The following is a 57,671-nucleotide window of genomic DNA, read 5'->3' as shown; positions in this document are numbered from 1 at the left end:
GTGCAGCTTTACTGCACCTACTATCATATTGCATTTGTGGTTATTGGTCCCACTGTGGCGCAAAATCAGGCGTTGCTTGGCGGTCGCCACAATCAAGGCTGTCTATACGGGCAATGTCCTCAGCATCTAACTTAACATGGTCGTTAAAGTTATCTTCTAAGTTTTTACGCTTAGTTGATGATGGTATGGTGGTCATACCGTTGGCATTAATCCATGCAATAACCACTTGCGCAGGTGATGCATCATGCTTGTTTGCAATATCTATAATGGTTTGATCTTTGAGCACTTTACCAACTACAAATGGCATATACGCTGTAACATGAATGTCGTGCTGATCACAAAAAGCGCGTAGTTTTGTATTGGTTAAATAAGGATGCACTTCAACTTGGTTAGTAAATATTTCACGAGAGTCGAGTGTCTGCATTGCTTCTTTTAAGTTGGCAATAGTAAAGTTAGAAACACCAATGTGCTTTGTTAAACCAAGCTGTTTAGCTTTTAAAAGCTCCGTTAAATACTCACTCATAGGCTCATCATTTGAAGGCGCCGGCCAATGAATAAGTAATAAATCAACAGAGTCTACTTGTAACTTTTCTAGTGACTTTTCAACGCTGGCAATAAAGTCAGTTTTGTTAAGCTTGTTGTTCCACACTTTGGTGGTTAAAAATATTTCGCTGCGCGGAATATTGCTGTCTTTTATGGCTTGCCCTACTTGCTCTTCATTACCATAAATTTGCGCAGTATCAATATGACGAAATCCTACTTCTAACGCCATTTTTACTGAATTGTAGGCGGTGTCGCCCTCTAAACGGAATGTTCCCATGCCTAAATCTGGCATTTCAATTACACGTTGTGTCATGGCTCTATCCTTATAAAATAATCGGTTAAAAAAACAAGCTCTGTAGCTTTACGAAATACACCTTTTACTTCTATTGTGTTGTCATTTGAAAATCAATGACCTCAATATAGGTAATGAGGCCATTAATTTAAGTTTCAACCTTAACAAAAGATACTTTATGCTTGCTGAATTTCACGTCTATCAAGCATGCCACTGTAATGGGTTGCAATTAATGCTAAAGCGGAAATTGCTGCGCCAATCCAAGCGGTATCTTTAACTGACATGCCCTCTACTACGCTGCCACCAATAATTGAGCCCAGCGCAATACCAATATTAAACGCCGCTATGTTTAAGCCCGATGCGACATCTACTGCATTAGGAGCATGCTTTTGCGCCTGTTTTACGACATAAAGCTGTAAGCCCGGTACGTTACCAAACGCAAAGGCACCCCATACTAAAATAGTCAGTACGGCCGCCACTTTTGATTCCATCGTAAAGGTAAATGCCAATAAAATAATTGTTAACGCGCTAAATATAATACTCAGTGCGCTAATTGGGCCGCGTTTATCAGCCAGATTTCCGCCCCAAATATTACCAATGGCTACCGATACACCGTAATACCGATACACCGTAAACCAGCATGATTAAGCCAATCGCTGAAGAAGCAAAACCTGTTTGTTGCTCTAATATAGGTGCTAAGTAAGTAAACGCAGTGAACGTGCCGCCGTAACCTAAAATTGTCATTAAATATACGAGTAATAAGCGCGGCTTTACAATAACCTGAAGCTGTTCTTTAAACGTTGCAGGAATAGACTGTTTTGAGTTTTTTGGCACTAAAATAGCGCTACTAATTAACGCGATTAGACCCAGTACCGACACCACTAAAAACGTTGCACGCCAGCTAAAGTGCTGGCCAATCCAAGTACCCAATGGCACACCCGTCACCAGCGCCACAGTAAGTCCGGTAAACATGATGGCAATAGCGCTGGCTTCTTTATCTTTACTCACCAAGCTTGTGGCAATCATAGAGCCAATTGAGAAAAACACCCCGTGCGCTAAGCCTGTTAAAATACGCGCTAGTATTAATGTTTCGTAACTGGGCGCTTGCCATGCAAGTAAGTTACCTACCACAAATAAGCCCATTAAGCTTATGAGTACAATTTTACGGTTCCAACGCCCGGTTAGTGCAGTCAGTACCGGTGCACCAATGGCAACCCCAACTGCATATAAACTAACTAGCAAACCCGCTGAAGGTAGGCTTACACCTAAATCGTTTGCAATAGTTTGCAATAGTTGGCACTAATCCCACTATTACAAACTCGGTTGTTCCTATTGCAAATGCGCTCAAGGTGAGCGCCCACAAAGCCAATGGCATAATTAAATCCTCATTATTAGTTAAGATCTACAGTTTGACTAAAAATGTGTTTGCAAAAAATAGCATTAGTGACAAAATACTTTTGTAATTAATGCAAAAGTAAGGTGCTCACGTTTGGCTCAACATGCAAAGACCGAAGACTTAGAAATGTTTTTAACGGTAGTAGATAGCGGCAGTTTCTCGGCAGCTGCTAATTTGCTTGATCAGCAAGTAGCCAAAGTGTCGCGGGCTGTGTCTCGCCTTGAAAACACATTGCAATGTACGCTGTTAAATAGAACTACTCGCCGATTAGAGCTAACCGAAGAGGGCCACACCTTTATTAAGTATGCCCGTGATGGCTTGAACACCTTACAAACCGGTAAAGAAGCCATAAAGCTTTTAAAACAAGCCCCCAGTGGAAAATTACGTATTGATGCAGCAAGCCCTTTTGTACTTCACCAATTGGTGCCTTTAATTGCTGAATTTAATCAGCAATACCCTCACATCACGCTTGATATAACTTCCCACGACAGCATTATTGACTTGCTCGAACATAAAACAGACTTAGCAATTCGTATAGGTGAATTAAAAGGCTCTAACCTACATGCTAAAAAGCTCGGCGTAAGTAAATTACATTTAGTTGCAAGCCCTAGTTACCTTAAACATACACCGGCTATTTCGCGAACCAGCGACTTAAAGCAACATAGACTCATTGGCTTTACCGACTCGCCTAAATTAAATAACTGGCCGCTAAAATCGCCCACAACTTTAAATTTTGGTTTAACTGCCAGTAGTGGCGAAACGGTACGCCAGCTATGTTTGGCAAATCAAGGCGTGGCGCTGCTTTCGCACTTTATGATTGGTGATGATTTAAAGTCAGGCAAGCTAATAGAAATACTGCCAGGGTCTATCAGCACACCAAACAACCGCGAAATTGTGCAAGCGGTGTATTACAAAAACAGTGCTGTATCGTCGCGTATAATGGCTTTTCTAGACTTTATAAAAGCACTGCTCAGATTATAAGTGACGTTTTTAAGCCCAAGGGCAGTATAACTAACACCCTTAATAAACAGGAATAAAATGGACTCGTTAACACAGGTAGTTTTAGGTAGTGCAGTAGGTTACGCCGTATTAGGTAATAAAATTGGCCGTAAAGCCGCTTTATGGGGTGCTGCTTTAGGTACCTTACCCGACTTAGATGTTTTTATTCCTTATGGCGGGCCTGTGGAGGCGTTTACTTATCATCGCGGTTTTAGCCATTCGTTTATAGTGCATTTATTGATTAGCCCCCTTATTGTTTGGCTTATTTTAAAAATACACACCGGTATGCAAATGCATAAAACACGCTGGTTTTGGCTGGTGTTTTTATGTTTATCAACTCATGCATTACTTGATAGCTTTACAGTATATGGCACACAATTATTGTGGCCTCTAACTGAGTACCCTTTTGCTATTTCAAACATGTTTATAGTCGATCCGCTTTATACACTCCCCTTAATATTTGGTGCAGTGTGTACACTATTACCAAAAATAACGAGTACGCGTGCCTATAAAATCAACACGACAATGCTTGGCCTTAGCTGTATATATTTATGTAGCTCACTTATTTTAAAAGTAATTATTGACGATAAAGTCACTGCTGCTCTTTCTGACAGGCAAATACAAGTAAGCAACTATATAAGTACTCCTGCGCCACTCACCACCTTGTTATGGCGTATTGTGGTTATGTCTGATGGTCAATACTACGTAGGTTACGCGTCATTATTTGATGAACCAAACGACGTAACATTCAATGCCTATAACACTGACCCCTTATTAATAAATGAGATTAGCGATGAGTGGGGAATTAAACGCTTACAGTGGTTTACTAAAGGCTTTTACAACATACGCCAGCATAAAAGCAATATAATACTCTCTGATTTACGAATGGGCATGGAGTGTAATTATGTATTTAACTTTGTTGTGGGAAAAAAAACCGACCTAGGTGTGAATGTCGGTGACTTTGAAAAAATAAGCCAGCGCTCTAATTTAAGCCGTGTAAGTAAAGTATGGGATAGAATTTGGAACCCAGATGTTAATCTAGCGCCACCTTTAGCAAACAAAAGCTGTGCTAAAGCGCAATGAGTACATTAAAAAGGGCAGCTAAGTGACAATACTAACCTACCCTTTTAATATCAATTTTGATGCTCGTATTGGCCTCTATAAACCTCAAACACTTTTAGCACTGTGTGCTGCTCTTTATTAAGGTTATCAAACCAATCATCAAATAATTCGTCATTATCTTGCTCACTCAGTGCCATATATTGTGCTAAAAGCTCAATAATGTCGTTGTGTGTGCAGTCTATAGGGTTAATTTGCTCTGATAAGGCAGTGTGATCGCGCTCTCTTAGGGTTTCCATCACCCCTTGGTCTATTTGTTCTTGTTGTGCTGCGTCGCTCATAGCTTACCTCTAAACCGTAAAAATTTTCTTGTTAACACTTTTTATATAGTTATAACAGCCTAAAAACTAATAGCCAGTATTTTTGGTTTAAGTGGTTATTTTTTGAATTGTTTGCGCAATTAGCCAACAAAAACCCACGTAAATGAGAGTAAAAATCATTTGCATGAGTGCCGTAAACGCGATAACCTATAGTTATATTATCACATAACAACTTAAGGCGTATTATGAAACCTAATATTCATCCCGATTACAATATGGTTGCTTTTCACGATACCGCTGCCGATAGCTACTTTATTATTGGCTCTACCATCAAAACAGACCGCACTATTGAGCTTGAAGGGAAAACATATCCGTACGTGCCTATTGATGTGTCTAGTGATTCACACCCTTTTTATACAGGTAAACAAAAAACTGTGGCAAGCGATGGCCGAGTCGCGCAATTTAATCGCCGCTTTAAAAACTTATCGACTACCAATAAAGGTGAGTAATGAAAGTTTTAAGCTCGCTTAAAAGCGCTAAGCAACGACCTGGTTGTCAAAATAGTGAAGCGAAAAGGACGTGTTTTTGTAATATGTAAAGACAATCCACGTTTTAAAGCAGTTCAAGGAATGAAGAAAAAGTAACGCTAATTCCGTGAAGTATACGGGTAAACGATACAGGTTTACCCGTATTTTTTATTTAACAACTACAGAAAACTCGGGCTGAGCCTGAATCACTTTTTTAACCGTACACGTATTAACCGCAGCAATAAGTGCTTTTTTATATTTTTGAGGAAAGCCATCTGGTAAATTAATTTCGATAGAAAATAATTTTTTACCCTCTTCATCTATGTTCTCGTTATTTTGCGTAAGTGTCATCCCCTCAGTAGAGATTTCTCGTTGTTCACAAAATTTACGCGCATAAAAACCAGCACATAACACCATGCTTACTAAAAAGTAATCAAACGGTTCTGGGTGTTCGGCACCTCCACCCGCATTAATACTTTGATCGCTTATTACTTCAAGACTGCCAAACTTTGCACGCTGTTTTTGGCCGTCTAACAATGACACTGAAATTTCCATTACTACTCCTTAATTACCAAACAGTAAGTCAAAAAAGCCAGGAGGCTCATGTAACTCATGATACTTCTTACGTAAACCATCAATATTTTTAAGCGCTGGCTTTGCCGAATCCAGTCCCCGTTCGTTTGCTAACTTTTTAGCTAGTCTTGCTTGCTCAATGACCTTATCAAGCCCCTGTAGAGACATTTTTGGCTTTTTATGAAAGGTCGCCTTTTTGCTGCTTTCAATTAAGGTAATAAATTTATCGATAGCCGTATTAAAGCCTTCTATATCGACTGCTTGAACTGCATTTTTATAAGCAAGACCCGTATTTTTCATATTAACTTCGAGGTCAATTTCTTGCTCAGAATAGGCCCCGTTACTAAATAAAAAAGTAAAAATTAAAACTAAAAACTTCATAGTAAAACCCATTTATAAACACCGCGTAAGTGTATCAAGTTTACGTAATAAAGTAACTTAAGGCGCATAGAAGGCTTAATAACTGTAAAGGGGCTTTACAAAACATGTGATTAACAAATATGGCCAACAAGAGTTGTAATTAAATGGTGAACAAAAATTAAAACCACTAAAAAAAGAACTAAAAATAGGGACATTAAGCCGCATTTCTTCAAAATTATTTCACATAAAAACCCTGTTTTAACAGCCATGCACCCATAAAAATAACATTAAAAACAATTTCAAAAAACAAAATAAACCCTGTAAAAACAATGGCTAAATAAATTATTTTCATTAAATTAACATGGTATTTGAGCTTATTTTATTGTGATTTCAGCTGAAATTAGTTGTTCCTATATACATCCATGTTAATTGTTAATGTGCAATGTAAATAATAAATAAACAGCTCGTAGTAATTAATACGCATTGCACAAGAGCTGTAGTTTAATCACAAATAATCATCTAGGGAATATCAATGAAAACGTTCAATATAGTCTCTCACAGTATTAAAGCTGCACTTTGTCTCTCAACTGCAGGTTTAGCATTTTCATCACTCGCTGCAGAAGATGAGGAAAAGAAATTAGAAAGAATAGAAGTAACTGGTTCTAAAATCAGCCGTGTAGGTGCAATAGCCCCTGCCCCAGTTACCGTTATCTCTGGCGAAGATCTTATAAACACCGGCGCCGTTAATATTGGTGAAGCCTTAAATAAATTACCCGCATTGGGGAATACCTACTCACTAGCAAACTCTGGTAGATTCATTGGTACTGCTGGTTTAAATATTCTTGATTTACGTAACATGGGCACAGACCGTACCTTAGTACTTGTCAATGGTAAGCGCCATGTATCTAGTTCAGCAGGCTCGCAATCAGTAGATACGAATACTATTCCAAGTGTATGGGTTGAGCGCGTTGAAATAGTTACCGGTGGTGCATCGGCCGTTTATGGTGCAGATGCAGTAACCGGGGTTGTTAACTTTATTTTAAAAGATAATATTGAAGGTTTGAATGTAAGTGTGACTAAAGGGGTTTCTGATCTAAGTGATTATAACAACGAAAAAGCCACTTTTTCATATGGTAAAAACTTTGATAATGGCCGCGGTAACGCAGCATTTGCAGTTGAATACTCTGGTCAAGACTCATTAAACGCACTTGATCACCCGTGGACAGACGGTTCTTACTCGAGTTTACGCAACCAAGCACAAACTGATGCTAATAAAGATGACCCAAACTTTCCTGATAAAATTTACACACCGAATGCAGGCTACTACGCAATTAACAATGCAGGTGTATTTAGCTTAGGTAATGGCTATGTAAATACGTTTAACCCTGATGGCTCTCATCGTGATATTTATATTGGTGATAACGTTGATGGTTTACTATGTGCCGATTGTGACTCGTTTAACCTTGCACAATTTGATGAAATACAACCTGAATTTGAAAGGTACAATATCAATTTCAAAGTAAACTATGACGTAACAGAAGACTTAAATGCTTATTTTGAAGCAAAATATGTTAACAGTGAAGGTGAAAGTATTGGCCAACCAGCGTTCTTCTTTGGCGATCCGAGAAATACAATCAGTATAGATAACCCCTACTTAGATGACAGCGTCAGAACACTAATGGAAGAAGCAAATGATGGTGAAGGCGTTGACTCTATTAATGTGTTAAGAATGATGACAGATTTAGGGCGTCGCATCGAAAATAACACCCGTGAAACCACACGCTTTGTAGCGGGTTTAAAAGGAACCGTTTTAGAAGATTGGGATTTAGATGCATCAGTGGTTCGTGGTAAAACTGAGCTTGAGCGTGTAAATGGCGCTAATATGATCTTAGATAACTATTCTTACGCGCTTGATGCAATTGAAGATGACAATGGCAATATTGTATGTCGTAGTGAAGCGGCACGTGCCGACGGCTGTGTGCCAGTTAATATTATGGGTTTTGGTGCACCTAGCCAAGAAGCCATTGATTATATTAATACAGTATCAACCGGTACTTCTGAAATTACACAAACGGTTGTATCAGCTTCACTAGCAAATGGTGCGCTTTTTGAAGTACCTGCAGGCTACGTCGGCATGGCATTTGGTGTTGAATACCGTAAAGAAGAAAGTGAAACAATAGAACCTGATAACGCTGAGGGGACTTTCTTCAATGCGTTAGGTGAGGATAAGGGCGAATTTGATGTAAATGAAGTTTTTGCTGAAGCCACGATTCCTTTAGTCTCTGACCTTCCTTTTGTTCAAGATTTAGTACTGGATGCAGCTGTACGTTACGCTGATTACAGCACTATTGGTGATGCAACAAGCTGGAAGCTTGGCTTAGATTGGACTGTTAATGACCAATTACGCTTGCGATTAACACAGTCAGAAGCACTAAGAGCGCCTAATATTGGTGAAATTTTTGGCGCACCTAGCCAAACTTTCTATAACGTAGATGATCCTTGTTTAGCCGATAACTTAGATGATTTACAAAATAGCGACACACGCCGTGCTAACTGTGCTGCACTTGGTGTACCCGTTGGCTTTGAATCAGACTACGATTCGCAAACACTTGAAGGCTTACAAAGCGGTAACCGTGACGTTAAAGGTGAAGAGTCAACAAGTACAACAATAGGTATAGTGTACCAGCCTGATTTCATAGAAAATGCAGTATTAACGGTAGATTACTGGAAAATAGAGCTAGAAGATGCGATTTCTACAATTGCATCTCAAGAAATTCTAGATCGCTGTGTCGATAGTACTTCAGGCATTTCAAATCAATATTGTGACTTAATCACACGTGATGCTAACAGTGAAATTACGTTAATTCAAAACTCAGTTTTAAACGTATCAGGCCAAGAAGCTTCTGGTATTGATTTTGAACTAGCTTATGACTTTGATGCCCTTGAAGGTAGTTTTGCAACCCGCTTAATTGGTACTTACTTAATTGAGCGTAAAGAGTTCCCATTTCAAGATGAACCAGAGGAGTTCATTGAATATTCGGGTACAACTGGCGAAGCACAGTGGCAAGCTAACATTAATATAGAGTACAGCTATGAGCGTTTCTACACCTCTTTAAGCACTCGCTATATTGAAGAAGTTAGCTTATATACTGAGCAAGAGCTTGAAGATAACCCTAATCCTAATAGCTTAATGAACTATGGTACTTATATCATTTCAGATATAACAGTAGGTTATAACTTTGATAATGGTATGGGTGTTAAATTAGGCGTAGATAACGTATTTAACAGAGAGCTTCCATACGGTACACGCGGTACAGGAAGTGGTAGTGCAAGTTACGATAATATTGGCCGTTTTGGCTACGTAAATTTATCATACGACTTTTAATTTTTAACTCTCCCTAGAAAGGCCCTTAATTGGGCCTTTTTTTTTAGATGAAATTTACTCAATTTATAGTTTTAAGTGGCTAATAACTGCTTCATTATGTTCTTTTTTTAAGAACCTGCACTGTAAAGGAGTTACATAAAAAACACATATAAGCGCAAGCATTAACCAACCATTAGGTTAATAAGCTAAGCACTAAAGACCACTAAAATATCTACAAAGTTAAATCAAACTCAAAAAACAAACTTAAAAGAAGATTAGATGTAAACCAAGTAAAAAATAAATAAACACACCAAAAACTCGCTCTAACTCCTAACAAAACAACACAAGATAATAACAACCAACTATTTCATCAAACGCAACAAACTTCAACTTTAAACAATTTAATAAAGAGTTAACTTACTGAAAAAGAATAAATTACGACCCTTCTATTCATAGTTTCCACATGCAATAATCGCCAGCCCTATAACAAAAGTTATAGGGCTTTGGCTAAATGCACACTGTATTTAGTTAAAATTTAATGTATCAAATTATTATAAAATCTCCTTTGGGAAACACATGAAACGTCATAATTTACTTTCTACTAGCATTAAATGTGCATTAATTACTGCTGCTGCAACAGCGAGTAATTCTGTACTTGCACAAGATGAGCAAGCGACAAAAATTGAACGCGTTGAAGTAACGGGTTCGCGTATTTTACGTGAAGGCGCTATTGCACCAGCACCAGTAACAGTTATAAGCGGCGAGCAGCTAGTTAATACTGGCGCTGTAAACATTGGTGAAGCGCTAAATAACTTACCAGCACTTGGCAATACGTATTCAATGGCTAACTCAGGCCGCTTTATTGGTACTGCTGGTTTAAACATTCTTGATTTACGTAACATGGGTACCGACCGTACCTTAGTACTTGTAAATGGTAAGCGCCATGTATCTAGTTCAGCCGGCTCTCAAGCGGTAGATACAAACACAATCCCAAGCGTATGGGTTGAGCGCGTAGAAATCATCACTGGTGGTGCATCAGCTGTGTACGGTGCTGATGCGGTGACAGGTGTTGTAAACTTTATATTAAAAGACAACATTGAAGGCATGGACTTTAGTGTTACCCGTGGTTTTGCCGATTTAAACAGCTACAACAACGAAAAAGCCACTTTTTCGTACGGTTCTAACTTTGATAATGCCCGCGGTAATGCTGCATTTGCTATTGAGTACTCAGCTCAGGATTCATTAAACGCACTTGACCACCCTTGGACTAGCACATCTTTTTCGAATTTACGTAACCAAGCTCAAACGGAAGCTAACAAAGATAGTGCTGATTTTCCTGATAAAATATTAACACCTAATGCAGGTTACTACGCGATTAACAACGCGGGCGTTTACGCACTTGAAGAAGGATATACTAATAGCTTTAATCCGGATAGCAGCGCACGTGACCTATATATTGGCAATAATGTAGATGGCCTTTCATGTGCAAATTGTGACTTTTTCAATTTAGGTCAATTTGAAGAAATACAACCTGAGTTTGAGCGTTACAATGTAAACTTTAAAGTTAACTACGATGTGACCGACGACTTAAACGTCTACTTTGATGCAAAATACGTGAACAGCCAAGGCGAAAGCATCGGCCAACCAACGTTTTTCTTTTTTGACAGCGACAACAGCATTAAAATTGATAACCCTTACCTAGACCCAGCTATCAAAGCACGTATGGAAGAGGAAGGCGTTGACTCAATCATGGTTAACCGCATGATGAGTGATCTTGGTCGCCGTGTTGAAAACAATACCCGTGAAACAACCCGCTTTGTTACAGGCCTAAAAGGGACTGTGTTTGAAGATTGGGAATTAGATACTTCACTTGTTTACGGTCAAACAGATCTTGAGCGCGAAAACGGCGCTAACATGATTTTAGCCAACTACTTTAATGCCCTTGATGCCGTTGAAGATACCGATGGCAACATAGTATGTCGCAGCGCTGCAGCACAAGCTGATGGTTGTGTACCGGTAAACATTATGGGTTTTGGCGCGCCATCTCAACAAGCAATTGATTATATAAATACAGTATCTGTAGGCACATCAACTATTAAGCAAACCGTGGTTTCGGGCTCACTTGCTAATGGCGCTATTTTTGAATTACCAGCAGGTTATGTAGGTGTTGCATTTGGTGCTGAATACCGTAAAGAAGAAAGCGAAACAAAAGAGCCAGATAACGCAGAAGGTACGTTCTTTAACGCATTAGGCGAAGATAAAGGCTCGTTTAATGTGCGTGAAGTATTTTTTGAAGCGACTATGCCTATTTTAACTGATTTACCGCTTATTCAAGATTTAGTACTTGATACCGCAGTACGTCATGCTGATTACAGTACAATTGGCGAAGCAACTAGCTGGAAACTGGGCCTTGATTGGACTGTAAACGATGAACTACGTGTACGTGTAACGCAATCTGCAGCCCTTCGTGCGCCAAACATCAGTGAAGTCTTTGGTGCAGCAAGCCAAACTTTCTACAATGTAGATGACCCGTGTCGCGCTGAAAACTTAGGTGACTTATCGAATGCTGCAACTCGCTCTGCAAACTGTGCAGCGTTAGGTGTAGCGAGTGACTTTAACTCAGATTATGACTCTGCATCATTAGATGGTTTAAGCAGTGGTAACCGTGATGTAAAAGGTGAAGAGTCTACAAGTACAACGGTTGGTATTGTTTATCAACCGATGTTTTTAGAAAACGCTGTGCTGACAATTGATTACTGGGAAATTGATCTAGAAGACGCCATTGACTCAATTGAGGCGCAAGACATTCTTGATCGCTGTGTAGATAGCACGACAGGCATAGACAACCAATACTGTAATTTAATTACACGTAACGCCAGTGGTGAAATTTCATTAATTCAAAACTCAGTACTTAACGTAGCTGGTCAAAAGGCGTCTGGTGTTGATTTTGAATTAGGCTATGACTTTGATGCCCTTGAAGGGAGCTTTAAAACCCGTTTAGTCGGTACTTACCTTATTGAGCGTAAAGACTACCCGTTCCAAGATGATCCTAGTTCTTATATTGAGTACGCGGGTACAACTGGCGAAGCTAAATGGCAAACTAACCTATCAGTTAGCTATGCCATGGATAACTTTTATTCAACGGTTGAAACTCGCTTTATCAGCGAAGTTGATTTATACACAAATGTTGAGCTTGCCAGCAACCCTAACCCAAGTAACCAAATGTCTTACGGTAAATACTTTATTACCGATATGACAGTGGGTTACAGTTTCGATAATGGTTTAGGCGTAAAAGTAGGTGTTGATAACCTATTCAATCGTAAGCTTCCGTACGGCACTCGTGGTACAGGTGCAGGCTCTGCAAGTTACGATAACATTGGCCGCTTTGGCTACATTAACTTAAGCTACAGCTTATAATTAGTAACAACGTTTATTAATTAAGTTAAAGGCTCGCACTGCGAGCCTTTTTATACCAATGCGCTTAATTATGTGATCTATTTTGCAATTTGGTATTACTGCACTTTATTTAATATTACTTAACCATACACTTTGATACGGCTCAAGCTCTATGGTGATTTGATCTTCGCTTATTGTTTCATCAGCCACTAAATCAAACCATTGCTGGGTGTTAATTAAGTTTAAATCTGCAAGGGTAAGTACTTGTGGTTTATCACTTATGTTATAAACGCAAAATATACTTTGGCGCCTATCTATACTTTGCCGCCAAAAACCAAATAACCCCCCCGCTAGATGCAGCGTAAATTGCGTGGCATTTGGATGAAATGCACTTTGTTTTTTACGAATACCTAATAAGTGCTTAATACCATTAAACACTTTGTGATGATGGCTATATTTATCACCTAAAGCCGATAATAACTTTGACTCTTGCCAACGGTGTCGGTTAATTGCACGATTATGCTGGGAGTTTTCAAAGCGTCCGTAATCGTTTGTAGTGCCAAGCAAACTATGAATATAAAGCCCAGGTATCCCTTCAAGGGCAAACATAATGGCGTGTGCACACATAAACCGCTCAAGGCCAAACTTATCTTGCCCATTGTGCGTACCTTGTAATGCATCAAAAAGTGCAATGTTTAGTTCATACGGTGTGTGTGTACCATCGTTGCTGGTGCGCATTGATACACGCCCACCAAATTGCATAGACGTACTCACCAATGATGCCACTTCGCTAGGCTGTAACAAGCCTTCTATTGGTCTAAGCCCTATGCCATCGTGTGAGGCAATAAAATTAAAATAGGTGGTGCCATTTTGTGCAGGCGGCATACTCATCATCCAATGCTTAATGGCTGTACTATCGCCACTGAGTAAGGTATGCAGTAATAAAGGCGGTAAGGCAAAATTATAAATGCTATGGGCTTCGTTAGCATTACCAAAATATGAAAGGTTTTCTTGGTTTGGTATGTTTGTTTCGGTAATTATGACAACACTTGGCTCAGTATGCTCTATAAGCGTGCGTATGAGCCTAACGGCCTCGTGGGTCTGGGGTAAATTAATACAGTTTGTATTGAGCTGTTTCCATAAAAACGCAACCGCATCTAGCCTGAATAAACGGACGCCATTATCTAAATAGTGGCGAATAATGCGTATAAACTCTTTTAAAACTTCCGGGTTACCAAAATCAAAATCAACTTGGTCGTGACTAAACGTACACCATACATGTTTTTCGCCGCTTGGTGTGGTTACCGTATTTAATAGCGGTGACGTACGTGGGCGAACTACGTTACTTAAATCATCGGTTAAACTTGCTGTTTTAAAGTAATCTTTGCCTGGGTCTAAATCGTTTAAAAAGTTTTCAAACCATACACTTCGGCTAGAGCAGTGGTTAATTACTAAATCTGCCATTAGTTTTACATCTTTGGCAATATTTCTTATGTCTTGCCAATCCCCTAACGACTCATTGACTTGTACGTAGTTCATTACCGCAAACCCCTCATCAGAGCTATACGGGTAAAACGGCAATATATGTAAAGCGTTGAGCTGCATATCGCACTGCTCTTTTATAAATCGGTGCAAGGTTTTTAGGGGGGCTTCAAGTGGTTTTGCAACGGCTTGATCTGCCTCATCATGCTTAATAATAGAATCGCCATAGGCTATTAAAACAATATCTTGCTCATCCCACCGGTTAGTATGGGGCGTAGGGTCGCGCAGCGGGCTGTCGCCTAAAATTATAGTAATAAGCTGCTCAGCCAGCTCTGTAATACTCAATGGCAGCTCAACATCTTTATAAATGATGTGCAGATGTTGCTCTACCCGCTGTAAAAATAATTCACTTACTGTATTCACACGCGCCCCTTATTATTGTTTTATTTATTCACTAAATTCTTTATTATCCAGATCTACCGCTTCTTTTAAGCGCTCAAACACATCAGGCATGGCCGATACAACTCGGTTCCAACTTGGCACAAATGGCGCTTCCATCGGGTTATCTAAAAAGTGCTGCCCTGCTTCCATAACATTTTTGGCGAACATTTCTACGGCCTTTTCTTCTTGGTGCACATCTAGGTTTAACCCGTTCATTATTGCATCGTTGTGGTAGGTTTCTATAAAGTCTAAACCAATACGATAATACGTTGCTTTTAAAGACCGAATAGTTTCACTGGTAAATGTAACCCCTTGAGTAGCTAACTTTCTAAACAACGCCTTTGTTATGTCTATCGACATTTTTGATAAGCCAGCATTTTGATCATTAAGAGAAAGCTCCTGATGCTTATGGTCGTAGTTATCTGCAATATCCACTTGGCATAAGCGATTATGCGAATAATTGCGGTACATTTCACTTAGCACGCCAATTTCTAGTCCCCAATCACTCGGGATACGAATATCGTTTAGCACATCACGTCTAAACGAAAACTCCCCTGCTAACGGGTATCTAAAGGTATCCATGTACTCAAGATAGTCGGTATTGCCTAAAATAGTTTTGAATGAGCGTAATAACGGCGTTACCAATAAGCGCGACACACGGCCATTAATTTTGCCGTTTGCAGTACGCGGGTAAAAGCCTTTACAAAATTCGTAATTAAAACGAGGATGTGCAACAGGGTATATTAAACGTGCTAACAGCCCTCTATCGTAAGTTAAAATATCGCAATCGTGCAGTGCTATCGACTCCACCTCTGAGGTAGCTAATTTATAACCCATGCAATACCACACGTTTCTACCTTTTCCAAGTTCTCTGGGCGCCACACCTAGCGCCTGTAATTCTTTATCGAGCGCTTGTAAGCGTGGGCCATCATTCCATAAGACTTTGTGATTTTGATTCAGCTCTTTAAAAAAGCCCAAAGCATGGCGATACTGTGACTCATCTGCCCTGTCTAAACCTATGGTAATTTGTGATAAATAGGGTACATCTCTAAGTTCTTTTACAATATTCTGTAACGCTGGGCCTTCAAGCTCGCTAAATAACGAAGGGAGTATTAACCCCATAGGCCGTTGCTTGCTAAAACCAATTAGCTCTTCTTCTAGTGCTTCTACCGGCCTATCGGCAATGTTATGTAAAGTTGTAATAATGCCATTTTGATAAAAATCAGCCATGTGATTTCTGCTCCTCAATAGTATTTAAAATGCTGCTAATACAAGGCAATGTGGTTATTTCTTCAATCCAACCCTGTGGAGCGGGAGATTGTGAATAACGCGCCTTATTGTGAGATAACTTAACCGGCTTTTTACTGCTTGGGTTATGGATAATAATCGCGATATCAGCTTGCTCTAGCATCTGCTTATCGTTGTCACTATCACCGAGTGCAATTACCGTGAGAGGCTTTCTAAAATGTTGTGAAATTTGTTTAACTAACCACTGCTGTGCAGCGCTTTTATCGGTGTTTTTAGCAATATGTATAAAGCGCCCGCCTATTTTTATTTCGTAGCCTAGTGCTTTTACATCGTTTACAAACGAATTTAGTAATTCATCGCTTCCATGCCAATAAAGTGGGTCTGAAAACTCGCGTGTTTGAGCGCGCCTTGCCTGCGCTTCATTAAGCCCTGTGAGGGATGATATTTGCTCGCTCGATAAGTCACTAAATAATTTATAGTTTGCTTTGTATTCGTTACTTAACGAGTCTAAATCGCTCAATAAGTCAGACAGCGGTGTTGCAAATGCATAACACCAATACGCCCCTACTTGCTTGCAGCCAATGGGTTTAAGCTCAAAATAATCTACGGGTAAATAAGCCGCCGCGCCATTTTCAACAATAAAAGGCTGTTGAATATTAAGCTCGTTTTTAAGTTCAACCACTTCGCAAAATGTTTTGCTAGTATTAAACACCACAGGAATGTGGGCGGCTTGCAAATCTTGCAGCAAGCCACTGATATTTTTAGTGTTGTAATCGCCATGATCGAGCAGTGTGCCATCTAAATCGGTAAATATAATAGGTTGCAGAGTATCATCGCTGGTCAAATGCATAGCACTAATATCACGATTACTATCAAGCTCAATAAGAGCGTTTGCTTTAGCGCTTAAGGTGTTTAAATTTTCGCGAGTGATACGCTCAAAGTGTGAAATAAAGTGCAGCAATTGATCATCACTCATGGTGCCATCGCCCTCGCCTTTAGCGGCAATAAGCTTTTGCTCTTGTTCTTGGCGCCACTTAAATACATCTTCAAAGCTCGGCGCTTTGAGCATCACCGTGTAATCTATTTTACTAAACACACTTTTGTATTCATTTGCTAGGCAACTGTTAACACAGCGTCGCCACACACCTTCTTTATCGTGCTGTGTTTCAAGCTCGTTTATAGGCTCACTTAAAGAAAATAACGGTTGTGGCTCACTGCCAACACACCAACCTTCTAAAATAATAATATCGATGGGCTTATCATTACATTGCCATGTTTGCTCGGGGCTGCAGTCATCACAATGCTTATCAAATTTAGGCAAAGGTACGCCCACTTCCTTTGCAAGTAACCGGCTTATGGTGGTATTCATTAATCCTACATCGTGGGTGCCAGGCACGCCGCGGGTAGCGAATAATGGGTGTACGTCTTTAGCGAGACCTTGGCGGTGAGATTTGGATAAGTAAAAATCGTCAATAGAAAGCGCGACACTGGTAAAGGGGGTGTTGTTACTAAACCAAGTAACTAAAAAATCCGCAAGGGTGGTTTTTCCTGAGCCTTGGCAGCCATTTATTGCGACAAATATAGGGGTATTATTTTTTTTGGATTCTAGAATATCGTGTGCAAGGGGAATAAAAAATTGCTCGCTAAGGTACTGATACTTTAAAGGCAATTGGTGCTTTGCTAAAAATGGGGTTATATCCACAATACTGGCCTCTGACATAGTCACTCCTTATAGTATGAAGTAACAAATGCAGGTACTAGACCACTATTATTTTTATAATATTTTTAATAACTTACAAAAATAGCGCAATTAATATGCGCTATTTTGGTGCGTAAATTTTACATACAGTGCAAGATTAATCAGTTTCTGGCTCGGCTTTTGGCAATACTAGATTAAGTACAATACCTAAAATGGCGCACAAGCTAACCCCTTCTAAGCTAAATTGGCTACCACCAATGTGCATCCCGCCAATCCCGCATACTAATATAAGTGCCACAATACTTAAATTACGGGGTGCAGTTAAATCATCACCCGATTTAACCAATGTATTTAAGCCCACTACCGCAATTGAGCCAAACAACAAAATCATAATGCCGCCCATTACAGGTACAGGAATAGTTTGTAAACCAGCGCCCATTTTAGCTACAAATGCCAGCACAATCGCAATAATGGCAGTCCACATCATCACTTTAGGATTAAAGTTTTTGGTCAGCATAACTGCGCCTGTCACTTCTGAGTAGGTTGTATTAGGCGGCCCACCAAACATTGACGCTGCTGCAGTGGCTAAACCATCACCAAATAAAGTGCGATGTAAGCCTGGTTTTTTTAAAAAATCTTTATTGGTTACTTGGCTAATAGCCATCATATCGCCAATATGTTCAATAGCAGGGGCAATGGCTACAGGTACCATAAATAATATGGCTTGCCATTTAAATTCTGGCCATGTGAAGTTTGGTACAGCCAACCAGCTCGCTTGATTTACGCTGCTAAATTCCACCACACCCATTACAAGCGACAAAACATAGCCCGATATAACACCTGCTAATATAGGTATAAGCTTATAAACACCTTTCCCCCATACCGCAAAAATAAGTGTTACAACAAGAGAAAACAGCGAAATAATAATGGCTTTATCGTACGCGATGAGTTCAATACTGCCGTCGCCACTTTTACCCATTGCCATATTTACCGCAACCGGCGCTAGGGCTAAACCAATTACCATAATAACAGGGCCCACAACCACTGGCGGCAAAATTTTATGAAGTGTTGCCACCCCTTTAAATTTAACCAACAATGCCAACAACATATAAGCGCCACCTGCAGCCATTAAGCCTCCCATGGTGGCTGGTACGCCCCACATTTGTACTGAGGCGATAATAGGCGCAATAAACGCAAACGATGATGCTAAAAATATAGGCACTTTGCCTTTCGTCACTACCTGAAATAGTAAAGTCCCTACACCCGCCGTAAACAAAGCGACACTGGGGTCAAGCCCTGTTAATAAAGGTACTAACACTAACGCACCAAATGCTACAAACAGCATTTGAGCGCCTGTTAAAATGGTTTTTACAGAAAAAGTGGCGTTATTTTGCACTGAATACTCCTAAACCGTACCAAATATTTTGTCGCCTGCATCACCAAGACCTGGGATAATATAACCTTTATCGTTTAGGTGGCTATCCACTGAGGCGGTAAATATTTCAATATCTGGATGAGCTTCTAAAGTTTTTTCTACGCCTTCTGGCGCAGCTACAAGTACAATGACTTTAATGTCTTTACAGCCTGCTTTTTTAAGCATATCAATTGTTGCAATCATAGAGCCGCCAGTGGCAAGCATAGGGTCGATCACTAAGCTTAAACGTTCATCAATATTGCCTACTAACTTTTCAAAGTAAGGTACTGGCTCAAGTGTTTCTTCGTTACGCTCAAGGCCCACAACACTTACCTTAGCCGCTGGTAATAACTGCATAACGCCATCCATCATGCCAAGACCAGCGCGTAAAATGGGCACTACCGTAATTTTTTTACCTTTAATGTGCTCTACTTTTAATTTATTGCCGTCCCAGCCAGTAATCTCGTTATCTTCTAGCGGTAGGTTTTTCGTTGCTTCGTAAGTTAATAACGTACCCACTTCAGAGCATAATTCACGAAAGCTTTTAGTACTTATACCGTGAGCGCGCATTAAGCCTAATTTGTGTTGAACTAGAGGGTGTGAAATTACGTGAATTGACATGATAAAAACCTACTGATACAAGAATTGGCGGTATTTTATATTAAAAAAGGTCATTTGACCTGCAATTTTAAATAAGTTTTCATAGATCGTGCCAAAATGTATTGATTTGCTTGATATTTATGCAAGTCATCAACCCACCGTGTTTATAAATTGTTATTTGCTAACGTTGTGTTTACTTGCGCCATCATATAACTATTTATTTTAAAATGCGTTGGGCTCCACCCTGCTAAAAAGCGATAGAAATCAGCCCATGTTATTGACCATAACTCTTGCCATTGAGCTATTACATCGTCAGCTATTATGGTTGGCTGATAAACTTTAAGTGCATTTTTAAACTGCGAAAAATAATAAGCTAAATGCGTATCAGCATACTTATGTAACTGCTCTTCGTTAAAGCAACTCGTCATAAAGTACATTACATCTGTAACACCTACGCCTGCGCCTACATATTGAAAGTCATAAGCGAGTATTTCGCTTTGCTCACTTGCAGCAAAATTGGCAAGTTTAGCATCGCCATGTATAAGGGTTTTAAAGTGAGATGCTTGCAGTGTTTTATCTAATTTGTGTGCCGCATTTTTAATATCGGACTTTTCATCTAACGCTTCATCAAGCTTTTTATACTCATCAGGGCGTGTGCTTAAATGCCAATAATTCCCTTGTTGCCATAAACCTGTTGCAGGCTTATTTAAATTAAACGCATGAAAGTGTGCTAACCAAGTGAGTATTGCCTTTATGTGAAGAGAGCTTGCTTGAGCAAAACCATGTTTGGTAAAGTTTTTAAATACCAGCGCATAATCATCGCCGCTATTAATTGCACTTACACATTCAATACTTTTTGCTTTATTAGGTAAAAACGGGCTGTAACGCTTATAAAAGTTGTATTCAACGCAATAAGATTGCTGCTTTCTTTTTAATGCAAATTCGCTTTGCTTAATTTTAGGATGGTTTATGTGGCTTGGTATTTTAATCGCTTTGATAACACATGGCTCGGCATCAAGCGTGCACTCAACAATACTGCCACACCCGCTCCAAAGCGATGTTAGCGTATCGCCGATTTCAATGTGTTTAAAATGAGGCTGTAAAAGAGGAAGATAAAATGCCATGGTAATATTAAGTAATTAAATTTTTTGTAGTTTAACATTAGTGGGCGTTTTTAATAAAACGATAGCATCTATGAGACACGCTTAGTTGCACGTAAATAAGCACCTTTCTTTTTAAGGAAACACTCACCTTAATTTACCTGCCCAAAGCGGGCACTAAATTCTTATTGGAAATGCAAAATTTAAAATGGGTGTCTTTTTATTTCTACGGGCAATAATGTTCAAGAAAGCTTGCGACCGACTTAATGTGATTGTTATGTTTTATAGCTACAAAGCGCTTTCACCACAATGTTATAAATACAGATAGCACCAAAAAGAGATTACAGAAATAGCAAACCCAAGAATCCTGACCGCTATTCCTTGAGTTTTAATAGGTGTTTCCGGGGAGCCGGCTCTTACGTGAGAATTAATTCCAGACTGACCAATAGAAACAGTGACATTAATTTTACCCGTAAGCATCAAATAAATGCCAATGATGATAAATATGGTTAGAGCAATTTCCCGTTCAGTCATTCATTCACCTATTTAAAACATAACTTCCGAATTTGCTGCACAACCTTGTAGCCTATACTCTGTGAAGCAAGAGCAATGGTCGCGAGTTTGGGTCTGCAACATTTGTTTGTTATATTGCAAATGCTACAGTCCTTGCTCTTTAAGTTGCCTGTGTTTTTTAAAAAATACTGATACCATTACGGAAATCACAAGCATTAATATCGCTACGATAATTACTGCAATTATTGTGAATGGGTCAATATAACCAAGCACAAAGTAATCAATAATGGGTAGTAATAAGGACACCACTAAAGTTGGAATAACAATAGCCAAAATACGGTTTCTGAGCCAATAATGAAACCCAACTGCGATAAGTACCAAAACAGGTATCACCAATAGAAATCCGATTAAATCACTCATACGCTATCTCCCTTTCATTATAACGCCCTAATCAGCCGTGGCGCTTTTTGGCGTCGGATGAATTTGCTTGTTAGCCATGCTAGCCATGCTAGCCTCGACTTTTACTTTTACTTTTACACCCGACATGTAATCTTGATTGAACCAAAGTAACTTATCTAATGAAAAGTCACTAAAAGTTAATTCTTTATCTGACGTCCAGACCACTGTTAAATTTTCAGGCTTGCCGTCCAACCCAAAAAATCCGTTATATTCTTTGCCTGATTCCACATCTACAATGTTTACTCCAGTTTGCCAGTTAGTTGTAGCTCCGCAATCTGAATAGCCAAGCTTGGCAATTTTTTTACCATTAGGGGAAGCAAATTCAGCTACGTAGGTATATGAGCATAATGATGGGCCTTCAACTCCTAGAATATCCATCCCATAAGCTATGGCCTTAAATCCAAACCATATAAAAAATAGAATAGCGCCAAGATTCCATACTAATTTTTTAACCTTTTCTATAGCGTTCATGCAGCTCCTTATGTATGGCTAACGCCCACGTTAAGGGGCTTTTTATTAGTTTGCTAAAATGTGTAGCGAAGCGAAACCGAGCAAACTGTAAAAAGTCCCTCTTGAACTGCTTGTATGGATAATACACCCATCTTAATTACTATTTAAACCCCATTTCGGGTAATGTGAGACCTAGGCTTAAGCAGCAACTTAAGCTTCCCTTGTCGTAGTTCGATTGAGCAAAGGCTCCTCTGTTGAGAGACCGATAACAAGAACGAACGCGACAAAGGACTCCAAGCACCACACTCGAATAGTCTACTGGGTCTCGAACCCGCATTATGCAAGTAAGAGTTAGCTTATTATGAATACAAAAACAAAGCAAAACATAAACGTAGGTGTTGATACCGGAAAGTACCAACTCGATATTTATATCCGTCCATTGGACATTTACTTCACTGCTCCAAATGATGATAAAGGCATTAAAGAAGCCGTCAAAACGATTAAGAAATACAAGCCTGAGCGCATCGTAATTGAAGCCACTGGTAGGCTTGAAATGCCCTTTATTTTGGCTTGCGCTAATGCCAATTTACCTTTCACAATCGCTAACCCTATTCATGTTAAACGGTTTGCGGGAGCAATAGGTCAACGAGCCAAAACCGATAAGCTTGATGCGCAATTAATTGCGCATTATAGTGAAGCGATTAAACCTAAATTATCACAGCTTAAGCCAGATACCATGCAGGCAATGAGTGATTTAGTGACTCGACGTAACCAGTTGCTTACGATGCAAACAATGGAGAAAAATCGCTTACAAATAATGCCCAAAGCACTGGCGATGACAATCAAACCAGTACTAACTTTATTTAATAATCAGATAAAAAAGATTGAAGTAAAAATCGTTAAACTCATTGAAAGCTGCCCTGAATACCAAGCTAAAAATATTATATTACAGAGTATGACTGGTATTGGAAAAATAACTGCTGCATCAATCATCAGTAACCTACCTGAACTGGGTTACATCAACAGCAAACAAGCAAGTAGCCTGATTGGTGTTGCCCCAATGAACCGAGAAAGTGGTCGATATAAAGGCCATCGAAAAATTCAGGGTGGTCGACCTCAAGTGAGAACGGTTTTATACATGGCGATGATGTCAGCGATGCAATCAAACCCAGTTTTCAAAGTAACATATCAACGTTTATTGGCAGCAGGGAAACCCAAAAAAGTAGCCATCATCGCCTGTATTAGAAAGATGATTGTGATATTAAATTCGATGCTAAGAGACGGTGTAATGTGGGAAGCGCCAAAAGTTAATAATTAACTATTGACGCCATAGTCTCTTGTTATACATCATTTTCTGGTTTTTTAGCTTTTACCATACCAGGCATAGTAAAAACGTATAATAAAAACAACTCTGTAAAAGATATTATTTCTTCAGCAAACTCTCTTGTTACTGGCTCTTCCTCATGCGCAGATTCATTACCGTCCTCACGTATAATATGTGCCCAATCTTTTAAGTCTCCTGTTATTAACCCATCACTTTCTAAGGATTCTATCCTTTTATAAAGTGATCCCTGACTTTCAGGGTGAATTTTTTTAACTGACACCTCTAGTACTTTTCTAGACATCATGGATGCTGAGTCAAAGTTTTCAGATCGTAAAGCTGAGATGGCTTGAGAGAAAAAATTCTGAACATTATCGGGTAAAAATTCTGGGATGCTAGTTTCTATTTTTCGAGGGTATTCTCTAATGGTTCTACAGTATTGGTTATTTTCTATATTCCCATCAATTTCTTTTGGAGATCCATTAATTCGTTTTGAATTTCTGCAAAATATCCTCCATGGCAACCATTGCATCGAAATGAGGTTAACCACACATCTGAACCATGTTTCTGTATTGCAGAGATGGCGCTAAAAGCCATTGATTTAGTTTCGCAATGAGGACAATTTCGTTTTATGATGCCCATATTTGATTCAACTCCATTGATGTATAACGCCTTACTAATGGGCGCATAAATGCTTGGCTAAAATTAGCGACGAAGGAGCACAAGCCAAGCGTTTTGCGTCCTTTTGAGTAACTTGTTAGAGTTTCTGAAACTCTTTCTCGAAATCTTTTTGTGAGCCGTGAAAAGGAACCTCCTCTACACGGTGATTTATAGCCTCGCCATTCTCGTTAAAATCTAAGAATATATAGTGAATCATATTCATTTCAATTTCTTGAGCTTTATCATCAACATAAACGGTACGTTTATGGCTTGAACCATCTACAAGTGAATCAGAGTGCATAAACATAACATTCAGGTTGGAATGTTGGTGCTGGAAGGAATAACTAGCATTAACCTTAATTAGTTTAATCTCAACATTTTCAAGTTCAGGGAACGTTGACCTAATGTAATCACCAGATTTTATGGCGAGTGTATGGTGATTAATCTCAGCTAAACCTTTCCAATTTATCTTGTCAGATACATTTGCATCGAAAGAAGCAACTAATGCTAAATGAAAAATAAATAACCAGAACTTTTTCATTAATCTTCCTTGAAACTCTAACGCTTAATATAACTGGAAAATACGAGCGCTTTTGCAACGAAGTTGCAGCGAGTAGTTTTCCAGTTGATGTTTTTGTTAGTTCTCATTCTTTAATCAACACCCATCGCGCGGTTTTTAGCCACTTTTTTAAACAGGCAATTTCTTCCATACAGCCTAGTTCATTTAAAACCGACAAATACTGCTCTTCATTTGACGTATACATAACAAATGCATCTCCTTCGCTATCAAATTGAACAGATGCAAAATTTGTATTTGCTCTCACTACTTGCTCTATAGATGGGCCATTGCCGCTGAAACCATAAGCTTTAAACAATTCTATGAATGATCGTTTACCATCCTTTAAATCGATTTCCACTGGGATCGAAATTGAAAAATAGGTCTCATCAGAATATATGATTGGGGGGTAATATTTTGTAACGTCAGGGTTAGCCAGTGGACGAATCCAATAGAACACGAACAATATGATTAATATGCAAACTACAATTATTTTCAAAATGTTCATCCTTGAGAACTAACAGCCCGCATAAGTGGCGGATAACAGTTGGCTAAACTTAGCGAAGAATGAGCGCCAGCCAACTGTTAGACGTCCATTTTTTAATGCGTTTGTTAGGTGTACCTTATTGACTGTACTTTAATTTTCCTAACTCTTTTGCTTCAGTAACCGCTTCAACACCATCATCAAAAAGTATTTTACCTAATATTTCCTTACTTCTTTCCGCTGCCATTTTCGAATATTTGTTGCCAATTTTTTCAGCGACGTAGCACCACGAATAAGCTTCTTTTAAATCCAAAATTTCTTTTGTAGTTGATAGGGAAACACACAACCCGAAAGGAGCATGTTCATATTTGAATTTCGCCGATTCAAGTATAAATTCTAGCCCCAATTTAGGGTTAAATTCTTTTCTTTCTTCTTTAAATAATTCAGTGCCAATCACAAACAATTGTTCAGGTGTATATTGACTCTTATCTATTGCGAATACATTCAACGAAGCAATGCACAAAGCTAGAAATATACACGGTCTCATTGGTACTCCTAACGCCGCATTAAGCGGAAAATTAGAGTTGGCTAAAATGTTTGAGGAACGAAAAACAGCCAACTGTAAATTTTCCGTTTGAATGCCTTGTTATACGTTTAGTCACTACTACTTATTTGATAATGTCTTTCTACGTTTTTAGTTACATCACCCCATTTAGATGATTTAACTCTAGCTTGATGGATATCAAAGGCTGTTTGATTGATGAACTCTTCGTAAACAATAAATTTATTGTGATTGCTTTCATCAGGTGTGACAGTAAAAATTAAACAACCAGCCTCTTTTAATGTGAGACTTTTATGCGTCACCAACTCTCGTTTTACTACCTCAAGATCTGAATCGGGTACGACTATAAAACCTTGCAATATAACCTTTGCCAACACTGAACTCCTGAAACGTATAACAATTTTGTCTACGACATTTGTCGCTTTATAAACCGACAAATGTCCATATATTACAGTGCATTTATCTTAACCATCAAATAAACACCTGTAAACAATTAGTTAACTGGAAATTATTATTATCCAATACATAAATACACCGAAATGGTGGAGATCAGTAATATTGGACAAAACAACAAACACTGTCTATATATACAGTAAACTTTTACCAGAGATTCATATCATGAAATCACCTTTTTTAACTATGATAGCCGAACAAATGTATCTAAAACGTTATGCTAAAAGTACTATTAAAGCGTACTTATACTGGGTAGCTTCGTTTATTCGATTTAACTCAATGAGGCACCCAACAACGATGGGAGATAATGAGGTCGAACTTTTTTTAAATCACTTAGTCAATCAACAAAATGTTGCTCCTAACACTCAAACACAAGCTTTAAATGCGTTGAGCTTTTTATTTAAAGAAGTGATTAAAAAGCCACTTTCATTATCATTAAGTTTTGTTAAGAGCAAACGAGCAACTAAACTACCGGTAGTTTTAACGCAGCAAGAAATAAATAATTTTTTTAAAGTGTGGTATGCGATTAATGGAGGTACTGCGTTTACGAGTACACGATATTGACTTTGACTATAACTGCATTCGAATTTGGGATGGCAAAGGAGGTAAAAACCGTGTTGTAACGCTTGCAGTAGAGCTCATACCGCAATTACGTTCTCAAATACAATTAGTTGATAGTTATCTGCAATTAGATCTGAAAAACCCCTTATATAGCGGCGCTTACATGCCGCATTTGTTACGTAAAAAATATCCAAACCATAACAAACAATTAGGTTGGCAATATTTATTTTCATCACATAAATTAAGCATTATCCTGAGAGTAAGCAATTGAGGCGTCATCACATCGATGAAAAACAATTACAACGCGCTGTTAAAAAGCCGCTTTTGATGCACATATTAATAAACACGTTACCCCACATACTTTGCGCCACTCATTTGCTACGCATTTGCTACAAAGCGGGGCTGATATACGCACAGTACAAACACAACTAGGTCACAGCGATGTGCGTACTACGCAAATATATACTCATGTATTGCAGCAAGGCGCTAACGGAGTTATTAGCCCTTTTTCAAGATTATAAGCATCTCTTTTTAATCATTTACGCATACATATTCGCTTTAAAGCCAATACCGCTATCTATCTCTACTTTAAAAAACACATAAAAAAGCCCCGCTTGGTTTTAAACAAACGAGGCTCCACACTAATTTTTTAACCATGAATAAAAGCGCCGATACTGCGGGCGCTTAGCATCATTGAATTTTATTGATTAACTACACTTTTAAGTGGGTTAACTGGCTGTGCGTTGTCATCTAGTAAGTTCATATCAAAGTCGAACTCATCTACACGAATCGCTTTTTCACGCTTTTTGTTGTAATCAACTAATTGCGCGTGCTCAGCCGCGGTAATTACGTTTGCCGCTAGTGCATTATCAAGCGTAATAGCAAAACGTGTACCTGGCTTAATTGTTTTAGCGCGCAGTGCTTTTTTAACTTTAGCCAGCTCACCAAGTGATGCCATTTTAGCTTTGTAAGCTTGTTCATTAATGTAATGACCATCGCCTTCTACTGGTTTAACTAAATGCGTAATTTGCGCTTTAAATGCAGTATCAAGCTGCGCTTGTTTAGCTAATTCGCGAATTAAGTCATCGCTAATTTTTGGCATTTTGGTTGAGTAGTTCATTGTTACAAAACGAATAAACTTACGAGTGCCACTTGCAGGGAAGTTATCTAAAAACTTATGCAGTGCTTCTTCAGCGCTTTGCAGTGCAAAACGAGTTGCGTAATGGAAGTACGGTGCTGCTTGCTCGCGCTCGCTGCTTGCTACTTTTTGCTCGTAATACTTAATTGATGCCATTGCCGCGTATAAAAAGCTCATTACATCGCCTAAACGTGCTGATAGCATTTCAGCCTGCTTTAACTTACCGCCAAGTACTAATAACGAGAAGTCGGCATACACTGCTAATTTTGCAGATAGTTTATGTACGGCTTTTTCGTATTCACGTACTTCTGGTAATGCTGAGTTTGCACTTGCAGTAAATGGTAGAACACCTAAACGGAACGCACGTAAGCTATTTGCTGTGCTGTAACCAATTGTTTTACGTAAAATGCCGTTAAATTCTGCATCAGCGCCTTTATCTTCACTATGGATAGATTCAACCATAGATTGTAAATATGGGTGACAACGCATAACACCTTGACCAAAAATCATCAGGTTACGAGTAAGAATGTTCGCGCCTTCTACTGTAATTGCAATAGGCTGTGCAACATAACCGCTTGCAAGGGTATTTTGCGGGCCATTTTGGATTGCTTTACCTGCTTGAATATCCATTGCAGAATCTAGCACGTCGCGACCAAGCTCTGTCATGTGGTATTTAGCTATTGCTGTAACAACTGATGGTTTTAAGCCCATGCCTAGGCCTTCAGTTGTAAGCACACGCATTGCTTCTTGAAGGTATGTTTTACCTGCAATGTCTGCTAGCTTTTCTTGAATGCCTTCAAACTGGCCAATTGCTAAACCAAACTGCTCGCGTACTGCTGCGTATTCAGATGCTGATTTAAACGCCACTTGTGATGTACTTACACCGAGTGCAGGTAATGAAATACCACGCCCTGCGCCTAAACAGCTAACCAGCATTTGCCAACCGCGACCGATGTTTTTCTGGCCGCCAATAATAAAGTCCATTGGCACAAATACTTTGTTGCCGCGTGTAGTACCATTATAAAAACGAATACCCATAGGATCGTGGCGGTTGCCAAGCTCTACACCTGGGTGATCTTTAGGAATAAGCGCACAGGTAATACCTAGATTTTCTTTGCCGCCTAGTAAACCCTCAGGGTCCACTACTTTAAACGCTAAACCAAGTACCGTTGCGATGGGTGCCAGTGTGATGTAACGCTTGTCCCATGTAATTTCAAGGCCAAGTACTTCTTCGCCGTTGTACATGCCTTTGGTTACAGTACCAATATCTGGAATACCGCCTGCATCAGAGCCCGCCTCTGGGCTAGTTAGCGCAAAACAGGGAATGTCTCTGCCGTTCGCTAGGCGCGGTAAGTAATGCGCTTGTTGCTCTTGCGTACCAAAGTGCAGTAATAATTCACCCGGGCCTAAAGAGTTAGGAACCATAACGGTCACTGCTACTGCAGAGCTTTTTGTTGCAATGGTTGCCACAATGGTCGAGTTTGCATAAGGGCTAAACTCTAAACCACCAAACGATTTAGGAATGATAAGCGAGAAAAAACGCTCTTTTTTCAAAAATTCTAATATGTCATCTGGTAAGTGAATACCGTTTTGAATAACTGAATCATCAATCATGCCTAGTAGCTCTTGTACTGGGCCATCTAAAAATGCTTGCTCGTCTGCAGTTAGGGTAGCAGCCGGCACGTCGCGTAGTGCACTAAAATCTGGCTTACCTTGATAGATAGAGCCCTCTAACCACACATCACCCGCGTCTAGCGCTTCTTGTTCAGTGATTGAAATACTTGGTAATACTTTTTTTAATTTTGTACGTAAACTCATGATTGAACTCATCCGACCAGATAAATAATACCTACATTACGTCATAAAAATCGGTTTAGATCAATTACTCTATTCAATTAATTAACAGTTTTTTCAATTTATTTTCTTTAAGTTGACGTAAACTGTTGAAACTAAAAGGCTTACACTTGTGCGCTGAAATGCATTTTTTAGCCGCAGTTATGCCTAAAAACATCAAATTTTATTTAGCCATAAAAAAACGCAGCCACTTGGGCTGCGTTTTTAAATTAAACTAGAGAGAGTTAACTGCTTATTTGCACTATGTGTTTGCCTGTAAAGCCACCCGCTATTTGATTGTTTAAAGCAGCACTTACAGACTCTGCAGTAAAATCAACCGCAGTTATTGCTGGTGTTTTAATATCGCCCGAAAGCGCGCCTTCAAGTAACAAATTGCCCATAAAACTTAAACGCTGTTGCGCACATAAACTGTTTGCAAGCCACGCACCACCAATTGAAACCACGCTAATATTAGGTGCTCGGCGGTACATTAAATTTTGATCAAAATGAGGCAATGGGTTTAAACACGCAATACGACCGCAAAAGCGCATTAATTCTATATTTCGCAGCGTTGATGCACCGCCCATTGTATCAATTACAGCATCAAAACCTTGTGGACCAAGCTCACGGCGAATTTTGTCGCACAGCTTTTTATCGTTGTAGTCAAAAACAGTATCGGCTCCTAGCTTCTTAACCAATTTGTGGTTACGTTTTGATGCAGTAGCAAATACATCAGCGCCACGTTGCTTAGCATATTGAATGGCAAACTGACCTACCGCGCCAGAGCCACCTTCAATTAAAACTGTATCACCTTCGGCAATTGCAATTTTATCTAAGCAGATAAGTGCTGCCATACCCGCGCAAGGTAATGTTGCCGCTTGCGCAGGACTGAGCTCATTGGGCACAACCGATACAGCAAAATTAGGTACTTTAGTGTACTCACTCAATACCCCTTGCTCGCCAATATTGGCATGCCACATTACTCGCTCACCCACATTGGGGAACACGCCTTTGTTAGCTTTAACCACCACACCTACAGCATCAAGGCCTAGTATGTGTGGGTATTGCCAGTTACAAAAGCCTGTTTTAGCAAAATGCGCATCCGCAGGGTTAAGGCCCACGTATTCCACCTTTACCAACAATTCGTTGTTGACGCAATCAGGTACATCCACTTCAACATCGTGTAAGCAAATTTGCTCATCGGGTTGAGGAAGTACAATTGCCCGCATTGTTTGCGGAATATCGTATCTATCTGACAGTTCAGTATTGCTCATTCAATTAACTCTACTTATTTTGCGCTGTTAAGTGCATAGCTCCATTGGCCATTAAATGCTTGATAAGCTTTAACTTTCGCAAGCAAAGCTGCAATAGTTGTATCAACAGCATTTTCTTGGGCTATTAAAACATCCTGACGCGCATCTAACAACTCTAAGTACGGTATTTGTCCCTCTTCGTACATGGCTTGTGCTTGTAAAAACGCTTTATTAGCAAAGTCAAAACGCTCATCTGCAAACGTTTTTTGTTGCTGTTGGTTGACCAACATTTGCAGTGAAAGTTCACTTTCAGTCACCCCACTTAATACTATTTGCTGATAGTCGCTGTAAGCAGCTTCACTTAAAAACTGCTGTGCGTCGCGCTGAGCAAGTAGAGCTGGATAACTTAATATTGACCACTGTAACTGTGGCGCAACTTGCCATTGATGGTCAGTATTTTTTAATCCTGTGCTGTCTATGCTCACCACGCCTGCAAAGGCCGATAAGCTAATGTCTGGCAGTAGCGCTTTGCTTGCAGCTACGCTCAAGCTATTAGCTTGACTAAAATCATAAAGTGCGCGGCTTATATCAGGGCGCAGTGCAATAGCTTCATTGGCATTTTTAAGCGCTACGCTAAAGTCGTGTTCAAGTATGTTTTGCTCATCGTTTATAGCTAGATCTTTGGTTAATTTACCACTCAGCACGGCCAGTGCCGATAAATCACTGTTTTTAGCATACTCTATAGCAGGCATTAGGGCTTCTTGCTGCCTAAGCTGTGCCATAGTGCGGTTTAAATCAAGCTCGTTAGCAACGCCTTCGTCTACACGTGCTTGCAATACGTCAATACTTTGCTCAAGTGCTTCAATTTGCATCGCAATGATCTGCTGTTTTTGAACATTGCCTTGGTAGCTTACAAAGCCTTTCACCACTGACGATACAACTTCAATTTGCAATAAACGCACTTGCTCGGCTTGGCTCATGGTTGATGCATTTGCGGCATCAACCAAGGCTGTAATTCGACCAAACAAATCAAGTTGCCAGTTAAGAGCGACATTTGCACTTGATTGGCGCTCATACACACTGGGCGCATCGCTTCGAGCTGCGCCTACTTCAACACCACCTTGTGGTAAGTATTGCGCTTTTTGCTCGCCTAATCTTGCAAGTGCACTTTTCAGCGTTAATTGACTCGTTTTTAAGTCGTAGTTATTAGCAAGCGCGCTATTAACAAGGGCATTGAGCTGCTCTGACTCTAGCTTTTGCCACCAGTTAGTTTCATCAGCTGTCGCCACATTGCTTGCAATATTAGCCTGTGCTACAAAATCGTTAATGGCATTTTGCTCACTGCGTGTATCTATTTTGCTTGCGCAACCAGATAAAGCAGCAGCTACTAACACAGCACTTAGCGTTAAGCGCGTTTTTACACGTTTAGTCATTAACTTAGTCATGCGATAACTCCTGCTCTTTTTGCTGCTTTTTAACAACTAACATGTAAAACACGGGGGTAAATAGTAAACCAAATACGGTTACCCCTATCATGCCTGCAAACACGGCGTTACCCATAGCGTGGCGCATTTCGGCACCTGCCCCCGTTGCAAGTACTAGTGGTACAACTCCTGCTGTAAAGGCAATTGATGTCATTAATATTGGGCGCAAACGCATACGACATGCTTCAAGTATTGCCTCTAGGTGCATTAATCCTGAGTCGTGCCTGTCCTTTGCAAACTCAACCATTAATATCGCGTTTTTAGAAGCCAAGGCCACCAGTACTATTAACGCTATTTGCGTGAATATGTTGTTGTCTGAACCGACAAGCCACACACCTAATAACGCAGAGAAAATAGTCATAGGTACAATTAATATTATTGCCAGTGGTAAACGTAAGCTTTCGTACTGCGCTGCAAGTACCATAAATACAAGCAATACAACTAACGGGAATACATAAACCATGGTATTACCGGCAAGTACTTGCTGGTAGGTTACTTCTGTCCACTCGTATTCAATACCCGTCGGTAGATTATCTGCAAGTATTGTTTCGATTGCGGTTTGTGCTTGATCAGAGCTGTAACCTGGTGCTGGGCTGCCGTTTAGTTCTGCACTTGGGTAACCGTTGTAATGCATTACACGGTCAGGCCCTATTGTTGGTGTCACCGTTAGTACAGAACCAAGTGGGACCATATTCCCTGCGCTATTACGTACTTTTAGGTTAAGAATTTGCTCAGGATCAAGGCGGTAATCAGCATCAGCTTGCGCATTTACTTGGTAAGTACGACCAAACATATTAAAGTCATTTACATACACTGAGCCTAAGTAAACTTGCAGTGCGTCAAATACTTCATCAAGTGGAATACCTTGAATAAGTGCTTGTTCACGGTCAATGTCTATGTCCATTTGCGGTACTTGAATACGGAAACTTGAATACATACCCATTAACGCTGGGTCTTGCTGAGCCTTACCAATAATAGTTTGTAAGCTGTTAAATAGCGCGTCGAAGCCTTTATTTGCTCTGTCTTCAAGTTGCAATTTAAAGCCACCGGTTGTACCTAAGCCTTGAATTGGCGGTGGCGGAAATACAGCTACAAATGCTTCATCAATGGCCGCAAAACGTTGGTTTAGCTGCGCAGCGATGGCCATTGCCGATTGGCTAGGGTCTGTGCGTTTATCAAAGCTTTCAAGTGGTGTAAATACAATGCCGCTGTTCGGGCTGTTAGTAAACCCATTTACAGATAAGCCCGGAAACGCAACGGTGTGTGCAACACCTGGTACTTCTAACGCTATTTTTTGCATTTTCGAAATTACATCTTCAGTGCGGTCTAAACTTGCTGCATCGGGTAGTTGCGCAATGGCCACTAAGTATTGCTTATCTTGTTTTGGAATAAAGCCACCAGGTACGGTATCAAACAATTTAATTGTACCACCCACCAGCGCAACATAGGCCACCATAACAATTACACTCATACGAATAAGCTTTTGTACAAGTTTTTCGTACCCTTTGGCACCACGATTAAATACGCGGTTAAATGGTTCAAACAACCAACGACCAAACAATTTATTAAGTAAACGAGTAAACGCATCTGGTTTTGCATCGTGCGATTTTAATAACAATGCAGCAAGCGCTGGCGATAATGTAAGTGAGTTAAACGCAGAGATAATAGTCGAAATTGTGATTGTAAGCGCAAATTGCTTATAAAACTGACCAGACAAACCGGTAATAAATGCTGTAGGAATAAATACCGCACACAGCACTAACGCAATGGCAATAATCGGCCCAGTTACTTCGCTCATAGCAACACGTGTTGCCTCTAAAGGCGAAAGCCCTTGTTCTATATTACGCTCTACGTTTTCAACCACAACGATGGCATCATCCACTACAATACCAATTGCCAGTACCAAGCCAAACAGCGACAGTGTATTAATAGACACACCGAGCCATTGCATAACCGCAAACGTTCCTATTAACGAAATTGGCACCGCAATCAATGGAATAATAGATGCACGCCACGTTTGTAAAAATACAATTACAACAATAACAACCAATACAATGGCTTCAAGTAGCGTTGCTATAACAGCATCAATTGAACCACGAACAAATACCGTAGGGTCATATACAATGTCGTACTCTACACCCGCAGGAAAATCTTGAGATAACCGCGCCATTGTTTCGCGTACTTGATCAGAGAGCTCAATTGCATTTGAACCTGGGCGCTGAAACACTGGCATTGCAAGTGCTGGCTGGTTATCGAGCTCTGCACGAAGTGCATAGGTATCTTGGCCTAAATCAACCCGAGCTACATCAGACAAACGCGTTAACTGCCCTTGTTCGCCCACTTTAATAATAACCTTTTCAAACTCTTCAACACTATTTAAACGCCCTTTTACGTTTAATAAGATTTGAAATTGGCTGTCGTTAGAAATTGGCTGTGCACCTAAGCTACCCGCTGCAACTTGCTGATTTTGCGAGCGCAAAGCGGCCACAACATCGGTTGCTGTAAGCTCACGCGCTGCCAATGCATCTGGGTTTAGCCACACGCGCATTGAATATTTGCCACCACCGAATAAACGAATATCACCTACACCTGGTAAACGGGCAATCTCGTCTTTAATATGAATGTCGGCATAGTTAGATAAGTACGCTGTATCGTGCGTTTTTTCAGGCGAGTATAAATGCACTACCATGGTTAAATCGGGTGATGATTTTTCGGCCACAACACCTAAACGCTGGACTTCCTCGGGTAAGCGTGGCAATGCACTGTTTACCCGGTTTTGTACTTGTACTTGTGCACGGTCTAAATCCGTACCTAACGCAAAGGTTACCGTTAATGTCATGCGGCCATCGCTAGTACCTTGCGAAAACATATAAAGCATGTTTTCAGTACCATTGATTTCTTGCTCAAGCGGCGTTGCTACAGTTTGCGCTATAACGGTAGGGTTTGCGCCTGGGTAATTTGCAGTTACTACAACCGTTGGTGGTACCACTTCTGGGTATTCACTTACAGGAAGTTGAAACAGTGATATACCACCAGCAATTAAAATAACCAACGACAGCATGGCTGCAAATATTGGTCGCTGAATAAAAAAGTGTGAAAATTTCATCAATAAACCTTATTGCTTAGCCATTAACTGGGCGTTGTCGCTTGACAGTGTAAAGGCAACCCCATCGGTATCAATTGTGACTGTATTAGGCGAAATAGGCATACCAGGGCCTACACGTGCTGGGCCATTTACCGCAATAACATCACCTTCATTTAGGCCTGATGTAACAGCACGTAGCGCACCATAGCGCTCGCCTACTTCTATTAACTTGTATTCAAGCACGTTGTTTTCACCCACGGTTAATACAAAGCGGTTTTTTAGATCTGTGCCAATAGCACGCTCAGGAATTATTACTTTTTCACTGACCTCGTTTGCTGCCAATTTAATGCGAGCAAAAGAACCTGCGCGAAGTTGATTATTGTCTTGTTCAAATACCGCGCGAACACGTAAAGTACCTGTCGCTGAGTTAATTTGGTTATCAATAAAATTAATATGGCCTTGGTAGGCAAACTCTTTTTGCCCTACTTTTTGCATAACAACGGTTTGGCGGCTTTGGGCGGTTACATCATTAAAAGCGCTATTCCATGTACGCTCATCAACATCAAAGTAGGCATACATTGCTTTGTTAGAGACAATAGATGTTAATACACTTTGCCCTGCTAAAACGTTATTACCTTTAGTAATGTTTGCACGAGAAATAATGCCATCAATTGGCGATACCACCGAGGTAAATTCTAAATCGAGCTTTGCAGAGGTAAGTTGTGCTTGCAGTGCTGCAAGTTGTGCTTCGCGCTGGCGAAGCGTTGAAGTACGTGCTTGCGCCTGCTCTGTAGAAATAGCTTTACGCTCTAATAATCGCATTGCACGTTTATCTTCACTTACAGCTTGTTCAAGGGCTGCCTCAGCGCTGTGAATTTGCGCTTCTAAACTTGCTACTACAGCAGCAAAAGGACGTTTATCAAGCTGAAAAAGCACATCGCCCTGCTTAACCACATCACCTTCTTTAAACTCAATGCTATCGATAATACCTGACACACGTGGCATTAACGCCACCTCTTCTGGCGACTCTAAGCGCGTAGTGTAGGTGTGCCAGCTTTGTACCGGCTTTATCAGTACAGGTGCAACATCGATAGGCTGCAATTGTTGTTGCTGAGCTTGAGGCGCGCTCTCATCAGTACAGCCCGCAAGTGATAATGATGCCGCAGCGAGTGCAGCAGCAATTAAATGTTTGTTCATGTAGACGCTCCTTTATTGATTAGCGTGCATATTACGGACTATACCTGCGGACAAAAACCATAGATTTATAAATTCATTAATGCCAAAATGGCATCAATAAAAATTAATGAGTCATCGTGATGGATACAACAAGCCGACTTTTAATGCTACTAGAGGTGGTTGAGCAAGGCTCTTTTGCCAAAGCTGCAGAAATAAGAAACATAGACCGCTCTGTTATATCAAAGCAAATTAGTCGGTTAGAGGACGAACTAGGCGTTAGGCTATTAAACCGTACCACCCGTTCGTTTTCGTTAACGGCCGCCGGCGCCGAAATGATAAAAAAAGCAAGTGAACTAAGAGAGCTACTTGGTGAAACCGTACGCATGGCAGAAAACTATCACCTTGAGCCACAGGGTGTATTAAAAATCACATCGTCAACGCTCATTGGTAGGCGTTATTTGCAACCTGTACTTAACGACTTTCAAAAACGTTTTCCTCAAGTAGAAGTAGAGCTACGCCTTGATGACAGGCTTGTTGATATAGTATCTGAAGGCTTTGATTTAGCATTTAGAATTGGTGAGCCTAAAGACTCTTCGTTAATTGCGCGTAGAATTGCCCGCAATAGATTACTTATTGTAGCGGCCCCTGAATTTATACAAACCTATGGCATGCCAAAAACCATAGAAGAACTGGCGAAGTTACCTGCCGCAAGTTATGCAAGTAATTCAATGCGGGTTGAAACCATAGATTACTACAATAGTCAGGGCGAGCCATGCGAGCAGAAAATTAACAGTGTGTACCGAGCAAACGATGCCGAGGTACTGCTAATGAAAGCTATTTCAGGGACTACCTACTTCGTGGCTCCGGCGTTTATTATCGATAAGGAAATAACGCAAGGCCAATTAGTGCCCATTTTAACGGATGTAAAGCTAAAGGAGTTTAGCCATATGTATGCCGTTTACCCACATAGGGACCTGCCAGTAAGAACGCGGCTATTTTTTGATGCAGTGAGAGAATACCTCGGTAAAGACAAACCAATTTGGGAAAACAACATCCCGAACTTTGAACAAATGTATTAGCCTCACGATTAGGCTATCTGAGGCTTTTCATGATGCAAAGTAGTTGATTGAAAATACACTTTATTGCGGCCAAATTCTTTTGCTTTGTAAAGTTGTTTATCTGCTTTAATGACAAGTTTTTCAAGGGTATCGCCTTCGTGGTATTTTACAACACCAATGCTTGCGGTCACATTGATGTTTAACCCATCAATATCAAGTGCCGTATTGTTAAGTTTTGATCTAATTGTTTCGGCCATGGTTAGAGCGTCATTTTGAGAAGTAAAAGAGTGCAGTAAAGCAAATTCTTCCCCACCTACTCTAAATACATACCCTTTTGCTAATAGGACTCGTAATAAAGTGGCTACTTCAATTAGCACTTTATCACCTACAGCGTGGCCATAGGTGTCGTTAACCTGTTTAAAATAGTCTAGGTCGAGTAAAAATAAATAAAGTTGCGACTTATCTCTAAGCTCTACTTCAAAGTAATGGTTCATTGATAAACGGTTTGCAGCCCCAGTAAGTGGGTCTAACAAAGCAAGATTTTTTAACCGCTTAGATGATAAAGCACGGCTACCTTCAAAAACATGAGAAATAGCCCAAATACTGATATAAACAAATGCAAGATTTAAACTGAAATTAAGCGTAGTTAGAGGAAGTTGCGATGATTTTGTTACTAATATGGCACCTTGAAGTACAAAGAGCAAAGCCGATAATACAATGCCATAACGCTTACCTAGCAACAGGTAATACAATATAGGTAACGCAAAAGACCACACATACACGCCATTTATTGGTTTAGCTAAATAGTTGCCTAATACAATAACAAAGGTGACAAATATGCACATAACTACAGATTGCCATACCTCTAGCGCATGCGTGTTTAAGCGGTAGTAGGTGTAAGCACAAAATACACTGAGTGCTATTTCTAAATACCCTAATAAAGCAAAGTTATTTATAATAATATTAAATGCAGCAAAAAACAGTGAGACAAAACCAAAGCACAAGCACATCCATTTCAGGACGTTCCTTCTTAATGATTTAGTACTACTAAGCGCTGCTATATCCATTCAAAAAACTTAAAATAATAAAAAATTTAGTGTAACGCTAAAATTAAATATAACAAGTAGATATAAGAAAACATTGACTTTACTCACTACAAAGGCACGAGCACCCAACCAAACAGCTTACTATAAGGATTAACCACCTAACATAGATAAGTTTGTTGTGACCCCCGTGTTACCTTGATGCAATAAGTGGGTTGGTTTTTTTGTTTTTATATAACGCGCTAACTGATCAATTAATGCCTGATTGGTGTTATCACTCATGTATTCTCTAAGTGATATACCCTGCTCAGAGAACAAACATAAATGCAATTTCCCTAGTGACGAAATTCTTAACCTATTACAGGTGTTACAAAAGTCATTACTGTAGGGCATTATTAACCCTATTTTACCCATATAATCAGGGTGGAAAAACTCTTGTGCAGGCCCTGCCGTTACATCGCGTATAATGGGCTGCCAACCAGCGCGAAGCAACTGCTCTTTTATGGATTGCCCCGATATATGGTTAGCATCAAAAAACGATTTGTTATCGTTAGTTTGCATTAGCTCAATAAAGCGCATTGTCACGGGTCTGTGCTTTAAATAATCTAAAAAGCTATCAAGCTCTCGGCCGTTGTACTGTTTCATAAGTACGCTGTTTATTTTTACCGATTCGATGCCGCTTTCAAGCGCGCTTTCTATACCTTGCATTACGCGCGAGAATTTATCGTGACCGGTAATCGTATTAAACATACGGGGGTCAAGGGTATCAATACTGACATTGATGGCGTTTAAACCCGCATCTACCCAATTATTAATATGCTTATGCATAGAGTAGCCATTAGTAGTAGCGGCTATTTTGGTAATGCCTTGCGTGTCTTTTGCTGCACGAATTACATCTATAAAGTCTTTTCTGAGGGTGGGCTCGCCGCCAGTAATGCGTAACTTTGATATGCCATGATGGGCAAAGGCGTTTATAGTATTACTAATTTCGTTTAGTGACAGGAAGTCTCGGTCGTGATCGCATTGATACCCATCAGGTAAACAATACACACACTTAAAATTACATACATCGGTAATAGATAAACGCAGATAACTAAATTTTCGCCCTGCTGGGTCGACTAGCATAAATAAGCCTTTAACAATTTTAAAATACATCGCTAAATACAAAGAGTGTACAGCCTACGCCATACACTCTTATTAGCGTTTAACTAGGCGGTTAAGCCTTTTATAAGCTCACTCGGTTTCATGGGTAAATTACGTAACCTTACGCCAACTGCATTAAATACCGCGTTGCCAATAGCAGGTGCCACACCAATAACGCCCGGCTCACCTAAGCCCATAGGAAACTCGTCACTTTGCACAAACTCTATGTCCATATCGGGCACATCTTGCATTCTAAGTGGCAAGTAAGTGTTAAAGTTAGTGGCCGCCACTTGCCCGTTTTGATAATTATTTGATTCGTGTAAAGCAAGGCTTGTGCCCCACAATAACGAACCTTCAAGCTGAGCTAAAGCACCATCAGGATGAACTATTAAGCCTGCATCTACCACGGCATACAGTTTTTTAAGCGTAATTTTGCCGTCACTTTTATTTACATGCACATGCGCCGCTGTGGCAATCCACGCTGGCATATGGCGCTCTTGACCAGAACTAACTGAAAAACCAATGCCTTCGTTTTCACCCAGCTTAACATTTGCGACCTTCGCTGACACTTTTTTAAGTACCGCATTTAAGCGCAGTGCGCCGCTTACGCTTTCAGGGGCTTTGCCTGCTTGCTTGCCTTTGCCATCGAGCATTGATAAACGAAACTCCACCGGATCAAGCCCTTGTTTATGAGCAATTTCATCAATAAACGATTCTAAGCTCCATACAATCCAGCCAGGGCCTACCGAGCGAAGCCAGCCTGGGGTAAATGTGCTTTGCGCTAATTCATTATTAATTGCGCGAGCACGGTGATTATCCATGCTGTACCAGTGATCGGCTCCAGAGGCTGAAAACGAATCAAACTTGCCTTTGCCATCAACCCCAGGTGATAAAAAGCCAGGCGCCATTGCTTTTGTTGGCCAGCCTGCTGCAAATGCATGCTCCATAGCGCTTAACTCGCCTTTTTCATTAAACGAAGCTGTTAATTTAGCTGTGGAGGCAGAGCGTGACTGATCAAATAAACTATCATCGGCACGTGTAAATACCAGTTTAACAGGTTTGCCAATCGCTTTGGCTGTTAACGCTGCGGGCACAGTCCAATCACCAAATAGACGACGCCCAAACCCACCACCTAAATAATAAGGGCGAATAATAACGTTATTTTGTTCAACCTCTAATGCTTTGGCCAACGCAGGTAGTGTTAAAGACTGCCACTGATTACCTGTATGAATAATCCACTTGCCTTGTTTAAACTCTGCCACCGCATTAAGCGGCTCTAATTGATAATGACTTGCTGTTGCCGTGGTATACAATGACTCTAGCGACTGCGTTGCCTCAGCCTGCATTTTAGCGGTGTCGCCTTCATTAACAAATAAGGTGCCAGCGTTGCTATCGTTACATAATTTTTCGCCTAGGGATTGAATATCGGCCTCTGTAACATTAGCTGTTTGGCCTTTTTTATAGGTTACTTTTAGCGCATCTACCGCTTTAATTGCACTGGGGTAATTGTCGGCTAAAACGACCACCCAGCCTTGTACAGTGTTACTTGGGTCATTTAAAATCTCATACCCTTTATAGCCTTTTATTGCTTTTGCGGCGCTATCATCTACTTGCGTGACTTCACTACCATAACGTGTTGGTGGGATCACAGGGCGCGCATACACCATGCCTTCAAGCTCTACATCTATGCCATACACAGCCGTACCATTTGTTTTTTCCGGAATATCGAGGGCTTTAAAGTCTTGTTTTAAACCCGTTAAGTGGCGCTTGTTGGCAGGCTTTATCGGTAGCTTTGCAACTTCTTCGCTGCTAAAGGTACGGTTAAACTCACCATGTTTAAAAATATCGGTATAACTGAGCGACTTATCGCCTGCAATTATACGCCCTTTACTAGCGTGGCACTGCTCAGGTTTAACTCCAAGCATATTAGCCCCAGCGTCTATAAGAGCTATGCGCCCTGCTGCGCCGGCTTGAGAAAGCGGTTTAAAGCTTTGAAATACAGACCATGAACCACCTGTAACCATGTAGCCCCACTTCTCGTGCGTATCTACATACGTGATTGATACTTTATCCCAGTCGCACTCAAGTTCATCTGCCACAATACGTGCTAAAGCAGTGCCAACGTGCTGACCCATTTCAGCTTTGGCAATGCTCACCTCTACTTCACCTTGCGGGTTCATAGTCCACCAAATTGTGGGTGAAAACGATTGTTGTGAAATCGACTCTTTCGCGCTAAGTTCACCTGAAAATAAAGCCGGCGCGAATGCCATCACTAGGCCAGCTGTTGCTGTGCTAATCATAAAAGAGCGACGGTTTAAGTCTACGGTTTCGGTATTTTTTTGAAATAGTTTTTTCATTGTCGGCTCCAGTTACACGTCTAGCTCTTTTGGGTTAAACATTTGAACTGCACTTTGCGATTCATCAGCGGCGCGTTGTATAGCCGATTTAATGCGCTTGTACGCCATACAACGACAGTAGTTGCCGTTCATATGATTTACTATTTCTTGCTCAGTTGGATTTGGATTGTCAGCTAATAACGTGGCAGCTTGCATAATTTGCCCAGATTGACAGTAGCCACACTGAGGTACTTGCTCATCTACCCATGCTTTTTGCAGCGGATGCTCATTATTGAGCCCTTCTATGGTGGTAATGTTTTTTCCTGCCACTGCGCCCACGGGTAATACACATGAGCGTGTCGCTTGCCCATCTAAATGCACGGTACATGCACCGCACATGGCAATACCACAACCAAACTTAGTTCCTTTTAACCCTATTTCATCGCGAATAACCCACAGCAAAGGTGTATCTGCACTTGCTTGCGATTTAACCTCTTTGCCGTTAACTGTAAACGTCACCATAGCTTGCCCCTTGATTAAGCCTAAATAAAATTAAAATAACGCATGACCCATACACGTTACTTTTTACACCACCGTACGTTGAAATTATTACCCTTTGCATTACAGCGCACATTTACAAAGGCGCTGTAATAAATTCTGAAAATATAAATTTGATTTGAATGTTTAAACCTTAAGTTTAGGCTATATTTTTAGTTTATTCGCGTGCCGTTAGGTTATTAATAAACTGCTTTAATTGCTGCTGAGTGTCGATATCTGTGCTTGCCTGCTTAAGTAAAATGGTATTTACCTCTACCTTTGTGTCTCGTAATAGATGTTGGGCGCCTTTATCACAGCTTAGCGCTGCTAACGTTTTAAAATCACAGGCAGGAAATACAGCTGGCACGCCAATGCGCTCACCATAATCAGCGCACCAACGCGAGGGGTTGTTGTTAAAATGAGTAATTAATGTATTTATATCTGCAGTACGAAGCTCAACCTGATCTGCCAGCATAAATAAAATACCATCCAATGCGTGCGCAGCACTTATAACTTGCGTTGCCCGCGCAATGGACTTTCCTAAACCTACTTGCCAGTGCGGGTTATGCAGTATTTCAACATTTTTGTAGCTATGTAACGCATCTTCAATTTGCGAATGCCAAGCACCGCTAATAACGTATATGGGTAATGTGTCATCACCTTGTAAGGTATCTACGGCGCGGCAAATCATTGGTTTATTACCTACATCGGCTATTAGCTTACACCCGTTAAATCGCGACGATTGTCCTGCGGCCAATATAACCTTTGCTACGCGCACCTTAGTTACCCCAGTTACTTAACGATGTAGCATCTTTACACGCTAATACTGCGTGTATTTCACTAATGAGCGATAAGGCAATACTCTCTGGGGTGTCTCCTCCTAAATTAAGCCCTACAGGGCCAAATACAGGGGCAACCACCTTGTTTACAGATGTGTTTGCATGCTCAAAGACTTGCGCTCGGCGATGTGCAGGTCCAAGTAGCCCTAAGTACTTTAGTGGGCTTTGCTCAAGAGCGGTTAACGCCTGTGCATCAAGCTCTACACTGTGAGCCATTAAAGCGGCGGCATCCACTTTATGTTGTTCGCAAAACTGCTTTAATTGTGAAGCGGGACAACGCAAAATATGATCGGCATGCGTAAAATAGTCTCTTTTAGCATTTGCAGCGCGGCTATCCCATACACTCACCATCCAACCTAACTGCTTAGCAAACGTATATACCGGTATTGCATCCGCGCCACCGCCGACAATTAATAAATGTGCGCTGGGGTAAATAGCCACTTGTAAACTTTGGGTTTTATCTTGCTCTACAAGCGTTGCTTTGCGGTTTAAAGATAAGTTGTGTTGCTGCGCCACGGTTTTAAAAACGCCAGCCCCCTTTGCCACTAAAGGTTTAATTTGCTGTGTGTAGTGCCCCGATTGCTTATTTTTTAGCGCATTAAACATGGTATCTAATTGCAAGTATTCGTTTTCACGATTAACACTTTGCAAAAGAATATGCACCACGCCACCACAGCCTATACCCAGCTGAAACGTTAAATCGTCCTCATCAGTTGCATCGTAAGTGATTGTTTTAGAATTTAAGGTGGTCATAACCTGTTTGGCGTGACGCTGAATATCAGCCTCTAAACAGCCACCCGAAAGCATACCTAAACGTTGTCCTAGGCTTGAAATGAGCATCATCGCCCCCAGCTTTCGATAACTCGACCCTTCTATTTTATATAAAGTAGCAAGCACCCATTGTTGCTCATTACGAAGCGGATACCACGTATTGAGCATGCCTTTTAAATCAGTAACCATAAACTGCTGCCATTACAAACCTTACTATGCGTGTATTTCGATTATCATAATGCTGTCACTTTGCTAGATTTATGGACATAGCTAAGTTAAACAAGCAATAAATAAGTGAAAAGCGTACGTGATATATTTTAAAAGCGATCAGTTAGAACGTTTTCAACTTTAAAATATTATTTTAGCATTTATGTAGTTAGCTCAATAAGCGTAAAATTTATAAACCAGCATGCATGCCTAATTAGTAAGCAACAAGGCGGCTTTAATCCTCTATTAAATCGGTGAGCGTATTAACAAGGTCATCAAACTCCTCATTTACACGTTCTCGTTGCTGCTCACTCAACGTCGTATTTAGCTTTAAGAGCAAGTTTACATAACGTTCTAAATTCGCTTCATTACTGGCTAATAACTCTTTGCTCATATACGCTTCTCGCTGAGTAATTACATGGCTTAATTGTTTAATAAAATCTGTCTCACTGAGAGTTTCATTTAAAAGTACCTGTTGCGCTGCATTTAAACGCGTTTGCTTGTACTGATGCCAAAGCAGTGAAGAGTCATAATGAGTATTGTTAGCTTGGGTAATAAGCTGCGTTTGCACAGGCGTTAACTTTCCTAGCCATTGTTTATAGTAATCTAGCTGCCTTTCTAGGCGCTCACTTTTACGCTCTTGCGCTGTTAATTCATTAAACTCTTCATATTCATCGTTAATTTGCGCTTGGATATTAGCAATGAGCTCGGCACGCTGTTCATACGAAAGCGTAAGCCCTAATTGCGCGAGCTCAATATGTGCCTGTTCGAGAATGTTTTGAAAGTGAGCTCTGGCCAAGACCACTTGGGCCTTTAATTGTTGATAATCTAACTGTTTATTAAATAACGTTTTTAAATTTAATATATCTTGCTTATACCTTGGTAACTGTGTACTGCGGTGCCACTGCTGAGTGGTATTGATGATATTTTTAAGTTGTTTATTTTGCTGTTTATTAAGGTCTATATAGTCATCTATCCAAAACGACGAAAGCCACGTTAAATTATTATAAGTAAACGAAGCTGAACAACTACACAAAAACAGTAGGCTAAGCACGATGGCGGCGCGTGATACTTTTATATTTTTTATTTTAAACATGTAAACCTCTTCTATCACTCATACTCTCAGATATTCCGTAAAGGCATTATTTTAATTGATAATAATTATTATTTACTGTTGACACACAGGTAAATCTAAATAATAATTAATCGCATAAACAAAGTGTAACGACCTCAGTGCCCAAGGAAGAAATACAGCATGGATGCTGGCATTTTGTTTTAAGCACATGACTGCTTATTGACTATTATTTACTCGACCCAAGTAATAGCATAAAAGTTCATCTCTACTTGCTACATTGCTCATATTAGTGACGGTTAATATGACATTAAAAGCGCAGGCCTTGGCTTGCGCTTTTTTACTGCTTTAAATTTTCTGTAATATCTGTATCTTACGCTTATAAACACCGCATTATTAGCAATATAATTGCTTATTTAAGCTATAATTACCACTACAGCTTGGCTATATATTGAACGCATACATAATCATGAAAGCGATTTTAATTTACTTTAACCAAGCACTTGCACCATTTTATACGTGGCTATTAAATAGTAAGTACAAAGTGTTGCAATAAAACAGGTTTTTATACATACACATTGCAACTATTACCTATTGGAGACATGGCTATGTCACAGTTTAATTTAAAAGCATTAATACTCACTGGCGTTTTGCTTTCAAGCCCATTTGCACATGCAACTCTTGAAGATGGTATAAGAGCGGCCAACGAAGGCAAATTTGCTATAGCACTAAAAGAATTTGAATATTTAGCTGATAAAGGCTTTGCGCCGGGAATTTACGAACTAGGTAAACTTTACGAAGGTGGCTATGGCGTTACGCGCGACTATTTTAAAGCGGCAGAGCTTTATAAAGAAGGTGTTAAAAAAAATCACGCTGACTCAATGTTTGCGCTAGCCGTTTTATACGATGAAGGCAAAGGCGTAAAGCTTGATAAGCAAATGGCTGTTACGTTATTCGAAAAAGCAGCGAAAAAAAACCTCCCTGCCGCACAATTTAATTTAGGTGTTATGTACGCAAATGGCGAGGGCGTCACGCGCGATTACAAACAAGCCAGAACATGGTACGAAAAAGCCGCTGCTAATAACTATTCACTGGCACAATTTAATTTGGCGCTCATGTATTTCGAAGGTCTAGGCATGCCTAAAGATCTAGAGAAATCGTATGTATGGAACACCATTGCCGAATACAACGGCAACATGCAAGCAAGCCATAGCCGCAAGCTAGATGAGCGTAAAATGCTCCCTAAAGAAATAGAAGAAGCCAAAGAAAAAGCCGACAAAATTTACGAAAAAATACTCGCTGGCACTTACGCCGGTGAAGGACGTTTATTTTAATTTTCGCTAAGCTAAACAGAGCATTACACAAGGGCAAATGCGTCTCGCATAAGCCCTTTTTTATACCAATTTACTTAATATATAAAAACTTAAGCAGCTTAATAATAAAGTTACTCTGTTTTAGTAAAAGCCCGGTACGTGGGTTAAACGAGCCAGACACCAAGGTGTTTTTTGCATGACTAAAGGTTAAAAACCCTTCTTTGCCATGGTAATGGCCCATTCCAGAATGCCCAACGCCACCAAATGGCACATCATCTGCTGTCACCTGCACTAAGGCGTCGTTTATAGCAACTGTACCGCTTAATGTTTGATGCATTATGTAATCTTGAGCATGCTTATCTTGCCCTAAAATATATAGCGCTAAAGGGTGATTATGCGCTTTAATATAGCTAATTGCCTCATCGAGCTTTTCGTAGGTTTTTATCGGCAAAATGGGGCCAAATAATTCATCTTGCATCAGCGTCATATCATCGCTTGGCGCGGTAACAATATGCAACCCCATTCTATGCTTTTGTTTGTCTTGTTGGTTTTGGCTGAGTGGCTTAATAACCTGCGCACCCAACTCCTGTGCTTGAGTTAAATAGCCTTCTAATCGAGTGTAATGCGCATCGCTAATAATTGACGTTAAATTTTTTCCTTCAACCCCGTCTTTAAAGTGCTTTTTATAAAGCTCGCACAATTGCTGTACCAGCTGATGCTCAAGGGATTTAGGCACAAATACATAATCTGGGGCTACACAAATTTGCCCTGCATTTGCCATTTTACCAAACAGTAATGTTTGCGCTGCTTTTTTAATATCCGCCTGCTCGGTAATAATTACAGGTGATTTTCCACCTAGCTCTAAGGTAACAGGGGTTAAATTTTCGCTGGCTGCTTTCATCACCAGCTTGCCCACTGACGTTGAGCCAGTAAACAGTAAATGTGCAAATGGCAAAGAAGAAAATTCACTTGCTACATCGCTTGCCCCTAGCACCACTTTACAATGCGCTTGTAGCTCACCTGCAAATACTTTTTCGATGACTGCATTAGTATGCGGGGTAAATTCGCTGAGCTTAAGCATGACCCTATTACCCGCGGCAATGGCGGTAATAACAGGCACTAATGCCAATTGTATGGGGTAATTCCAAGGCGCAATCACGCCAACTACACCAAGTGGCTGGTATGTCACACTCACTTTTGATGGCCACAAGCTTAAACTGGTAGAACGTTTACTTGGCTTTGCCCATTTGGGCAATTTTTTAATTATGTGTGCTAAACCCTGAACCGTTGGCAAGATATCGCCAAGCAAAGTGTCGAACGCAGTTCTGTAGCCAAAGTCTTTTGATGCTGCATCGATAAGCGCTTGCTCGTTGCTAACAATTCGTTTGTGCAGCGTTTTTAATAGAGCAATACGTTTATCTATCGGGAGATAAGACTGCGCTAAAAAGCTATTTTGCAGCTCATTAAACGTATCGCTGAGTGACGGTGTGTGTGTGCTATCAGTATTCAAAGGTGCTACTCGAGTATCATTTTGCTACGACTATAACGCCGTTCTGATTTTCGAGCAATAACACTAACTATCTAAAAAACGCTGTTTTTATAGGAACAAATAGCCACAATCAAACACTACTTACTCAATCATTTACCCCTTGAATTGCTTTTATTTAGCGTGTTAGCGCCCCACTAGGCAGTGTAATAATAAACTTAGCGCCGCCCTGCTCTCGGTTCTGCGCTCTTAGCGTTCCTTTAAGTGCGCTAATAATTTGCTTACATATACACAACCCAAGTCCTAGCCCATCGACCGATTTAGTACTGTAAAAAGGCTCAAAAATTTTATCTATATCGTGCACTTCTATGCCTGGCCCAGTATCTTCAATACACAGTTGAATCTCTTTGTTAACATAACCCGCGCTAATACTGAGCTCGCGGGTGATACAGCCTTGCATTGCTTGGCTGGCATTCGATATTAAATTAACCAGTACCTCTTCAAGGGCTGCTTTATCTGCTAACACGTTTAATTGGCTGTCAATTTTAGGGGATAACACACTTATATTGTCTTGCTTTAGCTGGTTTTTGTTTATATCAAGTGCCCTAGCTACTGATTCACTTAATGGCACTTCATTAATAGTTGTTTGCGTAGAATCAGAAAAATAATTTAGCTGTGCAACTATTTTTTGTACCCTTGCAACTAAAGCTTCAATAAACTGTAAATTTTCGTTTAAGGCTTCAAACTTCCCTTTAGCTAACAAGCGTCTAGCACTGGCTAAGTAAGTGTTTATAGTATTAAGTGGGTGATTAATTTCATGGTTAAACCCCATGCTTAGTTGGCCAATTGTGGCAAGCTTAGTTGATTGCACTAGTGCCTCTTGGTAGGCTTTAAACGCATTGGTGCGCGCATTAATTTCTTGGCTTACACTATGATGTGAATACACCAACTTTTTTACGCCTGCAAAGCGTCTTAAAACTAAATACCCTAACGCAATAACAAGTGCATAAATGACCAAAAAGCCAAATAACGCAGGTAATTGAGCAATATTAGCGTTAGATACATTTACTAGTACAGTGACCGATGCATTCAAAAAACGTAATTTTTGCTCTACCGATAAATAGTTGTGCTCACCAATTGTGTTAAACAATAATCTTTGCGATGTGTAATTTGAATGGGCTATCAGCGTAGGTTGATAATCTAGATACGCTTGACGTTGAGCTATATCCCTACGATCCGTTATATCGAGAGTAGAAAACGTATTTAGGCGCCAGTCTTTCATATCTGAGATTGCAATCACGCTATCTTCTAATTGCACATAAAAGTGACTACCTTTGGCGGTATTTAATAGCTCGCGATCACTTTCAAATTTATTTACATTAACTTTTAGCGCAACAACGCCTACTGCTTTATTGTTGTTATAAATGGCTTGAGAAAAGTAAATACCTCGCTCTTTTGTACGCATGCCCACGGCAAAGTACGCGACTTTTTCGCCTGCAAATGCGCGTTTAAAGTAAGGTCTAAACGACAAATCACTACCCAAAAAGTTATGATCAGCCTGCCAGTTACTGCTTGCGATTACAGCGCCTTGCTCATCAAGGATATAAATGTCTGAAGCGCCACTGGCTTGTTGTATATCGGCTAAATAGTTATTAATTTTTTTTTCGTTATTTTGCGGCGCACCTAAAAAATTAATAACCGCATTGTTATAGGTAAGAAGCTGTGGGATTTTTGAAAAACGTGCAAGCTCGGTATCAATGTAGTGCTTTAACTGAGTTGCTTGTTGGGCTGCTTTTTGCTCGGCCTGATTATAGTAATGAGTTCGGCCATAGCAAAACACCACCGATAATAGCACTATCAGTACAACAAAAATTAAAAGAAGTTTTTTAGAAAAGGAGAACATGCCCTAGCTCACAACATAATAGCTACAAAATTTAAGGGCGCTAGTTTAACGGGTTATGAGCGCTAACAACAGAAACTTTGTGTTAACAAATACAATAAATCTTAAATTATTTATAAACTGCTGCAAGTCTATACTGACTCGCAACAGTCAACACAATTAGCAACACTAAAATTAAGCGTTAGTGGCTAATTTAGGCTTATTTTTAACGTACTTGTATAAGCCGATCAGCGAAGCTGCAATCCAAAAAATCTCGATTACAAAGCTTGCAAGGTTAAAGTTGTAACACAAACTGATTAGCAGCAAGATTGCTCCTGACAAATTCATTGTGTTGTACAATAACCCCGTTGGGGATGCTTTATTCAGTTGTAATAAAAAAAACGCACCAACAACTAAGAAAGTACCCGCCATACCTACAATATCAAATAACAGTGCTATCACACGTTTATCCTTTGCTTAAAAAACCCAACTAACTGGCCCTATCCTTGGGGAGGGTGTTTTTCAATCATTGAAACAGCAAAACCGGGCGAGTATATCAACCTTATTTATTGCTACAAGGTCAATTGTCCGCCCCAACCTATATCAAGCCTAATCTATTGTAATTAAATGTTTTTTGATAAATAGAGTTATTTAAAGGTAACCTTACCACCAATTATTTTGTAGGCTGGCGTGCCACGTATTATTGCTGGGCGCGCAAACGGGCGCTCGCATTTAGGGCAAATACACGGTGTAGTTGTGTAGTCCTGAGTTATTCGCTCTATAAAACATTTAACTAAAGCGCCTTTGCCGCCTTTTCTATATTTAAATAGCGCCGCTTTGCAGGCAGAGCAAAAAATATCGACTGTTTTAGTCGGACCTTTTTTATTTGGCTTAGCCATATACGTCTTTAACATACCTACGTAATTGCAAAGCAGGCATTTTAGCAGTTAATAAATAAAAACGTTATAGAAGCTAGGCAAAGTGCCTAATAAGCGGTGGAGAAAACACAGGGGTTAAAATAATAGGTGCAATATAAAACGCCATACAAGCGTTTACATTAATCTCTAAAAAACAGGCGGTTTAATTGCGCTGATAACACATTCATATTAAATGGCTTAATAATAAACCCCGACACTTTTGCTTTTATAATTTGCTTTACTGTATCTGCGTTATCTTCGCACGTGATCATAATAACGGGTAAGTCGACTAAGGCTTCATCATGACGTATTTTATCGAGTAGGTTTACACCATCTACTTTAGGCATATGTAGGTCGGTTATAACTAAATCAAACTTTTGCTGATTCAGTATTTTCAACGCCTGGTAGCCATCAGTTGCCTCCACCACGTTTTTATAATTTAGCTGCCTCAGCATATTAATTAATACGTGGCGCATAAGAGGCATATCATCTACGACTAATATTTTCATAATTATCTTTACTTTATTGAGCTCTCAAAGGGGGCCAGAATTAAGCGCGCTTAAGGCCATACACCTATAATGAAACCCATTAATGTAAACTGTAATGTGTAATACCCTGCATTAATTATAAATAGCTTGATTGGCCGCTGTTCATAAATATAACTAAGTCCAAGCGAGCTACCTACCCAAAACAAACCGATGGCAAAGCCTGTAAATGCGCCCTCTCCCATACCGGCTTCTTTACCCAAAAATAATGAAAGTACTACAGCCGACACAAGTGCAAGTACCATACTGCCGCCAAAAATTAACGCCGGTTTTGCTGTTTGTAAATCAAGCTCAGTAAGACCTGTGCACTCTAACCAGGCATTTTTAAAAAAAGCGTTTGAATACCAAATACCGCCAAGCATAAAAGAGGAAAGTGCCGCCACAAGCACGGCAAAAAAATTAACATCAGTAAAATTCATACATACTGCCATAATACATAGTGTACAAGGGTATTCTGACTGTAGTTAAAAATACCCTAAGCAGCAAATTATCGCCTTTAAAATTTGCGGCTTAGGCCATATTGGTTTGCGTGGATATTTTTAAAAATCACCATAAATAGCACGTGTTTGTTCCTTTAAATCAGCTGGCGAAAGCGCTACCTCAAGCCCTCGCTTACCTGCACTTACATACACTGTATTAAAAGCCATAGCGCTTGAGTGAATAAACGTGGGTAGGCGCTTTTTTTGCCCAAGCGGACTAACCCCTCCTAAAATGTATCCCGTGGCGGCTTGTACCTTTGGCGCGCTTGCCATTGCGACCTTTTTAGCATGACTCAATTTGGCTAATTGCTTTAAATTTACTTGCTGGGATACCGGTGTAACGGCAACAATTAACTTCCCTTCACTGGTTTCAAGCACAAGGGTTTTAAATACCTGCTCACTGTTAAGGTTTAACTTTTCTACGGCTTCTTGGCCATAACGCGTTGTATTAGCATCGTGCTGATAACTAAGTACATCGTGAGGCACATTTTGTTTTTTCAGTAATTCTATTGCTGGGGTCATTCAAGTAAGCCCTGTTATTTAAGCGCATTATTAATCTACAATAAGGGTTAATCATTTTGAAGGGTTACTTAATAGCAGATACGTTAATAGCCGCTTATTGACGAGGATATAGGTGCAAAGGGTAAAGACGCGCAGGTTAATTACCTAAGACAACAAAATATGCTCAGTGAATTAATCGATTGAGTATACGCACTTTATAAGAGTGTTAGGTAGTGCCCAGTGATAGGTATAAATTACATGAATTTGAGCCAAAAAAAACGGTGCATCAAGCACCGTTTTTTAGTTTTTACGATAACTAATTACTTAGTTAAATCGTCAAAAAACTTTTTAACACCGTCAAAAAAGCCTTGCTCTTTAGGACGGTTTTTTGAGCTATCTTTGCCCATGCTCTCGTCTAACTCTTTAAGTAACTCGCGTTGACGCTCGTTTAAATTAACTGGCGTTTCAATCACGACTTTACAAATTAAGTCACCTTGAGCACCACTACGTACAGATTTAACACCTTTGCCACGCATACGGAACATTTTGCCCGTTTGTGTTTCAGACGGTATTTTAAGTTTTGCACGGCCATCAAGTGTAGGTACTTCAATTTCGCCACCCAAACCGGCTGTAGTAAAGCTAATAGGCACTTCGCAGTATAAGTTATTTGCTTCACGAACAAATATTGGGTGTTCGCGAACCGATACTTGTACGTATAAATCGCCTGCTGGCGCTCCGTGCATGCCCGCTTCGCCTTCACCACTTAAGCGAATGCGATCGCCCGTGTCTACGCCTGCTGGAATTTTGACTGACAACGTTTTCGTTTTTTCAACACGCCCTTGTCCATGGCACTTGTTACAAGGGTCTGAAATAATTTGACCTTGCCCCTGACATGTTGGACACGTTTGTTGCACAGCAAAAAAGCCTTGGCGCATTTGTACTTGCCCAGCGCCATGACACGTAGTACACGTTTTAGGCTTAGAGCCTGCTTTAGCACCACTGCCATCACAGGGTTTACAGCTAACCCATGTCGGTACTTTTATTTCTACTTCTTTACCACGAACCGCTTCTTCTAAGCTTAGGTCCATGTTGTAACGTAAGTCCGATCCACGTTGCTGGCGCGATTGACGACGGCCACCACCGCCACCAAAAATGTCACCGAACACATCACCAAAAATATCACCAAAATCGCCTTGACCACCACCGCCAAAGCCACCGTGACCGCCGCCACCGCCTTGTTCAAAGGCAGCATGGCCGTATTGGTCATACATTTGACGTTTTTGATCGTCGGTTAATATCTCGTATGCTTCTTTTACTTCTTTAAATTTTGATTCGAGATCTTTATCACCGGCGGTACGATCTGGGTGATATTTCATCGCTAAGCGTTTATACGCTTTTTTTATGTCTCTCTCGCTTGCATCTTTGCTTACGCCGAGAACTTCGTAATAATCGCGTTTTGACATATCTATCACACTACTCTTTTCTATTTGCAGCTAAGCTGCGGGATAAACCGATAAATCACATCGATTTATCATGAAAATTTTAAACCTTGAATACATACAAAAGGCGCGACAAGCTGTAGCCTGCGCGCCTCAAAAGTTCATCCTACCCTAAAAACGTGAGCAAATCATGTTGTTTAGGCTAGTTAGAAGCTTAGCCGACAATTACTTGTCGTCTTTTACTTCTTCAAACTCAGCATCAACTACATCATCGTCTTGCTTAGCAGACTGTTGTGGTTGCTCGCCTGCATCTGCGCCACCTTGTTGCGCTTTAGCCTGAGCAATTTCCATTAGCTTTTGAGACTTTTCAGCAAGTGCTTGCGTTTTAGCTTCAATTTCAGCTTTGTCATCGCTCTTAATAGCTGCTTCAAGGTCAACAACTGCGGCTTCGATTGCCTCTTTGTCTTCGCTTGGTAGAGCATCACCCGCTTCTTCAATTTGCTTGCGAGTGCCGTGTACCATTGCATCAGCTTGGTTACGAGTTGCTACTAGCTCTTCAAACTTTTTGTCTTCTTCAGCATTCGCTTCTGCATCACGAACCATTTTTTCTACTTCTTCATCGCTTAAGCCTGAAGACGCTTGAATCGTGATTTTTTGCTCTTTACCTGTATCTTTATCTTTCGCTGATACATGTAAGATACCATCCGCATCTACATCAAAAGTTACTTCGATTTGTGGCGTACCACGTTGTGCTGGACGAATACCTTCTAGGTTAAATTGACCTAAAGATTTGTTGTCGCTAGCACGTTTACGCTCACCTTGTAGTACATGAATCGTAACGGCAGACTGGTTATCTTCTGCTGTAGAGAACGTTTGCGATTTCTTAGTAGGAATCGTTGTATTTTTCTCAATTAGCGGTGTCATTACTGAGCCCATTGTCTCAATACCTAGCGATAATGGAGACACGTCTAGTAATAGTACGTCTTTAACGTCGCCTGCTAATACACCACCTTGAATTGCCGCGCCTACTGCTACAGCTTCATCAGGGTTAACATCTTTACGTGGCTCTTTACCAAAGAACTCAGCAACTGTTTTTTGTACTAGTGGCATACGTGTTTGACCACCTACTAAAATGATATCGTTAATATCATTTACAGATAAATCAGCATCCGCTAGTGCACGTTTTAGTGGCTCAATTGACTTAGTTACTAAGTCTTCAACTAATGACTCAAGTTTAGCACGCGTTAGTTTAACGTTCATGTGCTTAGGACCTGATGCATCGGCAGTCACGTACGGAAGGTTAACTTCTGTAGATTGTGCAGATGATAGTTCGATTTTCGCTTTTTCAGCCGCTTCTTTAACACGTTGCATAGCAAGCGGATCGTTTTGTAAATCGATACCTTGGTCTTTCTTGAACTCAGCTACTAAGTAGTTGATTACGCGGTTATCGAAATCTTCACCACCTAAGTGAGTGTCACCGTTTGTAGCAAGTACTTCAAATGTGTGCTCGCCTTCAACTTCATCAATTTCAATGATTGATAAATCGAAAGTACCACCACCTAAGTCGTATACTGCAACAACGTTTTCACCTTTGTTTTTGTCCATGCCGTAAGCAAGAGCAGCAGCTGTTGGCTCATTGATGATACGTTTAACTTCAAGACCCGCAATACGACCAGCATCTTTTGTTGCTTGACGTTGTGAATCGTTAAAGTATGCAGGTACTGTGATTACAGCTTCAGTTACTTCTTCACCTAAGAAGTCTTCTGCCGTTTTCTTCATTTTTTTAAGTACTTCTGCAGAAATTTGTGGTGCAGCGCGTTTTTCACCGCCTGCTTCTACCCATGCATCGCCGTTATCAGCTTTAATGATTTCAAACGGCATAATACCGATATCGCGTTGTACTTCCTCGTCTTCAAAACGACGACCGATTAAACGCTTAATTGCAAATAACGTGTTAGTTGGGTTAGTAACCGCTTGACGCTTAGCAGGCTGACCTACTAGTGTTTCGCCGTCTTGCGTATAAGCAATAATAGACGGGGTTGTACGATCGCCTTCCGCATTTTCAATAACACGTGCTTTATCACCATCAAGTACTGCAACACAAGAGTTTGTAGTACCTAAATCGATTCCAATAATTTTACCCATGAATCTTCTCCAACTTCAAATTCGTTAATACGTTCGATGACTAGTAAATAGGGATGCTACAAAGTGAATTCAACTGTAAAAATGAAAAAAAATTCATTTTTTGTAATTTATTTAACAAAAAACCTTAATAAAAGTAGGGTTTGATGTTTTTTGCGCCAAATACACCCCTTCAACTCAACTAGTCTGACCAGTTGATATGTGTTATATATGTTTAATAATGATAATTTCAAGGATATTAACGATGCATTTTGATGACTTATTAAAACAAGCCTCTGCTATTTCTAGCATGTCTTCGGCCGCGCTCACCGCTCACAGCAACACAATGGAATTTCCGGCTAATTGGTGCCAAGGTAGAACCGCCTTTGGTGGCCTTTCTGCAGCACTACTTTATCAAGCAATCAGAAAACACATTGACCCAAGTAGACGATTACTTTCTTTGAGCACTAATTTTGTGGGGCCATTGCTTGCTGACACGCCTTTTTCAATGTCAGTTGAAATTTTACGCCAAGGTAAAAGCAGTACTCAGGTATTAGCTAAAGTGATTCAAAGTGAGCAAGTGTGCGTTATTGTCCAAGCGTGCTTTGCTATTGATAGGCAATCGAGTGTTAATGTACCGGTTAGTAAAGAAATGGGATTAAAGCCTGTAGATGCACGTCATACATTGCCATTTATTCAAGGGCAAATGCCTGAGTTTTTCCAGCATATTGATTTATGTCCGCAACAAGGCGCTATGCCATTTAGTGCTGCACAGACTTCGCATTTAGGTGGTTGGATGCGTTTTAAACACACTCCCGAAACCATTACAGAAGCGCATATCATTGCACTAACAGACGCTTGGCCACCCACATTACTGCAAATGTTTAAGCAACCTGCGCCAGCAAGTAGCATGTCGTGGTATTTAGAATTTGTGCAAGAGCCAACACTTACACCTGGAGAGTGGTTAGGCTTTGAAGCAATCACACATCATGCAAAAGGTGGCTACGGATTAGAAGATGGCTGTATTTGGTCGCAATCAGGCGAACTTATCGCCCTTACCCGCCAAACAGTTGCCTTATTTGACTAATACCAATCAGCAATAATACTTAATCATTTTCAGGGGCTAAACGTGTCGCTATCTGCGTTAAAAAATTCTCATTTACGACTGCATGTTTGCATAAGGT

The 57,671-nt window shown here is 40.3% G+C and carries 48 protein-coding genes and 3 pseudogenes; 11 read left to right on the top strand and 40 right to left on the bottom strand.

Annotation, left to right across the window (positions count from 1 at the left end; translation table 11 throughout):
• Positions 1-40: 40 nt before the first annotated feature.
• Both dkgB and CWC17_RS10620 read right to left on the bottom strand, forming a co-directional pair.
• Positions 41-856, bottom strand: coding sequence for a 2,5-didehydrogluconate reductase DkgB (gene dkgB, locus CWC17_RS10625; protein WP_138612830.1), 816 nt, complete (start codon positions 854-856; stop codon positions 41-43).
• Positions 857-1,011: 155 nt separating this feature from the next.
• A pseudogene (locus CWC17_RS10620) lies at positions 1,012-2,210 on the bottom strand (MFS transporter).
• Positions 2,211-2,324: 114 nt separating this feature from the next.
• Here CWC17_RS10620 and CWC17_RS10615 point away from each other — a divergent pair.
• Entirely contained in the window at positions 2,325-3,212 is an 888-nt protein-coding gene (locus CWC17_RS10615; protein WP_138612829.1) for a LysR family transcriptional regulator, read from the top strand.
• A gap of 57 nt (positions 3,213-3,269) precedes the next feature.
• Positions 3,270-4,313 carry a metal-dependent hydrolase gene (locus tag CWC17_RS10610; protein WP_138612828.1) on the top strand — a complete coding sequence of 348 codons (1,044 nt, stop codon included), beginning with the start codon at positions 3,270-3,272 and terminating at the stop codon, positions 4,311-4,313.
• 50 nt (positions 4,314-4,363) lie between these two features.
• Here the strand turns inward: CWC17_RS10610 and CWC17_RS10605 are convergent, their stop codons facing one another.
• Positions 4,364-4,630: a hypothetical protein gene (locus CWC17_RS10605; RefSeq protein WP_055013750.1), complete on the bottom strand. Its 267-nt coding sequence runs from the start codon at positions 4,628-4,630 to the stop codon at positions 4,364-4,366.
• A gap of 224 nt (positions 4,631-4,854) precedes the next feature.
• Here CWC17_RS10605 and CWC17_RS10600 point away from each other — a divergent pair, with 224 nt between their 5' ends.
• Together CWC17_RS10600 and ykgO are read left to right on the top strand one after the other, a co-directional pair.
• On the top strand, positions 4,855-5,118 hold the full coding sequence (locus tag CWC17_RS10600) for a type B 50S ribosomal protein L31 (protein ID WP_138612827.1): 264 nt from the start codon (positions 4,855-4,857) through the stop codon (positions 5,116-5,118).
• Positions 5,118-5,253, top strand: a pseudogene (ykgO, locus tag CWC17_RS10595) (type B 50S ribosomal protein L36). Before CWC17_RS10600 ends, ykgO begins: the two are co-directional and overlap by 1 nt.
• Before the next feature lie 51 nt (positions 5,254-5,304).
• Here the strand turns inward: ykgO and CWC17_RS10590 are convergent.
• Entirely contained in the window at positions 5,305-5,691 is a 387-nt protein-coding gene (locus CWC17_RS10590) for an OsmC family protein (protein ID WP_138612826.1), read from the bottom strand.
• Between the two features lie 9 nt (positions 5,692-5,700).
• The gene (locus CWC17_RS10585; RefSeq protein ID WP_138612825.1) at positions 5,701-6,090 is read right to left on the bottom strand and encodes a cytochrome b562; all 390 of its coding nucleotides are present in this window, start codon (positions 6,088-6,090) and stop codon (positions 5,701-5,703) included.
• A gap of 511 nt (positions 6,091-6,601) precedes the next feature.
• Here CWC17_RS10585 and CWC17_RS10580 point away from each other — a divergent pair.
• Together CWC17_RS10580 and CWC17_RS10575 are read left to right on the top strand one after the other, a co-directional pair.
• Complete coding sequence (locus tag CWC17_RS10580; RefSeq protein WP_138612824.1) at positions 6,602-9,454, top strand: TonB-dependent receptor domain-containing protein; 2,853 nt, start codon at positions 6,602-6,604, stop codon at positions 9,452-9,454.
• 555 nt (positions 9,455-10,009) lie between these two features.
• Positions 10,010-12,850 (top strand): TonB-dependent receptor domain-containing protein, encoded by a 2,841-nt coding sequence (locus CWC17_RS10575; protein WP_138612823.1) that lies wholly within the window; start codon positions 10,010-10,012, stop codon positions 12,848-12,850.
• A gap of 105 nt (positions 12,851-12,955) precedes the next feature.
• Here the strand turns inward: CWC17_RS10575 and CWC17_RS10570 are convergent, their stop codons facing one another.
• From CWC17_RS10570 to CWC17_RS10530, 9 genes are all read right to left on the bottom strand, one after another.
• The gene (locus CWC17_RS10570; RefSeq protein WP_138612822.1) at positions 12,956-14,734 is read right to left on the bottom strand and encodes a sugar phosphorylase; all 1,779 of its coding nucleotides are present in this window, start codon (positions 14,732-14,734) and stop codon (positions 12,956-12,958) included.
• A 24-nt stretch (positions 14,735-14,758) separates the two neighbouring features.
• Complete coding sequence (locus CWC17_RS10565) at positions 14,759-15,982, bottom strand: glycosyltransferase family protein (RefSeq protein WP_055013758.1); 1,224 nt, start codon at positions 15,980-15,982, stop codon at positions 14,759-14,761.
• Positions 15,975-17,720 (bottom strand): HAD-IIB family hydrolase, encoded by a 1,746-nt coding sequence (locus CWC17_RS10560; protein ID WP_138612821.1) that lies wholly within the window; start codon positions 17,718-17,720, stop codon positions 15,975-15,977. Before CWC17_RS10560 ends, CWC17_RS10565 begins: the two co-directional genes overlap by 8 nt.
• A 136-nt stretch (positions 17,721-17,856) precedes the next feature.
• Complete coding sequence (locus CWC17_RS10555; protein ID WP_138612820.1) at positions 17,857-19,095, bottom strand: uracil-xanthine permease family protein; 1,239 nt, start codon at positions 19,093-19,095, stop codon at positions 17,857-17,859.
• 9 nt (positions 19,096-19,104) lie between these two features.
• Entirely contained in the window at positions 19,105-19,734 is a 630-nt protein-coding gene (upp, locus tag CWC17_RS10550) for a uracil phosphoribosyltransferase (RefSeq protein ID WP_055013761.1), read from the bottom strand.
• 143 nt (positions 19,735-19,877) lie between these two features.
• The gene (locus CWC17_RS10545; protein WP_138612819.1) at positions 19,878-20,837 is read right to left on the bottom strand and encodes a phosphotransferase; all 960 of its coding nucleotides are present in this window, start codon (positions 20,835-20,837) and stop codon (positions 19,878-19,880) included.
• 288 nt (positions 20,838-21,125) lie between these two features.
• The gene (locus tag CWC17_RS10540; protein WP_138612818.1) at positions 21,126-21,347 is read right to left on the bottom strand and encodes a hypothetical protein; all 222 of its coding nucleotides are present in this window, start codon (positions 21,345-21,347) and stop codon (positions 21,126-21,128) included.
• A gap of 123 nt (positions 21,348-21,470) precedes the next feature.
• A complete protein-coding gene (locus CWC17_RS10535) occupies positions 21,471-21,746 on the bottom strand; it encodes a hypothetical protein (protein WP_138612817.1) in 276 nt (91 codons plus the stop codon).
• Between the two features lie 27 nt (positions 21,747-21,773).
• The gene (locus CWC17_RS10530; protein ID WP_138612816.1) at positions 21,774-22,256 is read right to left on the bottom strand and encodes a hypothetical protein; all 483 of its coding nucleotides are present in this window, start codon (positions 22,254-22,256) and stop codon (positions 21,774-21,776) included.
• Positions 22,257-22,596: 340 nt separating this feature from the next.
• Here CWC17_RS10530 and CWC17_RS10525 point away from each other — a divergent pair, with 340 nt between their 5' ends.
• The gene (locus CWC17_RS10525; RefSeq protein WP_138612815.1) at positions 22,597-23,553 is read left to right on the top strand and encodes an IS110 family RNA-guided transposase; all 957 of its coding nucleotides are present in this window, start codon (positions 22,597-22,599) and stop codon (positions 23,551-23,553) included.
• 22 nt (positions 23,554-23,575) lie between these two features.
• On the opposite strand, the gene CWC17_RS10520 is transcribed toward CWC17_RS10525, so the two are convergent.
• The 5 genes from CWC17_RS10520 to CWC17_RS10500 form a co-directional block, all read right to left on the bottom strand.
• On the bottom strand, positions 23,576-24,106 hold the full coding sequence (locus tag CWC17_RS10520) for a DUF4145 domain-containing protein (RefSeq protein ID WP_138612814.1): 531 nt from the start codon (positions 24,104-24,106) through the stop codon (positions 23,576-23,578).
• A gap of 207 nt (positions 24,107-24,313) precedes the next feature.
• A complete protein-coding gene (locus CWC17_RS10515) occupies positions 24,314-24,757 on the bottom strand; it encodes a hypothetical protein (protein WP_138612813.1) in 444 nt (147 codons plus the stop codon).
• Between the two features lie 103 nt (positions 24,758-24,860).
• Positions 24,861-25,040 (bottom strand): hypothetical protein, encoded by a 180-nt coding sequence (locus tag CWC17_RS19435; protein WP_138612812.1) that lies wholly within the window; start codon positions 25,038-25,040, stop codon positions 24,861-24,863.
• A gap of 355 nt (positions 25,041-25,395) precedes the next feature.
• Positions 25,396-25,803, bottom strand: a complete 408-nt coding sequence (locus tag CWC17_RS10505; protein ID WP_138612811.1) for a hypothetical protein — start codon at positions 25,801-25,803, stop codon at positions 25,396-25,398.
• A gap of 107 nt (positions 25,804-25,910) precedes the next feature.
• On the bottom strand, positions 25,911-26,195 hold the full coding sequence (locus CWC17_RS10500; RefSeq protein WP_349654489.1) for a putative quinol monooxygenase: 285 nt from the start codon (positions 26,193-26,195) through the stop codon (positions 25,911-25,913).
• A gap of 241 nt (positions 26,196-26,436) precedes the next feature.
• Between CWC17_RS10500 and CWC17_RS10495 the strand changes: the two are divergent.
• Positions 26,437-27,353: pseudogene (locus tag CWC17_RS10495) on the top strand (integron integrase).
• Positions 27,354-27,532: 179 nt separating this feature from the next.
• Here the strand turns inward: CWC17_RS10495 and CWC17_RS10490 are convergent.
• The 5 genes from CWC17_RS10490 to CWC17_RS10470 all read right to left on the bottom strand — a co-directional run bounded on the left by CWC17_RS10490 (position 27,533) and on the right by CWC17_RS10470 (position 36,822).
• Positions 27,533-29,788 carry an acyl-CoA dehydrogenase gene (locus tag CWC17_RS10490; protein WP_138540200.1) on the bottom strand — a complete coding sequence of 752 codons (2,256 nt, stop codon included), beginning with the start codon at positions 29,786-29,788 and terminating at the stop codon, positions 27,533-27,535.
• 260 nt (positions 29,789-30,048) lie between these two features.
• Positions 30,049-31,077, bottom strand: a complete 1,029-nt coding sequence (locus tag CWC17_RS10485) for a zinc-binding dehydrogenase (RefSeq protein WP_138612810.1) — start codon at positions 31,075-31,077, stop codon at positions 30,049-30,051.
• A gap of 14 nt (positions 31,078-31,091) precedes the next feature.
• Entirely contained in the window at positions 31,092-32,501 is a 1,410-nt protein-coding gene (locus tag CWC17_RS10480) for a TolC family protein (protein ID WP_138612809.1), read from the bottom strand.
• Positions 32,494-35,646, bottom strand: a complete 3,153-nt coding sequence (locus CWC17_RS10475; protein ID WP_138612808.1) for an efflux RND transporter permease subunit — start codon at positions 35,644-35,646, stop codon at positions 32,494-32,496. Before CWC17_RS10475 ends, CWC17_RS10480 begins: the two co-directional genes overlap by 8 nt.
• Before the next feature lie 9 nt (positions 35,647-35,655).
• Complete coding sequence (locus tag CWC17_RS10470; RefSeq protein ID WP_138612807.1) at positions 35,656-36,822, bottom strand: efflux RND transporter periplasmic adaptor subunit; 1,167 nt, start codon at positions 36,820-36,822, stop codon at positions 35,656-35,658.
• A gap of 119 nt (positions 36,823-36,941) precedes the next feature.
• Between CWC17_RS10470 and CWC17_RS10465 the strand changes: the two genes are divergently transcribed.
• On the top strand, positions 36,942-37,880 hold the full coding sequence (locus CWC17_RS10465) for a LysR family transcriptional regulator (RefSeq protein ID WP_138612836.1): 939 nt from the start codon (positions 36,942-36,944) through the stop codon (positions 37,878-37,880).
• 8 nt (positions 37,881-37,888) lie between these two features.
• On the opposite strand, the gene CWC17_RS10460 is transcribed toward CWC17_RS10465, so the two are convergent.
• The 7 genes from CWC17_RS10460 to CWC17_RS10430 form a co-directional block, all read right to left on the bottom strand.
• Positions 37,889-38,926 (bottom strand): GGDEF domain-containing protein, encoded by a 1,038-nt coding sequence (locus CWC17_RS10460; RefSeq protein ID WP_171042081.1) that lies wholly within the window; start codon positions 38,924-38,926, stop codon positions 37,889-37,891.
• Between the two features lie 129 nt (positions 38,927-39,055).
• The gene (gene moaA, locus CWC17_RS10455) at positions 39,056-40,027 is read right to left on the bottom strand and encodes a GTP 3',8-cyclase MoaA (RefSeq protein WP_138612806.1); all 972 of its coding nucleotides are present in this window, start codon (positions 40,025-40,027) and stop codon (positions 39,056-39,058) included.
• 83 nt (positions 40,028-40,110) lie between these two features.
• On the bottom strand, positions 40,111-42,402 hold the full coding sequence (locus tag CWC17_RS10450) for a xanthine dehydrogenase family protein molybdopterin-binding subunit (RefSeq protein WP_138612805.1): 2,292 nt from the start codon (positions 42,400-42,402) through the stop codon (positions 40,111-40,113).
• 12 nt (positions 42,403-42,414) lie between these two features.
• Positions 42,415-42,903: a (2Fe-2S)-binding protein gene (locus tag CWC17_RS10445; RefSeq protein WP_055018005.1), complete on the bottom strand. Its 489-nt coding sequence runs from the start codon at positions 42,901-42,903 to the stop codon at positions 42,415-42,417.
• A gap of 193 nt (positions 42,904-43,096) precedes the next feature.
• On the bottom strand, positions 43,097-43,696 hold the full coding sequence (locus tag CWC17_RS10440; RefSeq protein ID WP_138612804.1) for a nucleotidyltransferase family protein: 600 nt from the start codon (positions 43,694-43,696) through the stop codon (positions 43,097-43,099).
• Between the two features lies 1 nt (position 43,697).
• Positions 43,698-44,717 carry an XdhC family protein gene (locus tag CWC17_RS10435; RefSeq protein ID WP_138612803.1) on the bottom strand — a complete coding sequence of 340 codons (1,020 nt, stop codon included), beginning with the start codon at positions 44,715-44,717 and terminating at the stop codon, positions 43,698-43,700.
• Positions 44,718-44,970: 253 nt separating this feature from the next.
• The gene (locus CWC17_RS10430; protein WP_138612802.1) at positions 44,971-45,831 is read right to left on the bottom strand and encodes a DUF6279 family lipoprotein; all 861 of its coding nucleotides are present in this window, start codon (positions 45,829-45,831) and stop codon (positions 44,971-44,973) included.
• A 584-nt stretch (positions 45,832-46,415) separates the two neighbouring features.
• On the opposite strand from CWC17_RS10430, the gene CWC17_RS10425 reads away from it, so the two are divergent.
• Positions 46,416-47,141, top strand: coding sequence for a tetratricopeptide repeat protein (locus CWC17_RS10425; protein WP_055013777.1), 726 nt, complete (start codon positions 46,416-46,418; stop codon positions 47,139-47,141).
• A gap of 70 nt (positions 47,142-47,211) precedes the next feature.
• Here CWC17_RS10425 and CWC17_RS10420 read toward each other — a convergent pair whose 3' ends face one another.
• The 9 genes from CWC17_RS10420 to dnaK all read right to left on the bottom strand — a co-directional run bounded on the left by CWC17_RS10420 (position 47,212) and on the right by dnaK (position 56,511).
• Entirely contained in the window at positions 47,212-48,630 is a 1,419-nt protein-coding gene (locus CWC17_RS10420) for a coniferyl aldehyde dehydrogenase (protein ID WP_138612801.1), read from the bottom strand.
• 154 nt (positions 48,631-48,784) lie between these two features.
• A complete protein-coding gene (locus CWC17_RS10415) occupies positions 48,785-50,509 on the bottom strand; it encodes a sensor histidine kinase (RefSeq protein WP_138612800.1) in 1,725 nt (574 codons plus the stop codon).
• Positions 50,510-50,680: 171 nt separating this feature from the next.
• Complete coding sequence (locus CWC17_RS10410) at positions 50,681-50,947, bottom strand: CBU_0592 family membrane protein (protein ID WP_055013780.1); 267 nt, start codon at positions 50,945-50,947, stop codon at positions 50,681-50,683.
• 185 nt (positions 50,948-51,132) lie between these two features.
• On the bottom strand, positions 51,133-51,384 hold the full coding sequence (locus tag CWC17_RS10405) for a hypothetical protein (RefSeq protein ID WP_055013781.1): 252 nt from the start codon (positions 51,382-51,384) through the stop codon (positions 51,133-51,135).
• Positions 51,385-51,542: 158 nt separating this feature from the next.
• Positions 51,543-51,911 (bottom strand): response regulator, encoded by a 369-nt coding sequence (locus CWC17_RS10400; protein ID WP_138612799.1) that lies wholly within the window; start codon positions 51,909-51,911, stop codon positions 51,543-51,545.
• A 50-nt stretch (positions 51,912-51,961) separates the two neighbouring features.
• Positions 51,962-52,366: a DUF1761 domain-containing protein gene (locus tag CWC17_RS10395; RefSeq protein ID WP_138612798.1), complete on the bottom strand. Its 405-nt coding sequence runs from the start codon at positions 52,364-52,366 to the stop codon at positions 51,962-51,964.
• A 120-nt stretch (positions 52,367-52,486) separates the two neighbouring features.
• Positions 52,487-52,948, bottom strand: a complete 462-nt coding sequence (ybaK, locus tag CWC17_RS10390) for a Cys-tRNA(Pro) deacylase (protein ID WP_138612797.1) — start codon at positions 52,946-52,948, stop codon at positions 52,487-52,489.
• Positions 52,949-53,247: 299 nt separating this feature from the next.
• A complete protein-coding gene (gene dnaJ / locus CWC17_RS10385; protein ID WP_055013785.1) occupies positions 53,248-54,390 on the bottom strand; it encodes a molecular chaperone DnaJ in 1,143 nt (380 codons plus the stop codon).
• Positions 54,391-54,591: 201 nt separating this feature from the next.
• A complete protein-coding gene (dnaK, locus tag CWC17_RS10380; protein WP_138612796.1) occupies positions 54,592-56,511 on the bottom strand; it encodes a molecular chaperone DnaK in 1,920 nt (639 codons plus the stop codon).
• Positions 56,512-56,752: 241 nt separating this feature from the next.
• Here dnaK and CWC17_RS10375 point away from each other — a divergent pair, with 241 nt between their 5' ends.
• On the top strand, positions 56,753-57,574 hold the full coding sequence (locus CWC17_RS10375; RefSeq protein ID WP_138612795.1) for a thioesterase family protein: 822 nt from the start codon (positions 56,753-56,755) through the stop codon (positions 57,572-57,574).
• Positions 57,575-57,671: the final 97 nt, after the last annotated feature.

Origin of the sequence: Pseudoalteromonas sp. S3785 (assembly GCF_005887365.1) — a bacterium.
Classification (GTDB): Bacteria; Pseudomonadota; Gammaproteobacteria; order Enterobacterales; family Alteromonadaceae; genus Pseudoalteromonas.
This window is presented reverse-complemented; position numbering and strand designations above follow the sequence as displayed.

Bases quoted from the DNA above. Each gene is read 5' to 3' on its own strand.
- CWC17_RS10505 (WP_138612811.1), bottom strand. From the start codon at position 25,803: ATGAGACCGTGTATATTTCTAGCTTTGTGCATTGCTTCGTTGAATGTA.
- CWC17_RS10480 (WP_138612809.1), bottom strand. From the start codon at position 32,501: ATGACTAAGTTAATGACTAAACGTGTAAAAACGCGCTTAACGCTAAGT.
- CWC17_RS10460 (WP_171042081.1), bottom strand. From the start codon at position 38,926: ATGGATATAGCAGCGCTTAGTAGTACTAAATCATTAAGAAGGAACGTC.
- CWC17_RS10435 (WP_138612803.1), bottom strand. From the start codon at position 44,717: ATGGTTACTGATTTAAAAGGCATGCTCAATACGTGGTATCCGCTTCGT.
- CWC17_RS10530 (WP_138612816.1), bottom strand. From the start codon at position 22,256: ATGAACGCTATAGAAAAGGTTAAAAAATTAGTATGGAATCTTGGCGCT.
- CWC17_RS10565 (WP_055013758.1), bottom strand. From the start codon at position 15,982: ATGGCTGATTTTTATCAAAATGGCATTATTACAACTTTACATAACATT.
- CWC17_RS10600 (WP_138612827.1), top strand. From the start codon at position 4,855: ATGAAACCTAATATTCATCCCGATTACAATATGGTTGCTTTTCACGAT.
- dnaJ (WP_055013785.1), bottom strand. From the start codon at position 54,390: ATGTCAAAACGCGATTATTACGAAGTTCTCGGCGTAAGCAAAGATGCA.
- CWC17_RS10415 (WP_138612800.1), bottom strand. From the start codon at position 50,509: ATGTTCTCCTTTTCTAAAAAACTTCTTTTAATTTTTGTTGTACTGATA.
- CWC17_RS10430 (WP_138612802.1), bottom strand. From the start codon at position 45,831: ATGTTTAAAATAAAAAATATAAAAGTATCACGCGCCGCCATCGTGCTT.
- CWC17_RS10525 (WP_138612815.1), top strand. From the start codon at position 22,597: ATGAATACAAAAACAAAGCAAAACATAAACGTAGGTGTTGATACCGGA.
- CWC17_RS10610 (WP_138612828.1), top strand. From the start codon at position 3,270: ATGGACTCGTTAACACAGGTAGTTTTAGGTAGTGCAGTAGGTTACGCC.
- ybaK (WP_138612797.1), bottom strand. From the start codon at position 52,948: ATGACCCCAGCAATAGAATTACTGAAAAAACAAAATGTGCCTCACGAT.
- CWC17_RS10400 (WP_138612799.1), bottom strand. From the start codon at position 51,911: ATGAAAATATTAGTCGTAGATGATATGCCTCTTATGCGCCACGTATTA.
- CWC17_RS10450 (WP_138612805.1), bottom strand. From the start codon at position 42,402: ATGAAAAAACTATTTCAAAAAAATACCGAAACCGTAGACTTAAACCGT.
- CWC17_RS10485 (WP_138612810.1), bottom strand. From the start codon at position 31,077: ATGAGCAATACTGAACTGTCAGATAGATACGATATTCCGCAAACAATG.
- CWC17_RS10445 (WP_055018005.1), bottom strand. From the start codon at position 42,903: ATGGTGACGTTTACAGTTAACGGCAAAGAGGTTAAATCGCAAGCAAGT.
- CWC17_RS10605 (WP_055013750.1), bottom strand. From the start codon at position 4,630: ATGAGCGACGCAGCACAACAAGAACAAATAGACCAAGGGGTGATGGAA.
- CWC17_RS10560 (WP_138612821.1), bottom strand. From the start codon at position 17,720: ATGTCAGAGGCCAGTATTGTGGATATAACCCCATTTTTAGCAAAGCAC.
- CWC17_RS10575 (WP_138612823.1), top strand. From the start codon at position 10,010: ATGAAACGTCATAATTTACTTTCTACTAGCATTAAATGTGCATTAATT.
- CWC17_RS10470 (WP_138612807.1), bottom strand. From the start codon at position 36,822: ATGAACAAACATTTAATTGCTGCTGCACTCGCTGCGGCATCATTATCA.
- CWC17_RS10580 (WP_138612824.1), top strand. From the start codon at position 6,602: ATGAAAACGTTCAATATAGTCTCTCACAGTATTAAAGCTGCACTTTGT.
- CWC17_RS10535 (WP_138612817.1), bottom strand. From the start codon at position 21,746: ATGAGTGATTTAATCGGATTTCTATTGGTGATACCTGTTTTGGTACTT.
- CWC17_RS10395 (WP_138612798.1), bottom strand. From the start codon at position 52,366: ATGAATTTTACTGATGTTAATTTTTTTGCCGTGCTTGTGGCGGCACTT.
- moaA (WP_138612806.1), bottom strand. From the start codon at position 40,027: ATGCTAGTCGACCCAGCAGGGCGAAAATTTAGTTATCTGCGTTTATCT.
- CWC17_RS10465 (WP_138612836.1), top strand. From the start codon at position 36,942: ATGGATACAACAAGCCGACTTTTAATGCTACTAGAGGTGGTTGAGCAA.
- upp (WP_055013761.1), bottom strand. From the start codon at position 19,734: ATGTCAATTCACGTAATTTCACACCCTCTAGTTCAACACAAATTAGGC.
- CWC17_RS10405 (WP_055013781.1), bottom strand. From the start codon at position 51,384: ATGGCTAAGCCAAATAAAAAAGGTCCGACTAAAACAGTCGATATTTTT.
- CWC17_RS10585 (WP_138612825.1), bottom strand. From the start codon at position 6,090: ATGAAGTTTTTAGTTTTAATTTTTACTTTTTTATTTAGTAACGGGGCC.
- CWC17_RS10590 (WP_138612826.1), bottom strand. From the start codon at position 5,691: ATGGAAATTTCAGTGTCATTGTTAGACGGCCAAAAACAGCGTGCAAAG.
- CWC17_RS10475 (WP_138612808.1), bottom strand. From the start codon at position 35,646: ATGAAATTTTCACACTTTTTTATTCAGCGACCAATATTTGCAGCCATG.
- dnaK (WP_138612796.1), bottom strand. From the start codon at position 56,511: ATGGGTAAAATTATTGGAATCGATTTAGGTACTACAAACTCTTGTGTT.
- CWC17_RS10490 (WP_138540200.1), bottom strand. From the start codon at position 29,788: ATGAGTTTACGTACAAAATTAAAAAAAGTATTACCAAGTATTTCAATC.
- dkgB (WP_138612830.1), bottom strand. From the start codon at position 856: ATGACACAACGTGTAATTGAAATGCCAGATTTAGGCATGGGAACATTC.
- CWC17_RS10515 (WP_138612813.1), bottom strand. From the start codon at position 24,757: ATGAAAAAGTTCTGGTTATTTATTTTTCATTTAGCATTAGTTGCTTCT.
- CWC17_RS10375 (WP_138612795.1), top strand. From the start codon at position 56,753: ATGCATTTTGATGACTTATTAAAACAAGCCTCTGCTATTTCTAGCATG.
- CWC17_RS10540 (WP_138612818.1), bottom strand. From the start codon at position 21,347: ATGACTGAACGGGAAATTGCTCTAACCATATTTATCATCATTGGCATT.
- CWC17_RS10425 (WP_055013777.1), top strand. From the start codon at position 46,416: ATGTCACAGTTTAATTTAAAAGCATTAATACTCACTGGCGTTTTGCTT.
- CWC17_RS10545 (WP_138612819.1), bottom strand. From the start codon at position 20,837: ATGGCATTTTATCTTCCTCTTTTACAGCCTCATTTTAAACACATTGAA.